A 55,896-nucleotide genomic window follows, 5' to 3' on the forward strand; every position below is an offset into this window, starting at 1 on the left:
CAATCCCCGCAAGGCTTTTCAGCCCTTCGATATGTGGGGTCTCCGGGCTGCAAAGCCTTGCTACCGTCGCGCCAGTAGTGACATTCCTGCTTTGCAAACCCAGTGACATTTCTGAATGGTGTTTACACTTTCATTTTGTCTGTCCTTCCGCAGGGATATTACTGTTGGGCAGAAGATATCAGCTCGCCGGGCTATATAAACCGGGGCGGAGACGGATAGAGTTTTTAGATACAGAGTATAATCCGAACGCTTGGCAAGCCTACGGCAAAGCCCCCCGCAGGCGAAGGCACAGCCCCCAACGCGACAAACGACATTGATATGGGAAAAATGGCGGACCCTAGAGGATTCGAACCTCTGGCCTCTGCCTTCGGAGGGCAGCGCTCTATCCAGCTGAGCTAAGGGTCCACTGAGGGGCGGTATAGCCAGAGCGGGCCGCCCCTGCAATGGGAAATCCGGGGGCAAGGGCGGCGAAATTCACCTTAGGCGAAAAGATCATGCGCCAATTCAAGCGCGTCGACCAATGTGTCGACCTCGGCCCGGGTGTTATACATGCCAAAAGACGCGCGGCAGGTGGCCGAAACGCCGAGTTGCGTCATCAAAGGCGCCGCGCAATGATGCCCGGCCCGCACGGCCACGCCTTTCTTGTCGAGCACGGTCGAGATGTCATGCGCATGGGCAGCGCCGTCCAGTGTGAAGCTGAAGATCGCCGCTTTGTCCGGCGTCGTACCTTGCAAGTTCAGCCAGTTCAAACCGCCGAGCCGCGAGACCGCGTAGTCGCGCAGATCGTCCTCATGGGCGGCGATATTCTCCATACCCAGATCCATCATGAACTCCAGCGCCACGCCCAAGCCAATGGTGCCGACGATTCCGGGGGTCCCGGCTTCGAACATCATTGGCGGGTCGTTGTAGCTCACCGCGTACTTGCTAACTTCACGGATCATGTCACCGCCGCCGATAAAGGGGCGCATTTCGGCCATGCGCTCGGACTTGATATAGATCGCGCCCGAGCCGGAGGGGCCATAGAGTTTATGCCCCGTGACGGCATAGAAATCACAGCCAAGGTCCTGCACGTCGACCGGCATATGCACCGCCGCCTGCGAGCCATCGACCAAGACCGGAACGCCCTTCTCATGAGCGGCTTCGGTGATGGTTTTCACGTCAACTTTCGTGCCCAAGACGTTGGAAAGGTGAGATATTGCAACCAGCTTGGTCTTGGGCCCGATGGCGTCGATCACCGCCTGTGGGTCAAGCGCGCCGGTGGCGTCCACGTCCACCCATTTCAGCACCAAGCCTTGCCGTTCGCGCAGGAAATGCCATGGTACGATATTGGCGTGGTGCTCCATCACCGACAGGACGATCTCATCGCCCGCCTGCATGCGCGGCATGGCCCAGCCATAGGCCACGGTGTTGATCCCCATCGTCGCCCCGGTGTTGAGCACGATCTCATCTTCCGACCCGGCGTTGAGGAAGCGTGCCACGGTGCCGCGCACGCTTTCATATTTGTCGGTCGCAAGATTAGAAAGATAGTGCAAGCCCCTGTGAACGTTGGAATATTCACTCGCATAGGCTTGGGTAATCGCATCGATCACCACCTGCGGCTTCTGGGCCGAAGCGCCATTGTCAAGGTAGACCAGCGGCTTGCCGTTCACCTCGCGGCCAAGGATCGGAAACTGCGCCCGGACGGCTTCAACGTCGAACATGACTTAAACTCCCTGGGCGGTCAGCCCGATCAAAGACAGCAAAAGGCCAAGCCCCAGCAAGACCCCAAGCGCGGCGCCCGCGAGCACTGCAGCGGCGTGGAATAGCCCCGGCAGATGCAAAAGTTCGGCCACGAAATTCAGCAGGATCCAAAGACCCCAGAAGGTAACGACGAACGAGGCCAGCAGCGCCACCGGCGGCAGGACCAAGGTCAGCAGCAGGATGCCCAGTTGCGCGCAGAGGCGAAGCGCCTGAAGCCATACGACGGCAGCCAAAAGCGGCGTCACCGCGCCCTGCCCGCCCAGTGCCCGGCCAACCCACGTCAGCGCATGCACATAGAGCACCATCAACCCGGCCAACAGCGCGAAGAGCACCAGCGGCGATTGGAAATAGCTGGGCAGCGCCATGGCGGGCGGCGCAATCACGAAGGTGGCCGAGATGACCAGCGCATTCAGCGCGGCCACCAAGGCAAGCGACGTCCAGACAACATCATTGCCCAAGGGCAGCTCCGCAATCTGGCGCGCTGCCGCGCGGGGGCTGCGCAGGGTGGTCTGCGCAAGCTGGATCAGGGCGCCGCTCATCTCAGCCCCGCTGCGCGGCAACAAGGCCCGCGATCCAGAACCAAAAGAACACGGCCAACCAGACCACCCCGACGATCTGCGCCTGTAGGCCCGGCCCGATGAACCCAAGCGCGAGGCCCAGCAACAAAAGGATCGGTGCAGAGGCGAGGAGCGACCAAACCAAGGTCAGCCGCACCGCATAACCGCTGAGCCGTTGCCCAGCGACACGGCTGATCCCCCAGACCATCGCGGCCAAGCCATAGAGCAGCAAGGGCATCACGAAGATCCAGAAAAACGCGCTCCAATACTGGCGCACCGCGAGCGGCCCGTCCGGATCGAGATGCGCCGCGCGGGCTTGATACGGCGACAGGGCCACGAAGATCAGCAGCCCCGCCATCAGCGCGAACATCAGCACGCGCACCTCGTTGCGTCCCTGCGCAAGCAGCCCCGACATCACATTGCCGGGGCCGCGGTAGGTCGCAACGATATCGCTTGTGACAGCCATCAGGCGCTACGACGCTCCAACCACGAGCTGAGACGCCCGGTGATTTCCTCCCGCAGTTCCTCGGCCTCGATCTCCTCCACCGCTTCGGCGAGGAAGGCGAGCGTCAGCAGGTCGGTCGCCTCGGCATGGGACACACCGCGCGCGCGCAGGTAGAACAGCGCCTCCTCGTCGATCGCGCCGGAGGTGGAGCCATGCGAACAGGCCACATCGTCGGCGTAGATCTCAAGCTCGGGCTTGGCTAGGAACTGGCTGTCGCCGTCCAGCAGCAGCGACTGGCTGATCTGGTAGCCATCGGTCTTCTGCGCGCCTTCCTTGACGAGGATCTTGCCTTGGAACACGCCGGTCGCGCCGTTGCGCAGCACCTTCTTGAAGACCTGACGGCTTTCGCAATTCTCGGCATCATGGGTGATGAAAACCGTGTCGTCATGGTGGAAATCACCATCGCCGACGCAGGCGCCCGCGACATGAGCCGAGGCATCGTCGCCAGTGAGCTCGATCACGCATTCGTTGCGCGTCAGCGCGCCGTTCACGGTAACGGTGAAGCTTTTGAACAGCGACTCGGTGCCCAGACGGGTGAAGACATGGGTCGCGGCACGGCGCTCGTGGTCGCGGCCCTGTGCGCGCACATGGTGGAAGCGCGCGGTGTCGGCCACCTCGACCTCCATCACGGTGTTGAAGCGCGCGGCAGCGGGGCCGTTCTCCAAAAGCGTGACTTCGGCGCCTTTGTCGAGCTTCACCACATGGTGCAACATCGCGTCAGAAGTCTCTGATTTGTGTTGATAAACTAGATTGATCGGCTTGCTCGGTTTGCCGGTCACATGGATCAACACGCCATCGGTCGCAAAGGCGGTGTTCAGCGCCGCCAGCGGGCGTTGCACCGGGGTCTGGCCGTTCTGCTCGAGCGTGCCGTAGAGGTCGCGTGCCCAATGCAGGTCGCTGTCCGCCGCGGCCAGCCGTTCGATGCTGACGCCTTCGAGCGTGAGGTCATCTGAGGCGTCGGCATCGAACACGCCGTCGACAAAAACGATGCGCAGACGCTCGGTGCCGTCGAACAGCGGCGCATCGCCGTGATCAAAGATCGCAGCGGGCTGCGCCTCGGCTTGGGTCAGCGTGTCGGGGCGGGTGAACTTCCAATATTCATCCCGGCGCTGCGGCAGTCCCATGGCGCGCACCCGCGCCAGCGCATCTTCGCGCGCCGCATGGCTCCAGCCACCCTGCGGCATGTCGAGCGCTGCGATCATCGCCTCGGTCGGGGTTTCTTTCAGTTGTGCTTCGGCCATTATGCCACCTCGGCGAGGATGTCTGCGTAACCGTTGTTCTCGACTTCGAGTGCGAGCTCAGGCCCGCCGGTCTTGATGATGCGGCCATCGTGCATGATGTGCACGACGTCGGGTTTGATGTGGTCCAGAAGACGCTGGTAGTGCGTGATGACGAGGAAACCGCGGCCCTCGGTGCGCAGGGCGTTCACGCCTTCGGCCACCAGTTTCATCGCGTCCACGTCGAGGCCCGAGTCGGTCTCGTCGAGGATGCACATCTTGGGCTCGAGCATGGCCATCTGCAGGATTTCGTTGCGCTTTTTCTCACCGCCCGAGAAACCCATGTTCACGGGGCGCTTCAGCATCTCGGCGTCGATCTTGAGGTCTTTCGCCTTGGCGCGGATTTCCTTGAGGAAGTCGGCGGCCGAGATTTCCTCTTCGCCGCGCGCCTTGCGCTGTGCGTTCACGGCGGTGCGCAGGAAGGTCATGTTGCCGACGCCGGGGATTTCCACCGGGTACTGGAAGGCGAGGAAGAGGCCCGCCGCGGCACGCTCTTCGGGTTCCAGTTCGAGGATGTCTTCGCCTTCGAGCGTGGCGGAGCCTTCGGTAACCTCGTAGCCGTCCTTGCCCGAGAGCACGTAGCTCAGCGTAGACTTGCCCGAGCCGTTCGGCCCCATGATGGCGTGCACCTTGCCGGCCTCGACTTCCAGATCGACGCCCTTGAGGATCTGCTTGTCCTCTTCTTCCAGTTTCACCTGCAGGTTCTTGATGCTCAGCATTTCGGTCTCCTTCTGGCGCGCATTGCGCCGCAATTCATGCTATTTCAGTGTGGTCTCAGGGGCTTGCCCCTGCGTGTTAAAGTTCATGCCGCCCCCTGACGGGCGGATAGCGCGGCGGGAAAGCTGTCTTTCAGCGCGGCGCGGCAGGCAGTGATGCCGCCCTGGTAGGTCAGCGGCGCGTCGGGTTTGGGTGCCGCCGGAATATCGGCCAAGGCAATCGGCGCGCGCATGTCGCGCCCCACGGAGGCGGCGTAGTCGTGAAACTTCAGCCGCCCCTGCCCCTCGGGCGCCACCCAAGTGTTGGCCACGCCGTAAGCATCCGCCGTGATCAACCCGTGCAGTGACGAGGCAAAGACATGGGCACAGGCCGCGATGGCGGCACATACCTGCTCCACCGGATCGCGCGGATCGATCAGCACATAGGCGCTGTCGGAGGCCACGAGGTCCAGTAGGTCGGGATCGTCCGCCAACGTGTGATGCGGCACGATGCCGATCTTGTCGCCGCGTGGTCCCTCGCCGGGCAGCACCTCGTTCACCAGGAGTCCCGGATCACCGAAGGCATCGGTCTCGATCCCGAGAAGCGCCGCCGTAACCGGCCCGCGCAGCAGGGCAATCTCGATAGACTTCAAGAACGCACGCCCCCCGGCGGGCCGCAGCAACCCGCTGCCCCAGATCACCGGCTTGGCTCCCGCACGCGGCGTGTCGTAGTTCCGCCGCACGATCTGCAAGAGCGAGCCGAGACCAAAGACATCCGCCTCGCCCACCGACGCATGCTCCACCCGCCGCCCCGAGACATGGCTCAGGACCAGCGGGCTCAGCGCATCGCCGAAGTTCGGCTGCGCCTTCCACCAATGCAGGCGGAGGGGAGTATGCGCCGCGTCTAAGCTCATCAGCCGACGGAGCCTTCCAGCGAGATCGCCACCAGCGCCTGCGCTTCCATGGCAAACTCCATCGGCAGCGCCTGAAGCACGTCCTTGCAGAAACCGTTCACCACCAGCGCCACGGCCTCTTCCTCGTCCATTCCGCGGGAGCGGCAATAGAACATCTGGTCGTCATCCACCTTGGAGGTGGTCGCCTCGTGCTCAACGCGGCTGCTGTTGTTCTTCACCTCGATATACGGCACCGTATGCGCCCCGCATTCCGAGCCGATCAACAGGCTGTCGCACTGGGTATAGTTGCGCGATTCCTTGGCCTTGGGGTGCATCGAGACGAGGCCACGGTAGGTGTTCTGCGCCTTGCCGGCCGAGATGCCCTTGGACACGATCCGCGACTTGGTGCGCTTGCCGAGGTGCACCATCTTGGTGCCGGTGTCGGCCTGCTGCATGTTGTTGGCGATAGCGATGGAGTAGAACTCGCCTTGGCTGTCATCGCCACGCAGGATGCAGGAAGGGTATTTCCAGGTCACGGCGGAGCCAGTTTCGACCTGCGTCCACATCACCTTCGCGCGGTCGCCGCGGCAATCGGCGCGTTTGGTCACGAAGTTGTAGATACCGCCCTTGCCGTCCTCGTCGCCGGGGTACCAGTTCTGGACGGTGGAGTATTTCACTTCCGCGTCTTCCTCGACGATGATCTCGACCACGGCGGCGTGCAGCTGGCTCTCGTCGCGCTGCGGCGCGGTACAGCCTTCGAGGTAGCTCACGTAAGAGCCCTTGTCGGCGATGATCAGCGTGCGCTCGAACTGGCCAGTGTTCTCGGCGTTAATGCGGAAATAGGTCGACAGCTCCATCGGGCAGCGCACGCCCGGCGGCACGTAGACGAAGGACCCATCGGAGAAGACGGCGGAGTTCAGCGTGGCATAGAAATTGTCCGAGACCGGCACGACCGAGCCGAGGTACTTCTTCACCAGATCAGGGTATTCGCGGATCGCCTCGGAGATCGAGCAAAAGATCACGCCGGCCTTCTTCAACTCTTCCTGGAAGGTCGTGCCGACGGAGACGGAATCGAACACCGCGTCCACTGCCACCTTGCGGCCCTCGGCAGGCGCATCCTCGGCGCCCTCGACACCGGCAAGGATCATCTGCTCCTTCAGCGGGATGCCGAGCTTTTCGTAGGTCGCCAGCAGCTTCGGATCGACCTCGTCGAGCGACTTGGGCTTCTCGGCCATGCTCTTCGGACGGGCATAGTAATATTGTTCCTGAAAGTCGATTTCAGGATAATCCACCATCGCCCAATCCGGCTCTTCCTTGCTGAGCCAACGGTTATAAGCCTCAAGCCGCCATTCGGTCATCCACTCAGGCTCGCCGTTCTTTTCCGAGATCAGCTTCACGATCTCCGGCGTCAGCCCTTTGGGCGCGTATTCCATCTCGATGTCGGTGGACCAGCCGTACTTATACTTGCCGCCGACTTCGCGCACGGCATCCACGGTTTCCTGGTCAACGCCTTCCTTGACGCCATCATTCTCTTTCAGGGTCATATTTTCCAAGGTTTCAGTTCCTTTCCGTGGCGGCGCTCAGGCGGCCCGCGTTTCGTGCTTTTTCAATTTGGCGGTCCAGCTTTTGGCGAACCGCAGGATATCTTCCCGGGTGGTGTCGAGGCCCAGCGACACCCGGATCGCGCTGGCGGCCTGTGTTTCATCAAAGCCCATGGCGCGCAATACGGCACTGGCGCGCACCTTACCGCTGGAACAGGCCGACCCCGCCGAAATGGCAAACCCGGCAAGGTCCATCTGCATCACTTGGGTCTCGCCCTTCCAGCCGGGCGTGATGATACAAGAAGTGTTAGGCAGGCGCTGAGCGCCTTTCCCTACAAAAATAGTCAGACTTGTGGCATCCGCAAGGGTCGCTTCCAGCAAATCACGCTGTTCTGCCACCTCTTCCCAACGCCCCGCAGCCAGATCGGCCGCCGCAGCCTCAGCCGCCGCGCCGAACCCTGCAATGGCGGGGATATTCTCGGTCCCCGAACGGCGACCCATCTCTTGCCCGCCGCCGCGCAGCAGCGCATGTTCGGCCAGATCAATGCCGCGTTTGACGATCAATGCGCCGATCCCCTTGGGCCCGCCCAGCTTATGCGCCGAGACAAGGATGAAATCCGCGCCCGAGGTCGCCATCTTGAACCGGGTCTTGCCGAGCGCCTGCACCGCATCGACCAACACATAGGGCGTGCGCTCCATCGCCCAACATTGCTGGGCCAAAGGCATGGTTTGCTGCAACACACCCGTCTCGCTGTTCGCGGCCTGTAGGGCCACCACATCGGCCCCCGCCGCGGCGGTCAGGTCACCGTCCCAAACACCCTGTGCGTCGACGCCCAAACGCGCCGCCTGCCCCCAAGACAGAACTGCGTCATGTTCCACCGCAGAAGGCACAACCTGCGCCCCCATCGCAGCCGCAAGCGCCGCCGCCTCGGTCGCACCGGAGGTAAAAATCACATCGACCGGATCACAGCCCACAAGCCCCGCCACCTGCACCCGCGCGCGCTCGACCACGGCCTTGGCCGCACGGCCCTCGGCATGGACCGAGGACGGGTTGCCGGGCAGGTCCATCGCCGCGATCATCGCCGCGCGCGCCTCCGCCCGCAGCGGCGTGGTCGCGTTATGGTCGAGATAGACCCGCATCCTTCATCCTTTTCCAAATACCGCGGGGGTCCGGGGGCAGCGCCCCCGAAATCCCACATCACCACCTGCACAGACCACAGCCGCCAAAGCGCGCCCGCTGCCCAAAACCACCCTCACGACTCATCCACCACGGCAAAGAGGGTCGGCACCGCCGGACAGGGGGCTAGCTCATTCTCAACCACATCAGAAAGGCGCGTCTGGTGCAGGAAAACATAAACATGTGCGCTCAGCCCCTGCCACAGCCGGTTGGTCAGCGATTGCGCCCGGCTGCCCGACAGCCCGCCCGAGGCGCCCGCGCCCTTATGCATCGCATCCACCGTCTCATCCACCGCCGCTAGCACATCGACGACGCGAATATCCGCCGCCGGACGCGCCAAACGATACCCGCCGCCCGGGCCCCGGACAGAGGTCACCAATTCGGCCCGACGCAGCTTGACGAACAACTGCTCCAGATAGGGCAAAGAGACCGACTGCCGCTCGGCAATGTCGCCCAGAGACACCAAGGTGCCGTCGGGTTGCAGGGCAATATCGGCCAAAGCGACCATCGCGTAGCGCCCTTTGGTAGATAGCTTCATCGTCTCACCCTCACCCGCCGCGCCATTTGATTGACGTGGGCGGCTTAAATGCCTAAGTCCAAAGACTGATCCACGCGACACTGCGCGGAACCAGATTAGAACCGTTCTAAGGTGGCCTAGCGAATTCGTCAACTATTCGCGGCGATCTTTGAACCCCTAGACAGGGATACCCATGCCCGAGGTTATTTTTCCCGGACCCGAAGGCCGCCTTGAAGGCCGCTACCACCCCCAAAAAGAACGTGACGCCCCGATTGCCATCGTGCTGCATCCGCATCCACAGTTCGGCGGCACGATGAATCACAAGGTCGTCTATAACCTGCACTATGCGTTCTACAACATGGGTTTCACCGTGTTGCGCTTCAACTTCCGCGGCGTGGGCCGCAGCCAGGGTGAATACGACCAAGGCATCGGCGAACTGTCCGACGCGGCCTCGGCGCTCGATTACCTGCAATCGATGAACAACAACTCCAAGCACTGCTGGGTTGCGGGGTTCTCCTTTGGCGCATGGATCGGGATGCAACTGCTGATGCGTCGGCCTGAGATCACGGGCTTCATCTCGGTCTCTCCGCCTGCGAATATGTACGACTTTTCCTTCCTCGCGCCCTGCCCGGCCTCGGGTCTGGTGATCAACGGCACCGCCGACCGCGTGGCGCCGCCCGCCGATACCTCGAACCTCGTCAGCAAGTTGCACGAGCAAAAGGGCATCACGATCACCCATCAGGAGATCGAAGGCGCCGGGCACTTCTTTGAAGAGCCGCATATGGACACGCTGATCACCTCGACCAGCGACTATGTGAAACGTCGTCTGACGGAATCCACACGCTGATGGCGGACGCGGTCGTTACCCAACTGGCCAATAAATTGGCCGAGGAATGTCTCGCCGTACAGGCCGAGACGGGCGAAGACCGCTTGTTCATGGAAGTCGGCGAGGTGCTGGGTGCCTCGTCGCAAACGCTGGAAGAAGCCTTTCTCACCGCCGTCCGCACCCGGATGGCCAATGACAAGGCCCGCGCCTTTCTTGCGCGCAAGCTGCGCGACCATCGCGGGAAGGGCGGCGCATGACAGAGCGGCTGGACAAGCAGATTGCCTTTCTGAATGAGGCCGACAAGCTGAAAACCGTGCTGCGCGGCACCACCCTATGCGATGCCAGCCGTGCGGAAAATTCAGCGGAACATTCGTGGCATCTGACGCTCTATGCATTGGTGCTGGCCGATCAAGCCGGGCCGGAGGTCGACATCAACCGCGTCATCAAGATGCTGATTCTGCACGACCTTGTCGAGATCGACGCGGGCGACAATCCGATCTTCGGCGACTATGACGCCGCTGAAATGGAAGCGCAGGAACAAATCGCCGCCGACCGCATCTTTGGCCTGCTGCCCGCCGATCTGCGGGATGCATTGCGCAGCATCTGGGAAGAGTTCGAAGCCGCCGAAAGCCCCTCGGCCCGCTTTGCCAAATCGCTTGATCGATTCCAGCCCCCGATGCAAAACCTCGCCTCGGGCGGGGGCAGCTGGACCGATTACAATGTCTCGGAAGCGCAGATCGAAGAGAAGGTTGGCCGCAAGATCGCCATCGGCGCCCCTGCGCTTTGGTCCTACGCCCGGGCCCGTATCAGCAGCTTTTTCGCCGGGGTCGGCGCCTGACCGCGAGCTTCGGCATACCATGGTATACGATCTTTCTCTTTGGCCCCCGATAGGCTAAAGCACGGTTAAATACATCCCCAACCAAAGGAATTCGTCATGTCGAAGATTAAGGTAGAAAACCCCATCGTCGAACTCGACGGCGATGAGATGACCCGGATCATCTGGGATTTCATTAAGAAAAAGCTGATTACCCCCTATCTTGACGTTGACCTGAAGTATTACGACCTTGGCATGGAAGTGCGGGACGAGACCGACGACCAGATCACCGTCGACGCGGCCCATGCGATCCGCGAGCATGGCGTCGGCGTGAAATGCGCCACCATCACCCCCGATGAGGCGCGGGTCGAAGAGTTTGGCCTCAAGCGCATGTACCGCAGCCCCAACGGCACCATCCGCAATATCCTCGGCGGCGTGATCTTCCGCGAACCGATCATCTGCCGCAACGTGCCGCGTCTTGTGCCGGGTTGGACGCAGCCGATCGTCGTTGGCCGCCATGCTTTCGGCGACCAGTACCGCGCCACCGACTTCCGCTTCCCCGGCAAGGGCAAGCTGACCATCAAATTCGTCGGCGATGATGGCGAGACCATCGAGAAGGAGGTCTTTGACGCGCCCTCCGCCGGTGTCACCATGGCGATGTACAACCTCGACGATTCGATCCGCGATTTCGCGCGCGCGTCTTTCAACTACGGTCTGAACCGTGGCTGGCCGGTCTATCTCTCGACCAAGAACACGATCCTGAAAGCCTATGACGGTCGCTTCAAAGATCTGTTCCAAGAGATTTTCGACGCGGAATTCGCCGAGGACTTTAAGAAAAAGAACATCTGGTACGAGCACCGCCTGATCGACGACATGGTCGCCTCGGCGATGAAATGGTCGGGCGGCTATGTTTGGGCCTGCAAGAACTACGACGGCGACGTGCAGTCGGACACCGTGGCGCAGGGCTTTGGTTCACTGGGGCTGATGACCTCGCAACTGATGACGCCCGACGGCAAAATCGTGGAGGCCGAGGCTGCCCATGGCACCGTCACGCGCCATTACCGCCAGCACCAGAAGGGCGAGGAGACTTCGACCAACTCCATCGCCTCGATCTACGCTTGGACCGGCGGGTTGAAGCACCGGGGCAAGCTGGACGAGAACACCGCGCTGATCAACTTCGCCGAGACGCTGGAGAAGGTCGTGGTGGATACGGTGGAATCAGGCTTCATGACCAAGGACCTTGCCCTGCTGGTGGGGCCGGATCAGGGTTGGCTGACGACCATGGGGTTCTTGGAGAAGGTGGATGAGAACCTGAACAGGGCGCTGGCGGGCTGAGGCTGGCGAGAGCTTGGGATAACCGAGGGCCGCAGCGATGCGGCCCTTTTCTATTTTTTGGTCACGCCTGCCACCCGGGCCCGGAACCAAGCCGTAGGCGCCGGGCCATCGCCTGCCCGCCCGTCACGCCGGAGGCGTGCCGCTATAAAGGGGGCGCACCTTCGGTGCGACCGGGTAGGCGATTTGTTTAGGCTGGGCGTGAACTCGCGGAACGCACAACATTGCTGAGCCATAAAGTGGCACGCGGCCACCTAAGATCGCCCACCCGCGGGCAGGCGCTGGCCCCCATTGCGAAACTGGAGCCGCGCTGGCCCTCACTGCCCCCGGTTATGCGTCCGCGCGTAAAGCTTGGCGATAATCCCACTCGCCGTCTTCTCGAACAGGCACGGTATCAGCGCATGCACGAGCGCCGCGCCAGCCGCCGCGAACAGCAGCCCCGAAAACTTCAGCGCGAAGGCCATATGCTCCAGAAACGTCTCATCCACCTTGGCGGGATGGTCGAGGAAGATGCGTGCGATCATGGGAAACTCCTGTCTCTGCCTTTCCCCCACACTAAGCGATCCTGCTTGTGACATTGTCTCAAATCTCTCCCGACAACCGCTTGTGCATGAGAGGATTTCCCACCAAACTACCGCCATGACAACACTTGATGACATAGACCGCCGCATATTGGTCGAACTGCAACGCGACGCCAGCCAATCCCTTGAGGCGCTTGGCGCGGCGGTCCACCTGTCGCGCAATGCCTGCTGGCGGCGCATCCGGACGCTGGAAAAGGCCGGCGTGATCAAGAATCGGGTGACGCTATTGGACGCGGCGAAACTCGACCTTGGTCTCAGCGTCTTTATCCAAGTCCGCACCAACGCCCATGCCCCCGATTGGCTTGAGAAGTTCTCCCGCGCCACGAAAGCCATGCCCGAGATCCTCGGCGTCTACCGAATGACCGGTGATCTGGACTATTTGATCCGGGCGCGGGTTCGGGATATGGCGGGCTATGATCGCCTTTATCAGGACCTGATCCGCCGGGTGCCGCTGTCGGATGTTTCGGCCAGTTTCGTGATGGAGGAGATCAAAGAAACCACCGAACTCCCGCTCTGAGGAAGACCGAGATGCATTACCTGTGGCTCATCATCGCCGTGGTCGCGGAAACCCTTGGCACCACCGCGGTGCAGGCTTCGCATCAATTCACCCGGCTCTGGCCTTCGGTGGCGGTGGTGGTCTTTTACATGATCTCTTTCTACTGCATGTCGCTGGCGCTGAAGGTCATGCCAGTTGGGATCGTCTATGCCTTTTGGGCCGGTCTGGGCATCGTGCTGATCGCGATTATCGGATTCGTCCTTTTCGGTCAGCGGCTCGACCTGCCGGCGGTTCTGGGCCTTGTGCTGATCATCAGCGGCATTCTGGTCATCCACCTCTTTTCGAACAGCGCCACCCATTAGGGCTGCACCAGTGGCACAGCTTTGCGCAGTAAGGGGGGCGTCACGGCATTAGGGCTAGCAATTGTAGCCGGGGCGCGGTATGGGCGGCGCAATTATACGCGCAGCTTCAGGTTGGCGCGTCCCTCCCCTATCCAAAGGCTGACTTAATGGACCTGCGCAACATCGCAATCATCGCCCACGTCGACCACGGCAAGACGACGCTGGTGGACGAGCTTCTGAAACAATCCGGCACCTATCGTGAAAACCAGGCGACCACCGAGCGCGCCATGGACAGCAACGATCTGGAACGTGAGCGCGGCATCACCATCTTCGCCAAGCCGACCTCGGTCGTCTGGAACGACACCCGCATCAACATCGTCGACACGCCGGGCCACGCCGACTTCGGCGGCGAGGTTGAGCGCATCCTGTCGATGGTCGATGGTGTGGTGCTTTTGGTGGACGCCGCCGAAGGCCCGATGCCGCAGACCAAATTCGTGACCTCCAAGGCGCTGAAACTGGGCCTGCGCCCGATCGTCGTGCTGAACAAGGTCGACAAGCCGGATGCCGAGCCTGACCGTGCGCTGGATGAGTGTTTCGACCTTTTCGCCAGCCTCGACGCCACCGACGAACAGCTCGAATTCCCGCATATGTATGCCTCTGGCCGCTCCGGCTGGGCGGATGCCGAACTTGACGGGCCGCGCAAAGACCTCTCCGCGCTGTTCGACCTGATCCTTGATCACGTCCCCGCGCCGAAGCAGATCGAAAACGCCGACAAGCCCTTCACCATGCTGGCCACGACGCTTGGCGGCGACCCGTTCCTGGGCCGCCTGCTGACCGGTCGCGTCGAAACCGGCACCCTGAAAGCGGGCCAGACCGTCAAAGCGATGTCGCGCGACGGCACCCAGATCGAGACCTTCCGCGCCACCAAGATCCTCGCCTTCCGCGGGCTGGAGCAGACCGCCATCGACGTCGCCGAAGCAGGTGACATCGTCTCTATCGCGGGCATGGCCAAGGCCACCGTAGCCGATACGCTGGCCGATCCTTCGGTGAACGAAGCGATCCCGGCGCAGCCGATCGACCCGCCCACCATCACTGTGACCTTTGGCATCAACGACAGCCCGCTCGCGGGCCGCGACGGCAAAAAGGTGCAATCCCGCGTGATCCGCGAGCGTCTGCTGAAAGAAGCGGAAAGCAACGTGGCGATCAAAATCTCCGACACGCCGGGCGGTGAGGCTTTCGAAGTCGCAGGCCGCGGCGAATTGCAGATGGGCGTGTTGATCGAGAACATGCGCCGCGAGGGGTTCGAGCTGTCGATCTCCCGCCCGCAGGTGCTGTTCCAAGAGATCGACGGCGTGCGCCATGAGCCGATCGAAGAAGCCACCATCGACGTGGATGACGAATACTCCGGCGCGGTGATCGAGAAAATCACCGGCACCCGCAAGGGCGAGCTGGTCGAGATGAAACCCGCCGGCGCCGGCAAGACCCGGATAATCGCCCATGTCCCCTCGCGCGGGCTCATCGGCTATCACGGTGAATTCCTGACCGACACCCGCGGCACCGGCGTGTTGAACCGCGTCTTCCACGGCTGGGCACCGCACAAGGGTCCGATCCCGGGCCGTCGCGCGGGCGTGCTGATCTCGATGGAGAACGGCACCTCGGTCGCCTACGCGCTGTGGAACCTCGAAGAGCGCGGCAAGATGATGATCGGCGCGCAGGCCGACGTCTACACCGGCATGATCATCGGCGAGCACAGCCGCGACAACGATCTGGAAGTGAACCCGCTGAAGGGCAAGAAGCTGACCAACGTGCGAGCCTCGGGCACCGATGACGCGGTGCGCCTGACCCCGCCGATGACGCTGAGCCTTGAAGAGGCGATTGCCTATATCGACGACGACGAGCTGGTCGAAGTGACCCCGAACGCCGTGCGCCTGCGCAAGCGCTACCTCGACCCGCATGAGCGCAAGCGGATGGCAAAAGCCAGCTAAGCTACGGTAAATAAAATAAAAACGGCAGCGCATTTTACGATGCGCTGCCGTTTTCATATCCGGGGCTCAAGAGTTCCAGCCGCCCTAAGTATCGCTTTCCTCGCGATCGATATGCCCACGCCTCGCCAAACTCAGCGCCGCAATCAGGCAAAGGATGGCCCAGGCCCCGCCGCCAAGCCAGCCCGCCGCCACATCCGTCGGCCAATGCACCCCCATATAAACCCGGCTGATCCCGACGAGCAGTGTAAGCAGGACGGCAACCGCCAGCGTATAGACCTTGAGCGCCCAGCGTTTCTGCGCCCGCGCCACCATCGCGCCAAGGGTAAGATAAGCCACCGCCGCCATCATCGAATGACCCGAGGGGAAACTCGCCGTATGCACGAGCGAGCCATGCGGCACGAGGTCAGGGCGCGGACGGTCGAAAAACTCCTTGGCGATGCTGCTCAGCACGATCCCCCCGCCAACGGTGGCGAGGATGTAAAGCGCGGTCGACCACCGCCGCTGTAGCAGGAAAAAGAGCGAGACGACAACGGTCGTCAGCACCAGCACCGCGACCCCGCCGAGGGCTGTCAAATCGCGGCCGATTTCCTCGACCCACCACGGGCCGATGGGATCGGAAAGGTCGCCGGGCGAGCGCAAGAACAACAGGATGTCACGGTCAAGGCTGCTGGTGCTGCCTTCGACGACCTCTTCGGTCAGTTCGGCCAATGTCCAAACGGCTGTGATCGAAAGCCCCATCAGGGCCAGTGTCGTCACCTCCACATGGCGGCGGCACCATTGGGCGAAAGCGGATAGTCGGTCCAAGGTCATGAGAGATCAACCACCCTCCCCTTGGAAGGTTCCACCCTGGCAATGCAAGACGCCCCGCCTATCGTTCAGGCAGAGCGTTTTAGGGTCATTCGTCGGTTTCGACGATCATCAATTCGCGCTCTGACGCCCCGCGCGCATGGCTCAACGCCGCTTGATAAGCATCGGAATGATAACATTTTTCAGCCGTTTCGACATCGGGGAAACGCGCTACCACGTTGCGCAGCCGCTCTTTACCCTCAAGCTGAACGAACCGCCCGCCGCGGGCGATGAACTTACCGCCATGTGCCGCAATGGCCTCGGTGGCGCCGGCGGCGTATTTCTTATACGCCTCCTCATCGGTGACGGTGACATGTGCAATCCAAAGTGCGCCCATGGGCCTTATCCTTTCAAGATATTCTCAGCCGCGGCAATCGCCGTCTCGGCATTCTCCGCCGAAGCGCCGCCGCCCTGCGCCATGTCGGGACGGCCACCGCCGCCCTTACCGCCCAGTTCGGCCACCGCCGCTTTCACCATGTCGACCGCCGAGAGACGATCTGTCAAATCCTTCGTCACGCCGCCCGCGACCGCGGCCTTGCCGCCGGTGTCGGCGATCAACAATACCGCGCCCGAGCCGAGCTTGGCCTTATGCTCATCCACCAGACCCGGCAGGTCTTTGCCCGTGATACCGCTCAGCACTTGGCCTACGAATTTCACGCCGTTCACCTCGCGCGCTTCGGGCGCAGCCGCGCCGCCGCCCGACATCGCCAATTCACGACGCAGCTGCGCCACTTCGTTAGTCAAGCTGCGACGTTCGTCCAACAATGCACGCACCCGTTCCGGCACGTCACTGGCCGAGGTTTTCAACTCCGCCGCGACCCGACTCAGCGCCGCTTCCTGCTCGCGCAGCCACGTCAAAGCCTCGGTCCCGGTCAGCGCTTCGATCCGGCGGACGCCCGCGCTGCTCGCGCTATCTCCCAAAAGCACGAAGGCGCCAATATCGCCTGTCTGCCGCACATGGGTGCCGCCGCAAAGCTCCAGCGAATAGGTCGACTTGTCGCTGCCCTTGCCGGACCCTTCCAACTGCCCCATCGAGACGACACGCACCTCGTCGCCATATTTCTCACCGAAAAGCGCCTGCGCCCCCATGGCGCGCGCATCGTCCGGCGTCATGATCCGCGTCTCAACCGGCGTGTTCTGGCGAATGTAATCATTCACCTCACGCTCGACCTGGCTCAACTCTTCCTGCGTCAGCCCCTTGGCATGGGAGAAGTCAAACCGCAGACGATCATGCGCATTCAGCGAACCGCGCTGCGAGACATGATCCCCAAGCGCGTTGCGCAGGGCCTCGTGCAACAGGTGCGTGGCCGAGTGATTGGCCCGGATGGCACTGCGCCGCAAACGATCCACCTCAAGAACAGCGGTCTGCCCCGGCTTCACCTCGCCTTCGACCACATGGCCGAAATGCACGAAAACGCCCGCCGATTTCCGCGTATCGGTCACGTTCACAATACCGGTCTGCGTCCGGATCACGCCGGTGTCGCCAACCTGCCCGCCGCTTTCGGCATAAAACGGCGTTTGGTTCAGCGCGACCTGCACATCGCTGCCTATTGCGGCGGCATCGACCTGATCACCGCCCTGCACCAAGGCGACGATCTGCCCCTCAGCACTTTCGGTGTCATAGCCCAGAAACTCTGTCACGCCGCTTTTGTCGGCCACATCGAACCAAACGGTAGCATCCGCAGCCTCGCCCGATCCAGCCCAGGCCGCACGGGCCTTGGCCTTCTGCGCTGCCATGGCGGTGTCGAACCCCTCGGTATCGACCGCACGGCCCTTCTCGCGCAGCGCATCCTGCGTCAGATCAAGCGGGAAGCCATATGTATCATAAAGTTTAAATGCCGCCTCCCCCGGCAGGGTCGCCCCCTCGGGCAAACCGCTCAACTCATCATCCAGCAGCTTCAAACCGCGATCCAACGTTTGGCGGAAACGGGTTTCCTCCAACAGCAAAGTCTCACGGATAAGCGATTGCGCCTGCCCCAACTCAGGGTAAGCCGCGCCCATCTGCTGCACCAAGGATGGTACCAGCTGATGCATTAAGGGATCCTTAACGCCGAGCAGATGCGCATGGCGCATGGCGCGCCGCATGATCCGGCGTAGCACGTATCCGCGGCCTTCGTTGGAAGGCAGCACCCCATCGGCAATCAGGAAGGAGGTCGACCGCAGGTGATCCGCGATCACCCGGTGATGGGTCTTGCCCGGCCCGTCGGGATCGGTCGAAGACGCATGGGCGCTGGCCTCGATCAGGTTGCGCATGAGGTCGGTGGCATAGTTGTCATTCGTGCCCTGCAACAGCGCCGCCACCCGTTCGATCCCCATCCCGGTATCGATCGACTGGTTGGGCAGCGGCTGGCGCGTGCCGTCTTCGAACTGTTCGTATTGCATGAAAACGAGGTTCCAGATCTCGACGAAACGGTCACCGTCTTCCTCGGGCGATCCCGGAGGGCCGCCCCAAATGTGATCGCCGTGATCGTAGAAAATCTCAGTGCAAGGCCCGCAAGGGCCGGTGGGGCCAGCGGACCAGAAGTTATCATCCGTCGCGATGCGAATAATGCGCTCATCCGGCAGGCCGGTATGGGCCTTCCAAATCTTAACCGCCTCTTCATCGGTATGGTACACTGTGACCAAAAGGCGGTTCGGGTCGATGCCGAACTCCTTGGTCAGCAGGTCCCAAGCAAAGGGGATCGCTTCAGCCTTGAAGTAGTCGCCGAAGCTGAAGTTGCCGAGCATTTCGAAAAACGTGTGATGCCGCGCGGTATAGCCGACATTATCGAGGTCATTGTGCTTGCCGCCAGCCCGCACGCATTTCTGCGCCGAGGTGGCACGGCTGTAGTCGCGCGTCTCGACCCCGGTGAAAAGGTTCTTGAACTGAACCATACCGGCCGCGGTGAACATCAATGTCGGGTCGTTGCGCGGCACCAGCGGGCTGGAGGGCACGATCTGATGCCCCTGCGCATCGAAATAGTTCAGAAAAGTTGAGCGAATTTCATTCAGCGTCTTCATGGCGAGGCCTTCCGGGGCAGATTTGATCGGTCCCAAATACCCCTCAGCCCCGGCGCTGTCCACCGTTCCTGCCCATGAAAAAGGGGCGCAGCCTTTGGCCGTGCCCCTTCGTAAATTCAAACTATCAAATCAGGTTCAAGCTTCAAGAATATCCGCGTCGTCACCGCCGGGGCCCTCAAAGTCCAACCCGTGGGCCGCGCGGATCTTATCTTCGATCTCAGACGCCATGGCAGTGTTCTGTTTCAGGAAGTTCTTAGCGTTCTCACGCCCCTGTCCAATCCGCTCATCCCCGTAGCTGAACCATGAGCCGGATTTATCGACCACACCAGCTTTCACCCCAAGGTCCAGCAACTCGCCCATTTTGGAGATGCCTTCGCCATACATGATGTCGAATTCGACCTGTTTGAAGGGCGGCGCCACTTTGTTCTTGACGATCTTGACCTTCGTCGCGTTGCCAACGACCTCGTCCCGGTCCTTCAGGGCGCCGATCCGGCGGATGTCGAGACGGACGGAGGAGTAGAATTTCAGCGCGTTACCGCCGGTGGTGGTCTCCGGAGAGCCGAACATCACGCCGATCTTCATCCGGATTTGGTTGATGAAGATAACCATACAATTTGAACGGCTGATTGACCCGGTGAGCTTGCGCATCGCTTGGCTCATCAAACGGGCCTGAACACCGACATTGCTGTCGCCCATCTCACCTTCCAACTCGGATTTCGGCGTCAAGGCCGCGACGGAGTCGACGATCACCATATTGACCGCGCCAGAACGTACCAGCGTATCGGTGATCTCAAGCGCCTGTTCACCCGTGTCGGGCTGGGAGATCAACAGCTCGTCAATGTCCACGCCAAGCTTTTTCGCATATTGCGGATCAAGCGCATGTTCGGCGTCGACAAAGGCGCAAACGCCCCCTGCCTTCTGCTGCTCTGCCACGCAATGCAGGGTCAGCGTTGTCTTACCCGAGGATTCCGGACCATAAATCTCAATGATACGCCCCATCGGCAAGCCACCGATACCAAGCGCAATATCAAGGCCAAGCGAGCCTGTGGAGCTGGCTTTGATATCCTGGATCGCCCCTTCGGCCCCCAGTTTCATGATCGACCCTTTGCCGAACTGACGTTCGATCTGGGCCAGCGCGCTGTCGAGCGCCTTTTGCTTTTCTGCGGTTTTCTTGCTGTCCATCGTCAAAAGATCTGCCGTTGCCATTAGGTTCATTCCTTAGTGTCACAGTGGCGCCCCGGCGGCAATCGCCTGCGCGCTGCGTCGCTTATGTTCCTCTAATGTTCCATATGAGGGTAAATGCGGAACATTTCAATGACTTTGTTTATCCTTTATGTTTTGGCGAGAATGGTAAAGAAATGGTTTACCCAAACCAGAAAGGGCCGCCTGCAGCCCAAGGTAAGACGCAATTGATTGTTTTTTTTAAAGAACGTCTGGCTTTTTTGTCGGTCCCAAAGACCGGAACCACCGCCTATGAGAAAGCACTGGCGCCGCGGGCGGATATGGTGATTTCCGATCCGCCCATGCTGAAACATGCGCCTGTTTATCGCTATAATCGTTTTATTCGTCCAATGTTTCTAAAGGTTTGCGATGCCGAGCTTGAGGTGATGGCGGTAATGCGCGAACCGATCTCTTGGCTGGGCAGTTGGTATCGCTATCGGCAGCGCCCCTTCATGAAGGATAAGCCGAACAACACTTTCGGGATCACTTTCGACGAATTCGTTCTCGCCTATATGAAGGGCGACAAGCCGGGGTTCGCTGATGTGGGGAGCCAGTTGAAGTTCATGGAGACACAACCGAACGGCACCGGGATCACCCATCATTTCCGCTATGAAGATCAGACGCGGCTCCGTCGCTTTTTGGAAGAGCGGCTCGACGTGACGCTGACCCTTGGGCAGGAGAATGTCTCTCCCAAGATGGAGCTAGCGCTTTCCCCGAATGTGGAAAAACGCTTTCGTCGTAAGTTCGCGGCGGAGTTTGAGCTTTACGAGTCGATTACATAACCCTGCCCCAGGTGATGCTTAATGTAGCTGATTGTGGACCGTTGTGGTCAGGTCGGTGAGAGAGAAGGGTTTGGGCAGGAAGACAGAATTCGGAATTTTCGACTGTTCCTGACCGAAGTTATCCTCCGCATAGCCCGAGACGAAAACAACCCGCACATCCGGGCGTTGTTTGAGCGCTTGGCGCACCCAGCTTGGCCCATCCATGCCGGGCATAACGACGTCTGTTACGAATACATCGATATCCAACTCCTTATCTTCGAGCATCTTTAACGCGGCTTCGGCGGATTCGGCTTCGAGCACTGTGTAGCCGCGCAGCCGCAAGGCGCGGCTTGCGAAGGCGCGCACGGGTGCTTCATCCTCCACCAGTAAGATCACCCCGTCGGACCGCTGAAGCGGGCTTTGATCCGGCGATGCCGGGGGCTTTTTCGCGACCGGGGTGGACTGGCCCTCCAGCACGGGGAAGTAGAGGGAGAAACATGTGCCCCTGCCCAACTCACTGTCGATAAAGATGAATCCGCCTGTTTGTTTGACGATGCCGTAGGCCGTGGAGAGACCCAGACCGGTGCCCTCGCCGGTTCGTTTGGTGGTGAAAAATGGCTCGAAGACTTTTTGCAGCTTATCTTTCGGAATGCCCGTGCCATCGTCATGCACCTGCACCGTGACGTAGCGGCCTGCTGGCACGCTGACCCGATCTCTTTCAAGCGGCTGGTCAAGGGTCGTCACCTCCGTCACGATACGGATCTCGCCTCCGGCGGGCATGGCATCGCGGGCGTTGACGACGAGGTTCATCAATACCTGCTCCAACTGACGTTTATCAGCGCGGATCGGCGCAAGTACCGGGTCATGGCTGAGGGTCAGCGTTACTTTTTCGCCGACAAGTCGGTTCAGCAAATGCGTGAGATCGGCGAGGGTATCGCGCATGTCGAGTGTCTCGGGCCGGAGGGTTTGTTTGCGCGAGAAAGCGAGGAGTTGCCCAACAAGCGCGGCCGCCCGGTTGGCGTTTTGATTAATCTGGACCAGATCGCTGAAATCCGGGTCTCCCTGATCATGCCGCAGCAAGAGAAGGTCACAGTGGCCGGAAATCGCCGTCAAAAGGTTGTTGAAATCATGCGCGACGCCCCCGGCCAGCTGCCCAATGGCCTGCATCTTCTGGCTCTGCACGAATTGTGCCTCAAGCGATTTAAGCTCGGTCGCATCCTGCAGCACCGCGATGAGGGCCGCTTCGCCGCCTTCGGATATGCGGTTGAGCGAGACCTGAACGAAGACCTCCTGATCCGTTCGGGTAAGCCTGAGAAATTCGGACTTCTGAACCAGCCGCCCCGCCAGACTGTCCTGCAGCCAGTCCGAGATCGAGCGGCCAAGCCCCTCCATCAGATGCGAAAGATGACTGTCGCGCCGCAGCGATACGCCGAGCAATTTCCCCGCCATACGGTTGAAGGCCAATACGGTTCCGTCGGGGCGCAGCTTAATCATCGGGACGGGGAGGTCTTGAAAGGTTTCCCAGCCCAATTCAGTGGGAGAGGCCGCCCCTTCGGGCGGCGGCAGAAGATAGAGCGCGCGGCGGTTCGCGCCGGCCTCAACCTCGGCCACCAAAACCTGCCGGTTTCCCTCTGCGGTGGCGATTTCGGTCACGGTTCCGGGGGTGAGTGGTAGGGAATTAAACAATCGGTCCAGTGACTTCACCCGTTCCCCGACCAGTATGCGCGCCGCTTCATTCATGAAAAGGATCGCCCCACTGCGGCCCAGCATCACCATTGGCAAGGCCATGTTCTCTTGCGTACTGCGGGGGCCCTCGCGGGTGGCCACGCTTTCAATCCGCCAAAGCAGTCGGTCGGCCGATAACTGGTGCACCGATAGGCGCATGGGGCCGGACCGGGTGATCACCTCTTCCCGCGCGTTGCCACTGACGGTGGCGCGTGATTGCAGGCGGTAGAGAAGGCCCACGGGATTGGCGAAATGCGCTCGTAAGGCCTGCGCGAGGGTCTCTTCGTCGGCGTCGCCGAACTGCTTCAGAGCCGCCTCGTTACGGTAGAGAACTTGCCGATCGGAGGTGGCGATGAAACTGGGTGCGGCGTCTTTTGCAATGAAGTCCGCGACCCCATCCGCGCTGGCCAGATTCCGCCCCCTATCCCATAGAAGAAAGCCGATGTAACCACTTGAAATAAAATACAATGTGGCCGCCGAGGCGGAAAGGGCAAGCTGCAACGTCGCATCAGTGCTGCGCAGCGCAAGCGCGCCAGCGGCAATGGCCATCACCACAAGCAGCCAAAGCCGCCTGAGCCCCGCCTGCCCCCCAATCCCTGAATGCCTAACGTCCTGCTGCACGCACATCCCCTAACAACCGAATCATACGACTATTACGTGCGACAGAGGTTAAGCAGGCTTTAACCGAAATCGGTTTGCACGCATTGGTTGATTATGGGTAAATTTACTCGCGCGTCAACTGTGCTGAGAAGAAACCGTCGCCATCGGGGGTTACATCATAGCGATCCATGCGGGCGACTCGCCACTCGGGATGGCGGGCCAAGAAGGCTTCGACCCGCGCCTCGTTCTCCGCTCGAAACAGGGAGCAGGTGGCATAGGCCAAGACTCCGTCGCGTGCGGTAAGTCCTGCTGCGGTATCGAGAATCTGGTCCTGAATGGTGGTCAACTCGGTCAAGCGCTCGGGGGTCAGGGTCCATTTCCCCTCCGCCGCGCGGCGCCATGCGCCCGAGCCGGAACAGGGCGCATCGCAGAGGACGAGATCATAGGGGGAGCCTGCCTTGGCTTCTTCGGTATCGGCTAGGGAAATCGCGACGCCCGCGCGATCAGCGCGGGGGGACAGGTCGCTCATCCTGCGGGGGTCAATGTCGTGTGCCGTGATCTCGCGCGCGGGGTCCATGGCCAGAGCAAGCGCTTTGCCGCCGCCGCCGGCGCAGTAGTCGAGCACCCGCCCCCCCGAAGGCAGAGCGGCGACGACAGCTTGGCTCGCTGCGTCTTGCAATTCGACGTAACCGTCGGTGAAGGCGCCGGAATTTCGGATGCGGCGCGCGCCTTCGGTCACGGTCAGCGCGGCTTCGGCAAGCGGGTTTGCGCGGGTTTGGACACCCTCTTCGGCCAGCAGTTCTTGCGCGGCGGGCACGGCGATCCGCGCCGTGTTGACCCGCAGGCAGATCGGCCCGCGCTCTTGAAGCGCAAGGGCCGCGGCATCCGCATTCTCCCCGAGCGCCGTATCGAACAGGGGGAGCAGCCAATCGGGCAGGTTCAGCCGCGTTGCGCGATCCTCGGGCGCTGGCGGGAAGGCCTGTTCAACCTCGGACAGCGGCGCGGGCGCATGGCCCACCCCTGAGAAGAGCGCGTCAAGGTCGGCCCCCTGCCCGTGCAGCACACCGATCATCAGCGCACGGCCCGTCTCCCCCCTGCCATAATGCGCCGCGCTGCGTTTCTGGCGCAGCACGTCAAACACATGATCGCGCACGGCGGCACGGTCTTTGGAGCCCGCGAAACGGCTCTGACGCGCCCATCGGGTCAGCGCCTGTTCGGCGGCCAGACCCCCGGCAATTGCGTCCAATACTTCTATCGCAGCGGATACGCGCGCGCCGGGGGTCATGGCATCTTCCTTTTGCAAAGAACGGCCCGCGGGCCGTTGCTTTATGGGTTAACCGATACGGTAATTCGGGCTTTCGCGGGTGATCTGCACGTCATGCACGCGGCTATCTAACTCATATAAATCTTTATATATCAAAACCTTAACCAACATCATGCATCAGCTCGCTTCAGCCTTCAAGTCTCTCTTCGCAGGTCTACAGTTGTGAATGGCTGAATGGAAGGCCACCATTCCCCATCGAGAACGGCCGCAACTTCAAGGACCGGCCCCAATTTGCGGCGTTTGTAGAGGTCGGTGGTAGGGCTCCCGGCCTCGAAAAGTTGACGCCTGGTCCGAGAGGAAATCTCAAAATGCCCCATAACTGCGCTGATTGCCGCATCACTCACCCTCTCGTCGAGCCAATCGGCAAATGTGCGCCTAATCGAATACCAGTTTACATTCCCTTGTTCGGTTGGTTCCAGCACCTTCCGCTTGACCTGGTCAGGCGTTCTGGCCGAATGCGCTCGCGCCACCAATCTCTGAATAATTTGCGTAAAATTGCGAGCGCCTGCTGAGATTGGGCCGCCGGTTTCATGAATAAGGAAACCGTCTCGATTTGCCGCAACGAGCCTGCTCAAAATACGCTCCATAGGACCAGTAACCGGTATAATTGGAGTTTTCTTTCGCCGATTTGTTTCGACAAATCCTTCCCCAAGAAGATCAATAACACCAAGATCAAGGCGAACCTTCGCCCCCGTCATGTCTGCCACCGCGCCGATCCGACCACCGCAGCCGATGTCGAGAAGAAGAAGATCGAGAACGTGTGGACGCTTGCAAGCGTCGATCAGTAGGCCCAGTTCCTCGAAGCTGATGTATCTGCCTTTCGGATCTCGATCTTCCGGCGCTGTGACCCCTGCGATGAAAGGGATCTTGGGCGGATTGTGAGTCGTTAGACTGTCGCTTTTCGCGAGTGCGCAGGCCTCTACTGCGCTGCCGATAATGTCAGCAATAGTATTGGGATGTAGCCTGGGCTTGCCGTCAGGTGTAAGGGTCTTTAGCTTCGACTTGGCATTTTCGGGGCGAACCCGACCCTCTTCCATGCCCTTTACCAGCGCCCGAAGAGCAGGACCCATCTTGGACATTCTGACGTTCCAAAGATGCGGTTTAAAGTATAGCTCCCTCCGATTTTCCAAGAGACGAAAGCGTTCGGCTGCAAGCTGCTTCCGCTTGTCCTGCTCAAAGCCAAGCCAAATTTCACCGAACGTCGGATCATCGCCGCTGTCAGGTCGAATAGTCTCGGTGCGATCCAAGACGACCTTCATGCGCTCCTTTGCGAGCGTTCTTGCCTGTTCCAGAGTCGCCGCATGCAGGCATTTCGTTTGAGTTTTCTTAGCGTGAGAATCCCACCATCTCAGGTAGAGTGCGCGCCGGTTCTCAGCTATGGTGAACCGCCCGATCTTTTCGATTGTTTTCATGCATCAGTTATCCCGTGACTTTCTCACCGGATAGCACCGCCATCACCCAAAGAGCAAGTCGACCACGTCATGGTCACGCTTCATAGCTGTTCGATACTTCGAATTCTTCGGCGTCGGCGGGGATGTCGTAGCCGCTGTCCGACGAACTCCAAGGTAAGCCTGCAAATCCGACATCAAGTAACGAATACCTCCGTCTCGAATGTATGCAATCTGGCCATCGCGACGACGACGCTGCAGCGTTTTCGTGCTCAGCCTCAGGTATTGGGCGGCTTCGGGTTCTGTCATGACTTCATTCATGGACAGGAGGTCAGACCGAAGCGAAAAAGTCAGAATTGGTTTGATTGTAACTGTGGGTTGTCAGCCTTCATACATGCATTCCCTCGAGAGGTAATCGGGGAATCCAACAAGGCGGAGGCTGCACCGCGTCAACTGGAAATCGATCGGGGCGGGCCCGAATCCGCTAAGATGGACATCGACCGGACGAAGTCGATCTTCCGCGCCAGAGGTTGGGCTCGGCGTTTCTTCGCGACATCTGAAGCAAAGGAAGGCGAAATTATAGTCTTCTCTGGAACAGCACCGTATCGTATCAGCCTTCGCCTCGAACGGGGCAAACCGCCTTTCAAAACTCCATGATCGCCGCAGTTCCATTCTCCTAAGCAGTCTTCTTAGGCACCGCGGGCTTCTTATCGGCAGCGCCAATCTAAACTGCTAAACCGCGTTCGACATACCTGTCGCGGAGGCCGTGGCAGCGGTCCATCCGAGAAAGGAAAACTTCGCCGTCACCCAATGTGTGCAACAAGGAAAGGTGATGCACCGCAGCCTTCATGATTTCCTCAATTGATGAAGACGAGATCCGGATCCCATACTTCAGTTTGGACGAAAGCAGCCAGAAAGCCCGTAGGTTCATCCTACTCGTGGATCTCGCCACTTTGATTGAAAATAAATATGCCGCCGCGACGGCAAAGTTTCAGGATCAGTGGGCCGAACTTGATGCTGTCTAAGTGAACGGGAGGCCGCGGCGGACATCTACGTGCCCTTCCGCCATCGACGGCATTCTGAGCGGATCATCCTAAGAGACTTGCAGGCCGCTCTTCGATCACGGCTGACAAGGCGGCTGTCCCACGCTATAAACCTTTCGCCCAAAGCGCCCGCTTGCTCCCCTCCGAACGGGAAGCAGCTCAAGTTGACTTTAGCAAAAAGTCAGGCAGCGGAGTCGCGCTCTGTTCAAGTTCGGCAGCTCTGGCTAAGACTGGGCCAACACCGCACAAGGCATACCAAACAGTCCTCTGCCAGTTCGTCAGTAACCTGGCAGAACTTCGGCAGTCGCGACCAGTCCTTTCCCTTCAGCAATACAGCCCATGGCATTGGCGACGCTCGCTGGAGCGTAAGAGTTCGCGCAGGCATCCTTGATGATCTCCAACTGGTTTTCGTTCATGCTGCAATTGGACACGCAAAGTAGAAACGTCACGTCCTCTTCCCCTGTTTCCGCCCCTTCGATAAGGGCAAGCCCAATGTCGTCTGTGGTCAAGGCAATGGCCGCACAGCTAAGCACTACATCTTGGAGAGGCGAAGGAAGAAATCAGCCCGTCTCGAGGACCCGCAAAGCTCCACGCACTGCGTCACGGGCTCGAGCGGATGTGACAACGCTTGTTATGAGAAAGGTCGATCTTGTTCTTCTGCTGCTCCTCTCGCTGAGAGCAGCAGGAGAACAAGCTGCCCTTATTAACACCAACCCGGAGGCCACTGGGTTTTGGCAATAACGGGCCCGAAAGGAGGAACGGCACGTCTTGGATCTGAGGCAATCCTGCCCAGGCATAACAGGGAGAACAATATGTTCGAAGTCCCCAAAGCCAGCCACTGCGCTGCACCGAAGACAATCACCAAGCGAGAAACACCGAAGGATGAGGCGGTGACCCAATCGAGTTGCCTTTCGCTCTCGGTAAACGAAGCTGTCGTAGGAGCCCGCGATGTCGCGGACGCTTTCAGGCGAATTGATAATAGCGCCAACCTTCATAAGGAGTTGCACCAGCCGATCGGGGACATTTTGTGCGGAAAGTTGTCCGCCGACAGCTTCTCCGGGCAGAAGATCGATTGTTTAAAAGCGTTCGTTGAAACTCTGGAGGCAGATATAGCCGCTGAGACGCAGACATCGATCCACTTCGACGAATGCTGCATGTCAGGTGCTTGGGAGGAGACCCACGTTAGCAATCGTGGTCACGCAATTTACCGGCTCCAATGCGCTTTGGCTAAATTGGCAAACAGCATTTCGGACGTCATAAATCTGAGAAAGGCTGAAATATTGCGCGGCGAATTACTTAAGTAACTGGTTCGGCCGGGGTTCTCCTGGCCGAACCACTTTGCAGCAAGAGGTCTGGCAAGTAGCACACCGCTGAGAGACCGAGCGGTTTCTCCAAGGGGAAATGCGCTTCATAATCCGCGTTTTCCAGTTGTATGACGGGACAAGCGTGTTCAAGACGAACATTCACCCTACCCTACCACCCGGTCAAACCATTCAGGACTATAGATTTGCATCGCCAACACTTTAGCGATCATGTTGGCGATGTGACCATGGCGTCTTATGGTGCGCACGAAAACGAAGTTGGCAAACAGCCATGCACGATGTCAAAAACAATATCGGATGAACTGTTTACTCCCGGCATTACCCACATCGAGATCCGATGTTGGGATTGCGGACATACGGTGACCCGCAGGCCCAGCGAGCTGCCTGAGGGCATTACCCAGCACGAATTCGAGCGCCGGTCTGTCTGCAAGTGCGGCACAGGCTGGCCGCAGGTGGCGCGGTTTCCTCGAAAGAAATCGACATCGATGTGATAAGCATACCTGAGGGAGACAACATGAAACCAAAGGTGCCCAGATTCTCATTCCAAGAACGCGCAGCGGAGAAAGCCGCCGCGCGCGAACGCGATGAAGAACTACTTCGCTCTGGTCGGGTTTCACACGCTGATATGGCGCGCGCTAACGGCGGTTTCGTCCGAGGGGCGCGTTACAAAGGCCCAGCAAAGCGCATTCAGGCACTCGCTGCGTCCCAGCCGTCAGATGACGACAGCGCCTGACCTGTGGTGACATGACGATGAAGAGGAAGAGGAAGAGGCCGAGCTTAATACGCTCTGTCATGCCCGGCAGTGCGAAATGCCGTTCGAGGTCGATATCCATAAGATCTGAAGGATCACCGGCACGAGGGTTGTCAATTCTCTACTGCGCCAACTTGGTCCAGCCCTTAAAATTTCGTGGTGCAACTCGTGACCGGCCTCGTGGACTCGACGCTATGTCTAACCAAGGCTGGAGGTCGGCTTGGCGGGACCTTCCGGACCTTCGCTGCACTTGCATGATCTCCGCCGCATCTGCGAGGACTTTAATAATGGGCGGAGAGCCGCCGTTCGTCGCAAAACGCGCGAACGGCAGCTCTGCGGACAAAGCTGAGACAAGCATTTTTGCTTCAGTTGACCATTTCCGCCCTGCGAACTCTTGCTAAGCGCAAGATGCTGCGCCCGACCTTCAGGTAAACATCTTGGCCAACATCACTATGGCCATGCCCATCATCATCAGATTTTCGGACAGGCTCACAAATCCGAGAGGCACGTTCGAATTGCCGCCAACGCAGGCGCATTTTAACTCACGCTTGTCGATGTAGACGGCCTTGAACACGCTTACTGCGCCAACCGTGGCTATGAAGAGTGCGGCTGGGGCGGCAATTGAGGTTAGCAACATCCCGGTCATCAGCACGCCCGCCCCGGTTTCAACCCATGGATAAACGTAGGCATATGGCACCCATTTGCGTGCCAGCAGGTCGTAGTTGAGGAACATCGTCGTGAAGCTTTCAATATCACGCAGCTTCTGCATTCCCAATAGGATCATCGAGACTGAAATGAACCAACCGAGCGTCTGCCACGTGATCGCGCCGAGAAAGCCGATGGACAGAGCAAGCGCTGTCGCCGCAGCCACGGCAAAGAGATAGATCACGGGATTGTAGGTGGTCGACGCAGGGTCGTAGTCGGTAAGTTCTTGGCGCAGGGCGTCATAGCCGCCAATGCGCTTCCCTTCGATCCAGACTTGCGGGGTCGTGGGAACATCGTATTGCGCCTTGAACGCGTCGACTTCGGACCGCGCGCGGAACAGGCGGTCATCGACCTCGTAGCCCTTGCGCTCCAAAAGCCATCGCGCCTTCTGCCCTGACGGGCACAGGTGGTTTGGCAGGGCCATGCGGTAGAGCACGGCGGTTTTCCCTGTCGCGGATGCGGCTGGGTCAGCTGTTACGTCTGCGACATCGCGGGTGTCACATGGCATGATATGCTCCTTTATCTTAGGGTTTGGTGCGGGGCGTGCCAGGCGCTGCATCCCCGTTGGCTTCGATGTCTTCGATATATAGCTTCATCTCTTCGATCTCGCTGCGCTGTGCCTCGATGATCGCGTCGGCCAACTCGCGCACGCGCGGATCGGACAGGTTTGCGCGTTCGCTGGTCAGGATCGCGATTGAATGGTGCGGGATCATGGCTTTCATCCAAGCGGTGTCGCCTACCGTATCTTGCGACCGGACCAAGTAGACGCCGGCCGCAAAGGCGATGGCAGCCCCAGTGAAGATCGCAAAATTCGTCTTTCGATTGGAATACATGCCGAGCATGAAGGCGAGCATGATGATTGCCATTACCCCGCCCATATAGAGCGCCATCCACATCCGCGTCTGCGAGAAGAAGACATGGTCAAGGGCATAAGTGTTAAGATACATCAGGCCATACATCACGACCGTCGAGGTGCCGATCATCGCAAAGAACCGGCCATAGCCGCTGCTTGTGCTATCGTCGTGCTTATTCTTTGAATCCATTGTATTGCCCTCCTAAATTGCCAATGTGTGCCATCGTTTTATACCCATATGGGGTATATTATCCGATCGGCAACAAATCCCGAATGGAGCGACGCCTCATGAAGGCTAACAAGGAAAAGACGCTGGATCGCCTGGCGCGGCTCGAAGGACAAGTGCGCGGCATCGCGAAAATGGTTGAGGCCGACCGCTACTGCATGGACATCTTAGCACAGACTGCGGCAATCCGATCCGCCGTTCTGGGGGTCGAAAAGCTTGTGCTGGAGAACCACGCTCAGCATTGCGTCGAGGCTGCGATTGCCAGCGGCGACCCGGAAGAACAACGCGCCAAGTTTGACGAGTTGATTGGTCTTTTGCAAAAGGCGTCGAAGTAGGCGTTTCGGACCGAATGCCCATCGCGCTCTGGCACCGTAGCCAGCGCCTCTGACCTCTTCTCTGGGTCGGAACGCCAATCCGCCGCCCCGCACTTTAGGCCGGTTTCCGCCAGAAAACCGCAATCCTTCCAGCGCTGGACGCGTTGACAGGCTCTGCGACTTACGACACTGCTAACACCTATGCGTGCTCTGGAAGACATATCCAACCTCTGTCGCGTCCTTCTCGGCGTGGTTTTGGCCTGTGGTCTGTTGCTGCTGCCGCCCTCGTCGGTTCATGCCGAAAGCGGGATGCATGACAGCGCGCAGGCGGCGCATCACGCGGGTCATCAGATGACCACAGAGTCCGAACTGCATCCGGACGCAGCGGCCATGCCCGACCAAACAGAAATATCTGACAGTTTCGAAGGCGAGCCTTGCTGTGGTGGAATTTGCCTGACGGGAGCGCTGACCTCCTCGCAGGACGCCAAAATGACGGCTGTGCGATCCGTTGAATACACCAGCGTGTCCCATTCTGTCGCCTCTGGCCAACCCGCTGGTCAATTGCGTCCGCCTCGAGCCTGAGTTGATCCCGGCCGACTAACGGCCTTTGCATCCGCGGCGTCTGGCTGCGGGTAAGATCACCTTATTCTCAGGCAAAAAACCAATGAAATTACCACTGATTGCAGGGGCGATGTCCCTGACCCTTGGGGCTTGCGCCACGACGCTCCCCCCATTTCCAGACGTCACTGCCGCCTATGTGCAGCAGCCCACGCCTCTGCCCGAAGTCGCCGCGATGACCGCCGCCGACAACAGCACGCGCGGCAGTGCCACGACCGCCGAAGAGCAACCCTTTGCAGGCTACCGGCGTCGCGGCGTGGTGGAGCCGCTCGATTGGCGACGGTTGAACGCTGAACAGGCACCTATGCAAGGGATGGATATGCAGGGGATGAACCACTGATGCGTTGGAAATTGAAAACCGCCGCCGTCATTACACCACTGATCTTGGGCGCCTGCACGGCAACGGACCTGCCGGTGAGTTTCTCGGCCCGTGATGCTGGCTTTGCCACCGTGGAGGCACGCACCTCCAAGGCCATCGGCAAGCGCACCGTCTGGGCGCAGTCGCAGGCCGAGACCGTCGCGGCCTCCAAACAGGTCCGCGCCATGGTGCAGGGTAAAACGATCAGTGCCGAAACCGCTGTGCAGGTCGCGCTTTTGAACAACAAGGGGCTTCAGGCGTCCTATGCGCAGATCGGCCTCTCGGCGGCCGAAGCATGGCAGCAGTCCACGCCAGAAAACCCCGTCGTCTCCATCGGCTTGCTGGGCATCGGCGCGCCCGAGGTCGGGCTTTACCGTGCCTTGGAAAGCATGATCGCCGTGAACCTGCTGGACGCTCGCACCCGCAAACAGCGCATCGCCGCTGCCGAGGCGGAATTCCAGCACGCGCAGATGCAGGCGGTGAGCGACACGCTGGCACTGGCCAATGAAACGCGCGAGGCATGGATCAACGCGGTCGCCGCCTTTGAGGCGGTGGGCTACCTTAAACGTGCTGCCGTCACCACCGATGCGGCGGCGGAACTGGCGCAGCAGCTGGGCAAGACCGGCGCGCTCAACAAGGCCGCACAGGCCCGCGAGCAGGCGTTCAATGCCGAGATGGCCGGACAGCTGGCGCAGGCGCGGCTGGATGCGCAATTGGCCAAGGAACAGCTGACCCGGCTCATGGGGCTCTGGGGGCAGGACGTGGCCTATTATGTGCCCGATGCTCTGCCCCGCGTGCCCAATACGGTCAGCAGCCACAAGGGCATCGAACGGCTGGCGCTCGCCAATCGTGTTGATTTGGAAGTCGCCCGGCTGGGGTTGGCAGCAACGGCCAAGGCCTATGGTCTGACCGATGCCACCCGCACCCTGACCGACCTCGAAGTCATCGCTGGTGCCGAGGTCGAGCGTGAGGAAGAGGACGGGGAAGTCGAGACCAGTATCTCACCTCAGGTCGAGTTCGAGTTCGTCATCCCAATTTTCGACAGCGGCAAGGCGCGAATGCGCAAGGCCGAGCTTAGCTATCTTCAAGCCGCCAATGTGCTGGCCGAACGGGCGGTGAACGTCCGCTCCGAAGCCCGGGCGGCGGCCACGGCCTACCGCTCAAGCCACCAGATCGCACGGCACTACTCAGACGTGGTGCTGCCTTTGCGCCGCACCATCGATGAAGAGGCTCTGCTCAGCAACAACGGCATGATCACCAGCACCTTCGATCTGTTGAACGACGCCCGCGAAAAGATCGGAAGCCAGCTTGAGGCAGCCAATGCCAAGCGTGAGTTCTGGCTGGCCTCTGCCGGTCTGACCGCCGCGATCTACGGCGGTGGCAGCGGCGGCGGCGGTGCCGGCGGAGAGACACAGATCGCCGCCAGTGGCGGCGCAGGACATTGAGACAAGGAAGCAACCAGATGATTAACAGACGTCAACTGCTGGGGGCCGGCGCTGCGGGTGCAACGCTCGTGTCCTCCAAAGCATGGGGCCAGACCATGAATATGGGCCTGCCCGAGGCCGCCGAGATGGATTCGGCCCTCACCCAAGCGCCGACCCGTCCCACCAGTGGGCCGGACTATAACCCCGTGGTCACGCTCAACGGCTGGACCCTGCCGCACCGGATGAACAATGGCGTGAAGGAATTTCACCTCGTTGCCGAGCCGGTCGAGCGTGAACTTGCTGATGGTATGGTCGCGCGCCTCTGGGGCTACAACGGTCAGTCCACCGGTCCGACCATCGAAGCCGTCGAGGGCGACCGGGTGCGCATCTATGTTACCAACCGCCTGCCGGAACATACGACGGTGCATTGGCACGGGCTGATCCTGCCCTCGGGCATGGACGGTGTCGGCGGGCTGAGCCATCCGGGCATCCCGCCGGGCAAGACATTTATCTACGAGTTCGACCTGACCAAATCCGGCACCTTCATGTATCACCCGCATGGGGATGAGATGGTGCAGATGGCGATGGGCATGATGGGCATGTTCGTGGTCCATCCCAAAGACCCCGATTTCATGCGCGTTGATCGGGATTTCCTGATTATGCTGAACGCTTTCGACATCGATCCGGGCAGCTACATCCCGAAAATCATGACGATGACGGATTTTAACCTCTGGACATGGAACAGCCGCATCTTCCCGGACATTGACCCCCTGGTCGTCAACCATGGCGACAAGGTTCGCGTGCGCGTCGGCAATCTCACGATGACCAACCACCCGATCCACATGCATGGCTATGACTTCAAGGTCACCTGCACGGATGGCGGCTGGGTGCCGGAATCGGCGCAGTGGCCCGAGGTCTCCATCGACATTCCCGTCGGCGCCATGCGCGCCTATGAGTTCGTGGCCGAGCATCTGGGCGACTGGGCGATCCACTGTCACAAGTCGCACCACACGATGAACGCTATGGGCCACGACGTGCCCACGCTGATCGGCACCAACAGTTCCAACATGACACGTCAGGTCCGCCGCGTGCAGCCTGAGTTCATGCCCATGGGCACGGCGGGCATGGCGGATATGGGCGAAATGTCGATGCCGCTGCCCGACAACACCGTGCCGATGATGGCCGGCTGGGGGCCGCATGGACCCCTTGAAATGGGCGGCATGTTTTCGGTCGTGAAGGTGCGCGAAGGCATCGACGCGGACGACTACGAAGATCCCGGCTGGTATGAAAACCCTCCGGGCACCGAGGCGTATGAATGGACCGGGGAACTGCCGGACTTCGCGCAGAACCACAGCCCGAAAACCCAGATCACGCCGAAACCAACCTCCAAGGGCTAAGCGGCTCTTGGACTATAATCACCTCTAAAACCATACAGGAAACACCATGAACAAATTTCTTCTCTCAACCGCCCTCAGCCTTCTCATCACCGCTCCGGCCTATGCGGCAGGCACCCATGGCGGCGGTCACGCCGATGACGGCCATGGCGACATGCACAAGGAAATGGCCGCAGGCATGCCCGGCAAGGCCGAGGCGGTTGACCGCACGATCGAGGTGACCATGCGCGAAACCGACGACGGCGAGATGATCTTTGAACCCGCCGAGTTCGACATCAAAAAAGGCGAGACCATTCGCTTTGGCGTCACCAACAAAGGCGAGATCGAGCATGAGTTCGTAATCGACACGATGGAAGGCAATGCCGAGCACAAGGACGCCATGGCCAAGATGGACATGGAGCATGACGACCCGAACTCCGTTCGCCTTGATCCCGGCATGGAGGGCGAGGTGATCTGGACCTTCGCCAATGAAGGTTCCTTCGAGTTCGCCTGCCTGATCCCCGGCCATTACGAATCCGGCATGCATGGCCCGATCACCGTGAAGCAGTCTGATGAGGCCCCCGCGGCGCCCGCCGTCTACTCAACCGGCAAGATCAAGAAAGTCGACGCCAAGGGCAAGAAAGTGACCATCATTCACGGCCCGCTGGAAAACCTCGACATGCCGTCGATGACCATGGTGTTCAAAGCCGATGAGACGCTGATCGCCAATATGAAGGAAGGCCAGAACATCGAATTCGTGGCCGACCGTGTAAAAGGCAAGCTGACCGTCACAGCGATGAAGTAAGCGCCGACAGCAGGGCCGGTGAACTGGCTGGCCCTGCTCTTTCCACCAAACAATAAGGCAGTTCGAGTAATGAGATCGCGTGGAACCACCGCCCTTTGGGCCATCGCTGCACTGCAGGCAATTGTGGCAATCTTCTTTTCCGTCTGCTTCCTGCTGGACGCCATGGGAATGGAGCCTGACTTTCTGATTTGGCAAAGCCACGAGTATCAACAAACGATCTTGGCCATCGGCCTGAACCTCGGCGTGGCGCTTGGTTGGGTCGCCCTCAGGACCAGTCTGCAACGTGCGCGGCTGGCCGAAGATAAGATGCGCCGCTGCACCTCGGAGTTCTCGATGGTGATGACGCAACATTTCACGGATTGGCGGCTGACCCCCGCAGAGCGGGACGTCGCGGTCTTTTTGGTCAAAGGACTAAGCACCCGCGACATTGCGGAACTGCGCGGCACCTCAGAAGGGACAATCAAGGCGCAGACAAACGCGATTTACCGCAAGGCTGCCGTCACCGGGCGCACACAGTTGCTCAGCACCTTCATTGAAGATCTGATGGATGACGCATTGATGCCCGCGGAGGCCCTGCAAACTGTGGCTGTGAAGGGTTCGACTATAGGCGCTGCAACCAGAACAAACGCCGCCCCCGCTTAATCGCCTGAGGAAAAGCCCCCAACAAAGCAGGTTGCCCCTTCATGATCCAAGCAATTCTTCTATCAGTTCTGGTCGTCAGCATCTGCACGGCGATCCACTATTTCGTGCTCAAATGGGTTTCCGATACCATCGCGCAGCGCAAAAGAGCTGCGCATGGCCAGAACCTTGGCTTGGCCATCGGCGCAATCACAATCGCGCATGTCATCGAGGCTTTCATCTATACGCTGTTCTTCCTTTGGGCTGTGCAGGGTTTGCAAATCGGCGCGCTGAACGTCTCCGGCCCGGCGGGCAAGCCCACCACGATGATGGATTATTTCTATTTCTCGCTGGTCAACTTCACCACCTTAGGGCGGGGCGACTTGACCCCCGTGGGGCACCTGCGCTTCCTTACCGGAATAGAAGCATTTCACGGCTTTCTCATGATAACGGCGTCAGGAAGCTTCGTGCTACAGATCATGGGGGGACGCGCCCCCCTGTCGGACAAGGGATGACCCAAGTGGTTCGACTCATTCTCTTTCCCGATAGAGAGCGCATAGGCGGCCCACCTCCAACCCGTCATCGGCAGTTGGGATCGGCCCCGGCAGGACATACCTACACGCCTCGGACATCGGCGCGCCCTGTCCCCCGTGGCAGCATCAATCGCAATTTATCCCGATAAGGCATGACATGAACAGAAGACAATTCCTTGCCAGCGTCTCAGCCGCGACGGTCCTGCCACTGCCGGGCCTCGCTGGTCAAACGCCCCTGAAGCTGAGGGCCGAGGCCGTCACGCGTCAAATTCTTCCCGAAGGGGAAGGCGCCACCGCGATGCTGGGGTTCAACGGGTCGATGCCTGGGCCGGAACTCAGGGTGAAGCGCGGGGAGCGGGTCTCAATCGAGGTCAAGAACGGGCTCGAAGAGGGCACCGCCGTGCATTGGCACGGCATCCGGTTGGAAAACCGGATGGATGGCGTTCCGGTCCTGACGCAAGACCTGATTAACCCCGGTGACAGCAAGACCTACAGCTTCGTCCCGCCCGACGCGGGGACCTACTGGTATCATTCGCACTACATCTCGCAAGAGCAGGTGGCGCGGGGTCTGATGGGGCCGCTGATCGTCGAAGACGACGCCCCCCTCGATCTGGACCATGACATCACCGTGATCCTGTCCGATTGGATCATCGACGAAGATGGCAGCCTTGTTGATGAATTCACCGACATGCATAGCGTCGCACATGCGGGCTATATGGGCAATTTCGCCCGCGGCTTCCTATCGCTAAGCGAGGTGCGGCAAGGTGATCGCATCCGCCTGCGGCTGATCAATGCGGCGACCAACCGTATTTTCCCCCTAAGCATCTCTGGCGTCTCTGGTTCGGTTGTCGCCTTGGACGGCATGGCACTGAGCCAACCCCGCGCGGCCTCTGACCTCGTTCTGGCACCGGCCCAGCGGGCCGATCTGATCGTTGATGTCACCGGCCCGGTCGGCTTTGACATGCCCACGCGGCAGGAGCCTTACCGTCTGGCCGAATTGTCCATCTCCGGCGAGAATACGGATCGGCAATCTGGCCCTCTGCCGACACTGGCGGCACCGGACCGCCCGGCACCGGGCACCCCCTCCCAGCACCTGACGCTGACCATGATGGGCGGTGCCATGGGCGGTCGGCACGGCGGGGCCAATATCTGGTCCTTCAACGATGTCTCGGACCTGCCACAGGACCCCTTTGCCGCCATCGAACGCGGCGAAACGGTGCGGATCACCTTGGTTAATGAAACCGCCTTTTCACATGGCATTCATCTGCATGGGCACCACTTCTATGAGATGGCGCTTGACGGCCGCCTCGGCGATCTGCGCGATACAACCTTGGTCGCTGCCGGGGAAAGCCGCGATGTTCTCTGCGTCTTCGATAATCCGGGGCGCTGGTTGATCCATTGTCATATGTTGAGCCACGCCATCGGGGGAATGCGCACATGGGTAGAAGTCGCATGAAACGGATCGCTTTGATTTTCTGTGCCGTCGCATCTGCCGCGCAGGCCGATCACGAACTCGACGGCCGCGATCTCGTCGCGGGACGCGCGCTCTACGCCGAGAACTGCGCCGCCTGCCATGGCGCAGACCTCGAAGGACAGCCCGACTGGCGAACGCCAGACGAAGATGGTGTGCTGCCCGCGCCGCCGCATGATGCAACGGGGCATACTTGGCACCATGATAATACGCTGCTGTTCGACTACACCAAGCTCGGGGGCGAGGTTGCGCTGGCGTCCCGGGGCGTGAAGGGTTTCAACAGCGGCATGCCCGCCTTCGGTGAGGTAATTTCAGACGAAGATATTTGGACCATACTGGCTTATATCAGGTCGACCTGGCCACCGCGCTCAAAGGCTGCTCAGGCCAGCCGAAATCGACCCCATTGAGAGCCGGCAACTTTGCTGGGGCTCGGCCCCCAAACTGACACCGATAAGCAGTAGGGGCTAAAATGTGCCACCTAAACGACCAGAAAATGCGACCATTCGTCTAAGCCTCGGCATCGGACGAAAGAGAGCGCTTCGGTCATTCGCTGAAACCTTGTCGAACGACCGCTAAGGGCCGTCCTCTGCAAAGAATGCGATGCTGCGACTGCGAATAGCTTCAAGCTCGGCACGGTCACAACGGGCTCAAAGCGGACGTAGCGCTTCGAGGCTCAGAAACGCTCAGCCGTGGTGTAGCCGTCGAGAGATCGACGGATGTTGTTCAGAGGCTAAGAGCCTTCTCTGCCTCGCTGTGTTCAAAGGCATCTGCGAGAGATTTCAGATCTTCTCCACCAACACCGAATTGCCGCATGAGAGGTCTCCACCGGTTGGCGATGAGTGAGGCCATCGCACGCACCCGCTTGCGCGCCTCGTGCTCCGATAGATCGAAGAACTCCGCAGCGGCCACCGCAAGATCGAGTGACGCCTTAAATGGCCCTCCTTCTATGATCGCCGTCTCGAGATAGCGATGGCGTCCCGCTTGTGGGTTCACATCAAAGAGCGGAGAGAGCCGCCAAAGGCCGTTGTCGGCATAGATGAAGCCGTGGTTCTTCAGGTGATCATCCGTGTTGGTGACAAGGACGTTGAAGGCCATTCGTGCCCAAAGTTCATGCAGATCTGCCCGCCCAGCCTTACTGATCATCCGGATCGCCTCTGCAATCTCTGTATAGGAGCCTGGCTTCGCTCCGGATCGATTAAGAGCTGTGCGGGCTGAAAAATATGGGACACGCGCGCCCGCTCGCCGATCGAAGCGCCTGATCAGGGCCACTGGATGGTCCGAGTTTTCCAACATCAACTGAGCGTCTGGCGCGCGCAGGCCGCATTCCCGCGCCAACTGTAAGGTCGCGACCTCGATGCGCTCCACAGGGCTCTGGTCTCTCAAGGATGAGAACTTAGCAATCCAGAGCGCGTCGCGGTCTTGCACATTTACCTTGGGTCGGGCGCCGCCAATCGAGCCGCCAGCGCCTGCGATCAGGCGCAGATCCTCGCTCGACACCTCGCGTCGCTGCTCGCCCCTGACCGCAATGTTCCGGAGTGCGTCAAGCTGGTTGATGTTCGGCACCGGTGCGCGATGTCCACTGATGATCCCGCCGTCTTCTCCAGTGAAGCGGAGTGCACCCTGACGCGTGGTATCATCTAATAGGGTAAGCATGTCGAATTCACTGAGGTCCGCGCCGTGAACGCGCGCCATCAAGAGGCGCCCCCATGCATCAGGCGTTGCATCTTGAAGGACGGAAGGCAGGCTGTCGCGCTGATCGCCTGTGGATGCCTTAGACACATAGGAGGGCGTTAATCCGAGCGGCAGCTGAGGTGCGATCGCGAAGGCACGCGCATCGTTCAGCCATCTCTCGAAATATTGAAACTCGGAATGATGGCGGCGCGACCCTTGGGTGAACCGCAGCTTACCGACCGGCAAGAGTGCGCTTCCAAGACAGACATGGGTGACCTTCTGTTCCGGGGTGCCCGGGGCCATCAGAAGCCTACGCCTTCGTCATCATCATCAACGTCGGCCTCATGGCGGCTATCCGGAGCTCGTGCGCCGCCACGCTTTACATAGGATGTCCCCCGCTTAGGAATTGCGTCGAGTGCGAGGGACAGGCCCACAGCATCCTCTTCTATTCGCAGGATCTCCGCGAGGGCATCGGGCTCGCCGAGCGCCGCAAGCACCCCGGCCAGTTTCCCGATGCCCACGCCAGCATCGCCCCGCTCCAGACGCTGTATCGTCTTTTCTGACACGCCTGCGCGTTCGGCGAGATCGAGCATGGCAAGACGACGCGCGAGGCGCGCCTGCTTGATGTTACGGCCAAGGTCTACCAAAGCCCTCTGGGCACGAAGATTCGACATTACTGGTCTTATGTGGCTTATAAAAGATGATTAAAGGTCATATATGACCTATTAACCCGTGAACTTCAACTAACAAGGTCAAAGCTGGCCGATGCGCGGCGTATCGGTGCCAGATATGGACGAGTTCTTGCCGCTGTCGGCATCCGCACCGCCACTGCGGGTGGGGGTTTTTCCAGAGATCAATAACACTACGGCGCCGTGGGCAGGGTCTAATCTCCAAGCCTGTTCTTGGCTTCGGGAAGGTCTTTATCATAGACAAGGTTCCCGTCCTCATCGAGGCCAACTCCAAGCCCAAGGCGCCGCAGTCGTTCGAAAAACGCTTCCTCATCGGGCCCAGGCTGGCCCATCTTCTCTATAAACCATTCCTCCCACTCGGGGTCTGATTCGTCCGGTATTGGGTCTGTCATCCCGGTGCTCCTACTCTGCTGAACCGAGTTTATCACAAAATTGACGCTAAAACCGGCCGGCGCTAAATCCGCCCGAGTGCCGTCTTAGCTAAGTTGGTTAAAGCGCTTGATTGTGGATCAAGGGTTCGCAAAATCGAGATTAACGGATGCCGCCCCCCCCTTCTGCGACATGAGTGCTACATTAGCTGTAATGCACAGGAGAGGGTATGTTGACGTGTCATTCGATGCGGCTGAGCCGCGGGACCCAAAAGATCATAACGCGAAAGAACGCCGACCATGCGATCTGGGTAAGGAGATAAAGGATGGTGCACGTCGCATCGAAGATTCTCGGAACAGTGAACGCGCCATATGGTGCGAACCTATCCGCTTGTCAGCTTGCCACCGCAATCTCTGACATTGAGGCCGCTCAGTCCTTCATGGGGCCGGCCTTCTCCTTCTTCTCTGAAGTCTCCCCGGATCTTCAGCTTTCCTTCGTGTCAGAGATGGGACTGCCCCATGATAAGGTGCGGCAGGTCGCGGAGCACTTTCAGACGCTTTGCCCGTTCCCGTTGGCACTCGCTAAGTAGGAGCGGGTCTTCGTCACAAGCAAAAGGACCCCCTGTAAAACGCGTGGTTCGGTATGAACTGCGACAGAACTGTGCTATGCTCTATAGTGTTCAGTGTGAACCTGGGCGACGGCTCAAAGGAGGGGCAATGGCTATTTTTGACATCATCGTGTCGATCGCGTCGGTTGTTCTGGCTGGCGTGGCCATCGCCTATATGGCCTACTTGGCTCGGGTGAGCGGCCGAGATCGTCCGCACGATCCTGAGCGCTTGCGTCGATTTATCGCGAACGCGCCATACAACCTCGACGGTGAAAGACATAGCCAGAAAAGATGATCGGCTTTCTTGCAACTAAACTCTCCTCGGACGTCATCGTGACTGCAGAGATATCTTCTGCTTTCGGTAGCTAATCCAAGCAAGAAAATTTCAGACTGAATAATGACCAGTCTCTTCCTGGCATTCGAGCGCCGCAAAGATCATTCGAGCCGAGTGGGGTTTGAAATAGGAACTTTACATGTTCCTTTTGCGGTAGTGGCCTTCAACTCAATAGGCGCCGCAAGGAAACAAAAAGGCATTGTGGCGGCTGGATGACGTAAAATGAGACACGTTGGAAACAATCCATCAATAACCTTATCAGTTAGTCAAATTTCATTAGATAGAAGCTCAGACATGTCCTCGTTGCCGCCTCGGACGCCACTGCAATCGATATCAGCTGTGAGCCTGACTGACCGTCTTGTGCGTGAGTAGCTTCACACTCGCGGTCTGGGCGCCCCTGTAGCGGGCGGCCTTAAACTGACCTTCACCAATCAGACCCTATACTGCACTGCGGCACACCAAACTGGACCTCGCTCGCATCTCTTTTATGAAAAGTGACACCAACCGTAGCATCTTCCGTAACGCTTTGAAGATCGGAACATGGTCCAGTGAAACGTGTGGCCGCGCTGTTCGGCATCTTAAGATGCTTATGCGCCAGGTTCTTCGCCGGCGTTTTTTGCACCGTCTTTATGGCCAAACAACGCGGCACCATCATGGGCATTATCTGAGGTTTCAAACTCAAGGCTCGAGTGGGTAATGCCGAAGTCATCTTCGAGCTTTGTCTTGAGCGCCCGTTTTACTGTTTCAAAATCCGCCCAATCTCGGCTCACCAACACCACATGACAATCAAGCGCCACTTCATGCTCCTGCATCTGCCAGAGATGAACGTGATGCACATCCCCGACGCCCTCGACGCTGGTCATGGCCTTTACAACCGCCCCTGCATCCATGTCAGGCGGGCTGCCCAACATCAGCATACGAATCGGGCCGCCGATTTCAGTGAGTGCCAGATAGAGGATATAGACCGCGATACCGATGGTGATCGCCGGATCAACCCAGCGAAGGTCGTAAAGGATGATGAGCGTGCCGCCGATAATCACCGCGACCGAGGCCAGCGCATCGGACAGGTTGTGCAAAAACAACGCCCTAATATTCACGCTGCCCTTCTGCATCGAGTAGGTCAGAAGCGCCGTCAACGTATCGACGACAAGCGCGACCCCGCCCAGAATGACCACCGTCCAACCCGCCACCGCAGGCGGATCGATCATGCGCATCCCGCCTTCGTAGATCAGATATATCCCGACAAGAATGAGCGTGGTGTAGTTAATCAGAGCCGCAATGATTTCGATCCGGCCATAGCCGAAGGTCATCCGCGCATCTGCCGGACGCCGTGCGATCTTGCGGGCAACAAAGGCAATGACCAATGAGGCCATGTCCGAAAAATTGTGCAGCGCGTCGGCGATAAGGGCGAGCGACCCCGCAAAGACACCGCCTACGATCTGCGCCACCGTCAGAAGGGCATTTGCCCAGATGGCCAGTGATACTCTGCGGTCCCCGCTTTCGGGGTCAATATGGGCGTGATCATGTGCCATGTGTGCTTCCTACCGGTTTAGGGTCAGAACCGCTGCGTTTTAGGCAGCCTCGTAGTGTGTGAACACCTCGCTGCTGCCATCACGGACAATCAGATAGACGTCATATGCATCGCGTTCGTTCTCCGGTCCCATCCCCGGCGAGCCATAGGGCATCCCCGGCACGGCGAGACCGATGGCATCTGGGCGCTCGGCCAGCAGTTTACGGATGTCGGCGGGCGGGACGTGACCTTCGATCATATAGCCCTCGATCTTTCCAGTGTGGCAGGAGGCCATACTTTGCGGGATGCCGTTGTCTTGCTTGTATTTGATCAAGAGCGTTCCCAAGCTGCGTTCGGTCGTTACGGCAAAGCCCTCGTTCTCCAGAATTTCGATCCAAGCCGAACAGCAGCCGCAGTTGGGGTCTTTCATCACGTGGATGGCGGGCTTTACTTCGGCCCATGCCGCAAATGGTGCGGCGGCGGCAAAACTTACAGAACAGGCCAGCAGACTACGTCGTGTGAGGGTCATGTGAAGTCCTTCCAAAGGTTCAAACTGTCGTTTCATTTGTCGTATGTGTTGTAGGGTGGCGGCCAGGTTCGGCCACCCGCTCAGCGGTGGTTGGCCGGAAAAACAGCAGCCGGAGGGCGTTAAGCGTTACCAGAACAGTTGCCCCGGTATCCGCCAAGATCGCGATCCAGAGGCCAGTGATGCCAAGCACGGTGGTGACAAGGAACACGGCTTTCAGCCCGAGCGCGATGGCGATGTTCTGCCGGATATTGCCCATCGCTGCGCGGGCAAGACGGATTTGGCCAGGCACGTCTGTCACCCGATCACGCAGGATCGCCGCATCGGCGGTCTCGAGCGCTACATCGGTGCCGGAGCCCATTGCGACGCCCACATGGGCCGCCGCGAGCGCGGGGGCGTCATTGATGCCGTCGCCGATCATCATGACCTTCGCCTCAGCCGTGAGGTTTTGAATGGCCGCGACCTTATCTTCGGGCATCAGCTCGGCGCGGTGCTCGATGCCCAGCCCCACTGCGATGGCCGAGGCCGTGCGCCGGTTGTCCCCGGTGAGCATCACCGGGGAAATACCCAAAGCATTCAATTGCGCCACCGCCTCCGCCGCATCGGCGCGGGGTTCATCGCGCAGGGCGATAAGACCGTGGGCCACATCGCCGCGCAGCACGATCACCACGGTTTTGCCCTGCGCTTCGAGCGTCTCGACTTGGGTGCGCAATGTCTCTGACAGCGCCCCGCGTTCTGCCGCCAAACGGGGGGAGCCAACGTAGATGGTCGCCCCTGCGATCACCGCCTCGGCCCCTTTTCCAGGTAAGGCACGTGATTGTGTCGCGGGGGCAGGATCGATCCCGCGTGTTTCAGCCGCGCCGCAAATTGCTTGGCCGAGCGGGTGGCTCGCGCCGTTCTCAACCCCTGCGGCAAGGGCCAGAAGGTCAGCTTCATTCCCCACCAGCACCTGCACATCGGTCACCCGCGGCTTGCCGTGGGTCAGCGTTCCGGTCTTGTCAAAGGCCACATGGGTGACCCGCGCCGCCGCTTCGATCACTGCGCCGCCCTTCATCAGCAACCCGTTGCGCGCCCCGGTGGACAGAGCCGAGGTGATCGACGCAGGCACCGAGATCACCAGCGCGCAGGGGCAGCCGATCAGCAGCAAAGCCAACGCTCGATACACCCATTCGCCCCAAGCTCCCCCGAAGGCGAGCGGCGGCACCACGGCCACCAAAACGGCCATGCCGACCACGGCGGGCATGTAGACGCGGCTGAACCGATCAATGAAGCGTTCGGTCGGTGCGCGGGCGCTTTCGGCCTCTTCCACCAGCCGCACAATGCGGGCGATGGTGTTGTCCGCCGCAGCCTTGGTAACGCGGACGCGGAGCAGCGCTTCTGTGTTGATCGATCCGGCAAAAACATCCGCGCCCAGCTCCTTAAGGCGCGGCACGCTCTCGCCGGTTACGGGGCTTTCGTCCACGCCCGAGGTGCCGCTGACCACTTCGCCGTCACAGGGCACCCGATCCCCGGGGCGCACCTGCACAATCTGGCCGACGCTGAGCGCCTCTACCGCCACCTCCCGCGTCTTGTTGCCCACCTCAAGCCGCGCCGTTTTCGGCATCAGCTTGGTCAGCGCACGGATGCTGTTACGCGCCTTCCCGGCAGAGACACCCTCCAGCAATTCGCCCACGGCAAAGAGAAAGACCACCAGCGCGGCCTCTTCCGGCTCTCCGATCACGAGCGCGCCACTGGCGGCGATGGTCATCAGCATTTCGATGGTAAAGGGCATGCCCACCCGCGCCATTGCAAAAGCCCGGCGGGCGACGGGGATAAGCCCGATCAGCGTGGCGATGACAAAGGCCCAATGCGAAACCTCAGCCGGCAGGACAAGCCGCGATGCCCATGCCGCTGCGAGCAACGCGCCGCTGCCGAGGACCAAGCGGCCTTTCATGGTTTGATACCAAGCGGGATCTGCTGTCTCTTCGGGCGCAGTGTCCTGAGGCACGGCCCCTGCCCCACCGATCACCGCATCGTCCGGCAGGATGAAACCGCCCTTGGGCCTCTCTGCCTTTGTCCCCTTCGGTGAGATGCCAAAACCAATGCCGCGCACGGCTTTCTCGATACGCTCGGGCGAAGTCTCACCCTCATCCAGCGTTAGGCGCAGCCGTTCGGACATCAGCGCGACATCTACATCCGCGACCCCCGGCAAGCGCTCCACCGCGCCGCGCACCTTGGCCGCGCAGGCGCCGCAGTCCATCCCCGTGACGCGCCATTCCCGTTGTGCGGTGTTTCCGTCCGCCATCTCTGTTTCCAATCCGATTCACAGTCAGGAGCAGAGATACGACCTACAGCAACTGTAGCTTCAAGCGCTTTTTGAAAATTTTTTTTAGCCCAGCCAAACGTCAAGAAACAGCATAAGCACCAGCCCAATCGCCAAACCGAGCGTCGCCTTGTTCTGATGCCCGCTGCGATGGGTTTCGGGAATGATCTCATGGCTGATAACGTAAAGCATCGCCCCAGCGGCAAAGGCCAGCCCCCAAGGCAACAACGGCTCAGACAGTGCGATGATCCCGGCGCCGAGCAGACCGCCGATTGGTTCAACCATCCCGGTGAGGGCCGCAATGCCCCATGCGCGGCCTTTGGAGTAACCTTCGCCTAAGAGCGCCACCGCCACTGCGAGCCCTTCGGGTGCATTTTGCAACCCAATACCAAGCGCCAGTGGCATGCCGCCCGACAGCCCATCCGCGCCGAAGCCCACACCAACGGCCAGACCTTCGGGGAAATTGTGGATCGTGATCGCAATGATGAAAAGCCACACCCGTCGAAGCGATGCCGCCGCTGGCCCCTCTCGGCCCGTCCTGAAGTGTTCATGCGGCAGAAGCTCGTTCATGAGTGCCACAGCCCCCATGCCAAGCAAGATCGCCACACAGACGATCGCGGCAGGCGCGGCCTCGCTGTCAAACCGCAGACCTGCTGCATCCAGTGCCGGGATGATGAGCGAAAAGAAAGACGCCGCCAGCATCACCCCTGCGGCAAAACCCAACGACAGGTCGCGCGTTGCCCGCGACGGGGTGCGCCCAAAGAGCACCGGCACGGCCCCCACTGCGGTCATAGCCCCCGCAGCCAGACTGCCGAGAAATCCAAGCATCAGAGGTGACATCGTCTCCAAGGGGAATCCTTCCTCAACATTTGCTATGTGCAGCCGTGGACGACGTAGTCCGCCGGGCCAGTCGGCCAAGCCTATGGGAAGGATTGTGCCCCGTCCACTTGCGCCAAACTACCGAGCAACCTACAGAGACTATAGGTTACAGGAGGCTCAGACATGCTTGCCATCGGCACACTCGCAAAGCGCACTGGCACCAAAGTGCAGACGATCCGGTATTACGAGCAGATCGGCCTTATGCCTAAACCCGGCCGAACCGAAGGCGGACAGCGGCGCTATGGCGATGCCGAGTTGGACCGTCTCTCCTTCATCCGTCATTCCCGCCAGTTGGGCTTTTCGCTGGAGGCGATCCGAGAGTTGCTGGACCTCTCTGACACGCCCGACCGGTCCTGCGCTGATGTGGATGCCATTGCCCAAAGGCAACTTCGTGAGGTCGAGGCACGACTTGTGCGGCTCGAAGCCCTCCGCGTCGAATTGCAGCGCATGATCGGGGCGTGCAATGCGGATCGGGTGGCCGATTGTCGCATCCTTGAGGTGCTGCGCGACCATGAGGAATGTCTCGCCGACCACGGGGCCACCGCCTGATGCCCGCTGCCCTGCTCTATCCGCTTGCGGCATTGGCTGAGATCGTCGGGTGTTTCGCGGTCTGGGCGTGGTGGCGCGGCGCATCGCCGCTTTGGCTGGTGCCGGGGCTGCTGAGCTTGGCGCTGTTTGCGGGGCTGTTGGCCTTGGTAGAAGCTGGGTTCGCCGGGCGCGCTTTTGCGGCCTATGGCGGTATCTATATCGCGGCTTCGCTGGTGTGGATGTGGGCTGTAGAAGGGCAGCGGCCTGATCTTTGGGATGCTGCCGGGGCGGGCCTCTGTATTCTTGGCGCAACGGTGATTATTCTCGCGCCCCGCGCCGGATAGGCTGCCGACCCTTCTGAAAGGACCGGCAGCCATAAGGTTTAGCTGGCGTCTTTGAATTCGTCGTATTCGCCAAGCACCTGAACGGTCACCGTCACCTCGGTCTTGTCACGGTTGCGCCAGAACCAGCCGTGCTGACCTGCGAAACCGGCGGTGATTTCGCCTTCTTCCCCGATTTTGGCGGCAGACTTATGCACCATCACCTCGCGGGTCTCGCTAATTCATTGTTCCTTTTCCTCTCATGCCGTGCGGGGCGTGTAAGCTTCGTTGCTCGTGAGTAGCAATCTGCACCAAACCGTCTTCATCAGTGAGGCAACTCATCGCGTTCGCCAGAAATGCAGCTGCGTGCTCAATGATTGAAGCATCCCTAATAGTCTCGAGCTGCTCATCATTCAGATGCCAGACGTCAAGCGACTGAGGGCGCTCCCCCTCCCCTTGCAATCAAATCTACCTCGATATCTTTCTGTGGCGAATAATTCTCGTTAGTCATAGCAGTTTCCTTTCTTGTAGCCAGAACATTGGGTCGAAGTGGGTTTCGAAAAATCATTTGTTTGATTGCCCGGTAGCTTGCCAGCGCAGATGTTACCCGCGCGGCCCGGGAGCCGCATTCTCAGGCAGCAGCAGTTCGACCGACCAATTGGTTGCCGCATCAAGCGGAGGCCGCCTACAGTCTCTCAGACGAAGCTTCCCGCCCAAAGGCTTGGCAAACTGTTTGAAACGTCGGATCAAGTGCGCCGATGACTTCTTTTCTCCAAGTTCTCCCTTGAGCGCATCGATCGTGTCGAACACTCTGGGAGCGTTTTCGACGATCTCTCCCTGTTTGAACCGAGCAAATCCGTTCTCGACCAGAGAGATAGAAATTGCGGCGTCTATCCGGTCCCCTTTCAGCTCATTCCACGAGATCAACTCGTCCACAGGAAGACCAGGGATCGGAATATTGGAGACCAGAATGACACGCTTACGGTAGGGAGCATGGGCCAGTCGAAGACGCTCGACCAATTGGCGCGTGGCGAGTTCGCGTGACTGTAATTGCACCCGGCGGATTCTGTGGTCTGGATGGCAGGGCACTTTCACCGCCATGCCGCTACCGTCTGCCATTTCGTAGGGCAGTTCAACCAAGGGCAGCCGCTGCCCTCCCTTCATATCCATCGGCACGAAGTTCAGCGGTTCCCCATGTGTATCTCCCCACAGTGCGCGTCCCTGATCCTCCAGCGTCGAGACAGGCAACTCTTGACGACCAAGAACGATCACTGCGGAGTAGTCCTTGTAGCGGTTCGATCCCAACGACCTCCCTCCGAGCCAGAGCCATCGTGCCCCATGTAGCTTGGTGCCAAGCATGATCTGGTTGATCTCGGTCTCACTTTTCGAACTGAAATCATGGCCTGCGTCCTCGAAGAATTTCTGCACAACCGTTCTGGTTGCACCTACAAGCACGCCTGTGTTCTTCGCGAGGCGATCACGCAGCACTTCTCTCGCGATTACCCTTCTGCCCCCCTCGCGGTGGCTTTCGCTGTTCAGCAGTGCCGAGATGGACATCTGGTGATCGTGGACCTGCACGACATGGGCTCGAGGCCGCAGGGTCAGTTCATGCTCTGCTCGAGTATCACAGCCGAGAGCGGCCAAGATCTCGGTGTCTGCATCGGCATCGAGAACCAGCATAGGTTCCTTGTGCCGCAGCGGCTGCTTACGCATCACGCGCAGCACCTCTTTTTCACCATCTGTAAATAGGCGAAGTCGCTCGCACTCGGTCAGGCCCAAACGCTTTGCCTCGGCCAAAACTTTCCAGACCGCTGCGAAGCGTGAAACCTTCCGATGCGCCTGAGCGGCCTTCTCCAGTATTCTTTTCTGGGTCAGGGGGTCCTGGTCGGGGCGAATGTCAGAAGCGGGTGCCTGGCCCTTGTGCTCAAGCTCAGCAAAAGCAGTGAAATCGCCTGCAGAATAAGGCAATGCCAACGGGCTCTCCCCAGCACAAAGCTTCCCGACGACTTGCGCTGCCGCTTTTAGTAGATCCGCATGATCTGCGGCGCCTGACGTCGGAAGAAATGTCCGGGGGGCCTTGAAGGCGATGGGATCGATGTCTCGGATCCAAAGGAAGCTCTTCCAGAAGGTCTCGTCCAAGACCCTAAGTGTCGGATCTACACCTGGTTGCTTCGGCAGGGCGAAGTATGCGGTCGCAAGGAAGTGGCAGGCCGCATCCACTCTGAATTGGCCAAGATAGGCGCATTCTTCGAAGTGGGGGCATCGTGCAACTGTGCCATCCTCCAACTTCCTTTCGCAAAAATGCTCCTTTGCAGAGAGCCCAATTCGATTTGCTTGCTCGACCAGCTCAGCCTTGGCGCACATCGGACCATTTCCGTCAGGTCTCGGTGCAGACCTGCCGCGAATGGTTTGGGCAGAAAGGCCAAGGCACTCCGCTTCGCGTGTCGCCTCCGCAGCCAAGGCAAGCGTCGGCACATGGAAGGCCACGTTCCCAAGTTGCCCCTCAGATGCACGTTCGGCCATAAGCTCTCGCTCAAGTGTGCTTTTTCCGGCCCCGGGGCTGGCCCGGACGATGACACTGGGCACACCTTCGCCTTCGGATGCCTCGCGCAAGGTTCGGTTGGCCAGTGTCAACGCCGACCTCAACATTGGGCGCGCCTCAGATGCCGGGGTGAAAGTCGTCGGGCGACATGCGTGAGCCACGCGATAGGCACCAGAATTGCAGAACCGACCTGAGCTATCACGGGCCGGCAGGTTTCGATTTGTCAAAGTCATCACTCTCATCCTGTTGGTTCAGGAGGGAGGTGAGACCGGTTCGGAAGATCGAGAAGAAATTGGTTGGTTTCGGAAAGAAGGTGTCATCCCGGTAGTAAATACCTCTTAACGGAGTGACACTTTTCCTTCGCAAACCTCATTGACTTCGGATGCCGTTCCTCCGGGACCGCATAGCTCTTTTTTGCTTCGGAAATTTCCGAGAAAGCCGTGCGGAACCTAATTCCTCCATGACCCAATGGAGGAACATCATGAAAAAGCCTGTCTATTACACCGCCAACGAAGTCGCCGAGATCTTCAATCGGGACCCGCATACCATCAGAGATTGGATCAATCACGGCTGCCCGACACCGGAAGGTCTTGTGAGGCTTCAAGCCGCGAAGCTCGGCAAATCGTGGACGATCAAGGACGAGTGGCTGGCGATCTTCGAGCTTCGAGTCCGGCCTGACCCTGTGAGGCCGAACCTCGAACTCGAAATCCCCCGCGAACCTGAAAGGGAAACTCCATGACACTCGATCAAATACTGCGCGATTACCTCGAAACCAGCGGTGAAAGCATGCGCGCGCTTTCTCTCCGCGCAGGGCTGAGCCCGAAAGCCGTCAGCGACATCCTGAACATTCCCGGTCTTCGGCCGCGCCACTCGACACTTTCGGCGCTATCTGCAGCTACCGGGATGGATCTGTTTGGAGCGCAAGCGATTTCCTGTGTGACCTATGCCGACCTGATCGAAAAAGCCCGACGCCAAGGAAAAAATAGTTTGGTTTCAAAACTACGTTGGTTGTGTCGACATGCTGGGTGGGCCCCCGAACTGAAACAAGTGTGCAAGCAGGATGTAATTGACTTTTTCGACAGTAATGAGCCTGCACGGTTCAACCTGAGCAAAGGAAGCTATGCAACCTACCGCTCGGCACTGGTAAACGCCGCTGGGCGCGACCAGCCGCGGGAGCGCAAGCGCTCTATCAATGATATAGCCGGGCACTATCAGAGAGCTTATAAAGCCATTCAAGATAGTGACCTCCCATGCTCGGCAAAATACGCCTGCGGCCCGTTTTTCGTCTTTCTCCACGACGGAGGAATTGCCCCGGACGAGATCACCACCGCGACCCTCGCGGCTTTTTACAACTACCGCGTCGAGACATCCTCAAAGAGCGCTGCACGGTGCGAAAAGCAGGTTCGCGAGATTTCAACACTGCTGAGCCACCTCGCGTCTGAACCAAAGTTGGCGCACCTCGAATTTGCGACCGCTTGCCACCCCTTTGACGACGCACGGGACAAATTTGGTGTCGATGACGCGATACTTGCGCCACTAATGGAAGAATTCGACACCAGAGTGGCTCCCTGGGCACAGGGGAAGGCCTCTCGCGATGGACTGTCCCGGGCCGAGTTCATTGCGCGAATGGATCAACAAGAGGCTACCGGCGAAATCAGCGACAAGAAGGCCAAGTTGCGCACCAAACGGCAGGAGAAAGCCGGAAGGCCCGGTCAGTCCACTAAACAGGACGCCCCAAGCCGGTCGGAGTTGTTGCGCCAAGCGGGTTTCCTGGTCGGCAAACACACTTGGAAAGCCGAAACCTTAAAGACACGGCGCGGATACATTAAGTCGCTGGCTAAAGCTGTTGCTTCGTCGGCTGACGTCGTGCCCGAGACCATCGAAGAGCTCACCGATCCGGAATTCCTCGACGTCGCGGCGGAGACCCTGAGCGAAGTCAACCAAGCCGATTTTCCGAGTGCTTACGTCACAAGCGTTCTCAAGACGGCGCGCAAGATCGCCCGGGACTATCTGAACCGGCCGCCGGAGGACCTAAGTGAAATCGATGATACGATCGCGCTGCATAAGGTGAACTATCAGGGCATCGCACCGCGGAACATGTCCAAGCTCAGGCTGTTTAACGAAACCCGCATTCAGCAGACCATCGACCTGAGTGCGATGCTGCTTGCGGACATAGACGCATCGATCAAGGCGAAGCGTAAAGCCTGCCAGAAAAAGAACGGAGTGCTCCCACCGCCTGCCGAGGTGCTCGACCCTGACCTCGGTCGAGATATCATGGCCACCTTGGCCCACGATATCTTGCTGGCAAGAGCCCCTCGCAGTGCCAATGTTCTGCGTGCGCGTCTCGATTGGATCGCGTGGTCTGATGGCCGCGCTCGTATCGTAGTGCCCGCTTCGGAAGTGAAGATGCGGAGTGCAGGTGATGCTGATTTGGCAGTTCAGCTGGGCACGACGGCGAGCAGGCTCCTGAAAACGTATTTAGAGATCGTGCGCCCAACGATGCTGGCACCATTCCAGAAGAAAAACCCATATCTCTTTCCCGGACAGGGAAAGACGAACGCTGACGGCTACTACTCAGGCCTTCTGCACCGGGTGACAAAGAGGTTGCACCAAAAAGTCGGCGTTCGCATCAATCCGCATCTCTATCGCCACCTGATCGGCTGGATCTGGCTGAAAGACAGCCTCGATAACTTGCCCAAGGTGCAACGCCTGCTTGGGCATAAGAAATTGCAGACGACAATCAATCACTATGCCGAGCTCGACGAGAGCCTCGTTTTTGACGAATGGCTCGCGCGACTGGACAGACGCCCCGCCGCCTGAGGGCGCGAGGCAACCAAAGGAAAGCTTCAAGACATGAATGAACACCTCGCTCTATTGGCCCGTATTCGCTGCGCCGGCCCCGGTTCCTCCCCCCCGGGGCAGGACGACCTCAAGCGCCATCTCAGCGGCAGGCTGCAACAGATCGGAGCGCCTGCATTGATGGAGTTTGCTTACGTCCAAAAGGTGGCGGCTGAGGCCTGGGGCGCTGAACGCTGCGCCCATTTTGCCAATGTTCTGCGCGAAGCGCGGGTGACCCCAAAGTCGCCTCGTCGGACCTCATGGCAAACGGCAAGAATGCGCCTTTCCGACCTTCCCGATCAATGGCAACCAACCCTCGCTGAACGTATCGAGACTTCAGAAGCTGGCGTCCGCAAGAAGGGACAGGTTCTCTGGAGTGCCGCGCATACACAGAACGTCATCCGCGCGTTGAGCGGATGGGTTACGTATTGCAGAGCGCAGGATCTTCCGATGTCGCCAACCGGTGGAACGCTCGAGGGCTACGCAAGGGTAGTGACTCAAAAGGCTTCGGTAAGAACGGCGTCAGATTACATCAGCCGCATACTTACAGGGATCAAGCTCGTCATGCCGGAATTCTCCTCGCAAGCCTGCGAGTTTGTGGCCTGCGATTGGCGTGAACGCGCGGCAGAAGCCGGCTCCACGACGAAAACAGGCGCCCAACTCGTTGGTGCTTCGCGGATCTATGATCTTGGCTTCGACCTTATGCAGCAAGCCCGGTCCCGTCATCTTCGCGGCCTGCATGCCGCGAAGGATTTTCGGAACGGCATCCTTCTGAGTGTCGCGGTTGCATTGCCACAACGTGCCCGGGCACTGTCCGCGCTTGCGTTCGACCGGACCATCGATATTCCATGTGAGGGAATGGTGCACATTCACCTCCCGGCCCGCATGCTGAAGTTGCCTGAGGGTCAGAAAGCGGGAGCCCCGTTTGATCGAACCCTATCCAGTCAAAAGCTCGCGTCTGCACTGGAGGAATACAGGCATTCCTATCGCCCACTGTTTGACGATGGAGCCTCTCTATTTCCGTCCATGCACGCGCGTGGCGCAGCAATCAGCGAGGCTCAGATCGGTCGGCTTACAGGCGATTTGACAGAGCGCGCTTTCGGTGTGCGTGTCTCAGTCCATCGGCTCCGTGACAATGTCGCCACTGAAGCCAGCGAGCACCTCGCATCAGGCGGGCGTGCCGCCACGGCCTTGCTCGGCCAACGCGACGAGCAAACGGCCCAGCGGCACTACGATCACTCCACAGGGCTGGCGTCCGCTCAGGAATTCGTTGACATGATCGAGCGACAACGTAGCTTTGAAGTCGAGCTTGATCTGTGACGACAAGGCGACAGCGATGGCACATACCGCTGTCTTTCGCCGGAAATTCCCTTATTTCCGAAGGGTGTTGAAAACGCCCAACCATCATCCGCACGGGATGGACGCTGGGCGTTTTCAACATTTTCCCGCCCTCGCCGAAATTTCCACAGCATCCTGAACACGGCTCGCTCTGACCTCAACAAGAGTTCGGACTGCCAACTATCAGCCCGAGGGTATGGGCGCTCGTCTTTTCCAGCGCTTGGCAAGAGGCACCCCGAAAAAACCGTTTCGCGTTTCCCAAAAAGTTCCAATTTCCCGTCTACCCAAACGGGCAAGCCACAAAAGGAACGAAACCATGACCACTTACATCGAACTTGAATGCATCGAACCCACGGAACTTAAGAGGATTGTTGGCGACCCGAAAGCATCCGCGGCGCTGAACTCCAACTACAGGGATGCCGAAGCCTGCCGTCAAGTTCTACTCGGCAAACAGGAAGCGCAGGAAGTAATGCGGGGAATGTCGACGAGCGAGGCAATTACGATCGCGCTTGCCTTCGGGCGTGATGACCTTCTGCCAATGTCCCATCGTGACTTCCGTTCGGCCTGGCGCCGCATCGACAATCGGCAGCGCCAACTGGTGGATGTCGCGGCAAGGGCGAAGTGGACGACGCAATACGAGAGTCCGGCCTGCAGCGGGTAACCTACACTTCCGGCGAGCCGAACCTCTCTGTTCACTTCCGTCAATTGGTGTGGAGGGCGGCTGGCCGCAATCCAGTCCAGCCTTTCCTAACTGCGCATTGCGAAATTGGTTGATCTCACAAAGGTCATAAGCGTTATCTACAGGCAAACGTCAAGTTAGCACTCGGATTGGGCCGAAACGTTGTTGCGAACGGCCCTTTCCGGAACTTCGTAGCAGTAGCAGCCAA

55 protein-coding genes, 1 tRNA gene and 1 pseudogene are annotated in these 55,896 nt (G+C 59.7%); 27 read left to right on the plus strand and 30 right to left on the minus strand.

The genetic code is table 11. From position 1 onward, the window contains the following. Positions 1-328: 328 nt before the first annotated feature. From J7392_RS18020 to J7392_RS18065, 10 genes are all read right to left on the minus strand, one after another. A tRNA-Arg gene (locus J7392_RS18020) sits at positions 329-405 on the minus strand. A gap of 74 nt (positions 406-479) precedes the next feature. After that, a complete protein-coding gene (locus tag J7392_RS18025) occupies positions 480-1,700 on the minus strand; it encodes a cysteine desulfurase (RefSeq protein WP_209218786.1) in 1,221 nt (406 codons plus the stop codon). A gap of 3 nt (positions 1,701-1,703) precedes the next feature. Further along, on the minus strand, positions 1,704-2,279 hold the full coding sequence (locus J7392_RS18030; RefSeq protein ID WP_209218787.1) for a YIP1 family protein: 576 nt from the start codon (positions 2,277-2,279) through the stop codon (positions 1,704-1,706). Position 2,280: 1 nt separating this feature from the next. Beyond that, positions 2,281-2,763: a YIP1 family protein gene (locus J7392_RS18035; protein ID WP_209218788.1), complete on the minus strand. Its 483-nt coding sequence runs from the start codon at positions 2,761-2,763 to the stop codon at positions 2,281-2,283. Further along, the gene (gene sufD / locus J7392_RS18040; RefSeq protein ID WP_209218789.1) at positions 2,763-4,043 is read right to left on the minus strand and encodes a Fe-S cluster assembly protein SufD; all 1,281 of its coding nucleotides are present in this window, start codon (positions 4,041-4,043) and stop codon (positions 2,763-2,765) included. The genes J7392_RS18035 and sufD overlap by 1 nt, the downstream gene beginning before the upstream one ends. Further along, positions 4,043-4,798, minus strand: a complete 756-nt coding sequence (gene sufC / locus J7392_RS18045) for a Fe-S cluster assembly ATPase SufC (protein ID WP_067262950.1) — start codon at positions 4,796-4,798, stop codon at positions 4,043-4,045. The genes sufD and sufC overlap by 1 nt, the downstream gene beginning before the upstream one ends. An 83-nt stretch (positions 4,799-4,881) precedes the next feature. Then, positions 4,882-5,688 (minus strand): polysaccharide pyruvyl transferase family protein, encoded by an 807-nt coding sequence (locus J7392_RS18050; protein WP_209218790.1) that lies wholly within the window; start codon positions 5,686-5,688, stop codon positions 4,882-4,884. Further along, a complete protein-coding gene (gene sufB / locus J7392_RS18055) occupies positions 5,688-7,211 on the minus strand; it encodes a Fe-S cluster assembly protein SufB (protein WP_209218955.1) in 1,524 nt (507 codons plus the stop codon). The genes J7392_RS18050 and sufB overlap by 1 nt, the downstream gene beginning before the upstream one ends. Positions 7,212-7,247: 36 nt before the next feature. Next, complete coding sequence (locus tag J7392_RS18060; protein ID WP_209218791.1) at positions 7,248-8,348, minus strand: aminotransferase class V-fold PLP-dependent enzyme; 1,101 nt, start codon at positions 8,346-8,348, stop codon at positions 7,248-7,250. 113 nt (positions 8,349-8,461) lie between these two features. Next, positions 8,462-8,923: an Rrf2 family transcriptional regulator gene (locus J7392_RS18065; RefSeq protein ID WP_209218792.1), complete on the minus strand. Its 462-nt coding sequence runs from the start codon at positions 8,921-8,923 to the stop codon at positions 8,462-8,464. Between the two features lie 172 nt (positions 8,924-9,095). Between J7392_RS18065 and J7392_RS18070 the strand changes: the two genes are divergently transcribed. From J7392_RS18070 to J7392_RS18085, 4 genes are all read left to right on the plus strand, one after another. Then, a complete protein-coding gene (locus J7392_RS18070) occupies positions 9,096-9,749 on the plus strand; it encodes an alpha/beta hydrolase (RefSeq protein ID WP_209218793.1) in 654 nt (217 codons plus the stop codon). Next, positions 9,749-9,985, plus strand: a complete 237-nt coding sequence (locus tag J7392_RS18075; protein WP_209218794.1) for a hypothetical protein — start codon at positions 9,749-9,751, stop codon at positions 9,983-9,985. The genes J7392_RS18070 and J7392_RS18075 overlap by 1 nt, the downstream gene beginning before the upstream one ends. Continuing rightward, entirely contained in the window at positions 9,982-10,566 is a 585-nt protein-coding gene (locus J7392_RS18080; RefSeq protein WP_209218795.1) for an HD domain-containing protein, read from the plus strand. The genes J7392_RS18075 and J7392_RS18080 overlap by 4 nt, the downstream gene beginning before the upstream one ends. 96 nt (positions 10,567-10,662) lie before the next feature. Beyond that, positions 10,663-11,877, plus strand: a complete 1,215-nt coding sequence (locus tag J7392_RS18085; protein WP_209218796.1) for an NADP-dependent isocitrate dehydrogenase — start codon at positions 10,663-10,665, stop codon at positions 11,875-11,877. A 314-nt stretch (positions 11,878-12,191) separates the two neighbouring features. On the opposite strand, the gene J7392_RS18090 is transcribed toward J7392_RS18085, so the two are convergent. Then, entirely contained in the window at positions 12,192-12,398 is a 207-nt protein-coding gene (locus J7392_RS18090; RefSeq protein WP_067262973.1) for a DUF6356 family protein, read from the minus strand. 115 nt (positions 12,399-12,513) lie between these two features. Between J7392_RS18090 and J7392_RS18095 the strand changes: the two genes are divergently transcribed. The 3 genes from J7392_RS18095 to typA all read left to right on the plus strand — a co-directional run bounded on the left by J7392_RS18095 (position 12,514) and on the right by typA (position 15,277). Then, positions 12,514-12,972: an Lrp/AsnC family transcriptional regulator gene (locus J7392_RS18095; RefSeq protein ID WP_209218797.1), complete on the plus strand. Its 459-nt coding sequence runs from the start codon at positions 12,514-12,516 to the stop codon at positions 12,970-12,972. Between the two features lie 11 nt (positions 12,973-12,983). Beyond that, entirely contained in the window at positions 12,984-13,313 is a 330-nt protein-coding gene (locus J7392_RS18100) for an SMR family transporter (protein ID WP_067262978.1), read from the plus strand. Between the two features lie 146 nt (positions 13,314-13,459). Then, positions 13,460-15,277, plus strand: a complete 1,818-nt coding sequence (typA, locus tag J7392_RS18105) for a translational GTPase TypA (protein ID WP_209218798.1) — start codon at positions 13,460-13,462, stop codon at positions 15,275-15,277. An 84-nt stretch (positions 15,278-15,361) separates the two neighbouring features. On the opposite strand, the gene J7392_RS18110 is transcribed toward typA, so the two are convergent. From J7392_RS18110 to recA, 4 genes are all read right to left on the minus strand, one after another. Next, a complete protein-coding gene (locus tag J7392_RS18110; RefSeq protein ID WP_209218799.1) occupies positions 15,362-16,087 on the minus strand; it encodes a phosphatase PAP2 family protein in 726 nt (241 codons plus the stop codon). A gap of 85 nt (positions 16,088-16,172) precedes the next feature. Continuing rightward, entirely contained in the window at positions 16,173-16,460 is a 288-nt protein-coding gene (locus J7392_RS18115) for a DUF1330 domain-containing protein (protein ID WP_209218800.1), read from the minus strand. Between the two features lie 5 nt (positions 16,461-16,465). Further along, positions 16,466-19,123, minus strand: a complete 2,658-nt coding sequence (gene alaS, locus J7392_RS18120; protein ID WP_209218801.1) for an alanine--tRNA ligase — start codon at positions 19,121-19,123, stop codon at positions 16,466-16,468. A 135-nt stretch (positions 19,124-19,258) separates the two neighbouring features. Then, positions 19,259-20,329, minus strand: a complete 1,071-nt coding sequence (gene recA / locus J7392_RS18125; protein ID WP_209218802.1) for a recombinase RecA — start codon at positions 20,327-20,329, stop codon at positions 19,259-19,261. A gap of 203 nt (positions 20,330-20,532) precedes the next feature. Between recA and J7392_RS18130 the strand changes: the two genes are divergently transcribed. Then, positions 20,533-21,126: a gamma-glutamyl kinase gene (locus J7392_RS18130; protein WP_209218956.1), complete on the plus strand. Its 594-nt coding sequence runs from the start codon at positions 20,533-20,535 to the stop codon at positions 21,124-21,126. An 18-nt stretch (positions 21,127-21,144) separates the two neighbouring features. On the opposite strand, the gene J7392_RS18135 is transcribed toward J7392_RS18130, so the two are convergent. The 4 genes from J7392_RS18135 to J7392_RS18160 form a co-directional block, all read right to left on the minus strand. Then, positions 21,145-23,379 carry an ATP-binding protein gene (locus J7392_RS18135; protein ID WP_247744654.1) on the minus strand — a complete coding sequence of 745 codons (2,235 nt, stop codon included), beginning with the start codon at positions 23,377-23,379 and terminating at the stop codon, positions 21,145-21,147. A gap of 175 nt (positions 23,380-23,554) precedes the next feature. Beyond that, complete coding sequence (locus J7392_RS18140; RefSeq protein ID WP_209218804.1) at positions 23,555-24,715, minus strand: RsmB/NOP family class I SAM-dependent RNA methyltransferase; 1,161 nt, start codon at positions 24,713-24,715, stop codon at positions 23,555-23,557. Between the two features lie 173 nt (positions 24,716-24,888). After that, on the minus strand, positions 24,889-26,166 hold the full coding sequence (locus J7392_RS18145; RefSeq protein WP_136720494.1) for a site-specific integrase: 1,278 nt from the start codon (positions 26,164-26,166) through the stop codon (positions 24,889-24,891). Between the two features lie 1,297 nt (positions 26,167-27,463). Continuing rightward, on the minus strand, positions 27,464-27,694 hold the full coding sequence (locus tag J7392_RS18160) for a hypothetical protein (protein ID WP_136720491.1): 231 nt from the start codon (positions 27,692-27,694) through the stop codon (positions 27,464-27,466). Between the two features lie 303 nt (positions 27,695-27,997). Between J7392_RS18160 and J7392_RS18165 the strand changes: the two genes are divergently transcribed. Then, positions 27,998-28,489 (plus strand): hypothetical protein, encoded by a 492-nt coding sequence (locus J7392_RS18165; RefSeq protein WP_209218805.1) that lies wholly within the window; start codon positions 27,998-28,000, stop codon positions 28,487-28,489. Between the two features lie 1,193 nt (positions 28,490-29,682). On the opposite strand, the gene J7392_RS18170 is transcribed toward J7392_RS18165, so the two are convergent. Both J7392_RS18170 and J7392_RS18175 read right to left on the minus strand, forming a co-directional pair. Continuing rightward, the gene (locus J7392_RS18170; RefSeq protein ID WP_136720348.1) at positions 29,683-30,471 is read right to left on the minus strand and encodes a MauE/DoxX family redox-associated membrane protein; all 789 of its coding nucleotides are present in this window, start codon (positions 30,469-30,471) and stop codon (positions 29,683-29,685) included. Positions 30,472-30,487: 16 nt separating this feature from the next. Continuing rightward, complete coding sequence (locus J7392_RS18175; protein ID WP_247744645.1) at positions 30,488-31,006, minus strand: DUF305 domain-containing protein; 519 nt, start codon at positions 31,004-31,006, stop codon at positions 30,488-30,490. Positions 31,007-31,104: 98 nt separating this feature from the next. On the opposite strand from J7392_RS18175, the gene J7392_RS18180 reads away from it, so the two are divergent. From J7392_RS18180 to J7392_RS18225, 10 genes are all read left to right on the plus strand, one after another. Beyond that, a complete protein-coding gene (locus J7392_RS18180; RefSeq protein WP_093928486.1) occupies positions 31,105-31,377 on the plus strand; it encodes a metal-sensitive transcriptional regulator in 273 nt (90 codons plus the stop codon). 180 nt (positions 31,378-31,557) lie between these two features. Then, positions 31,558-31,938 (plus strand): hypothetical protein, encoded by a 381-nt coding sequence (locus tag J7392_RS18185; RefSeq protein WP_169306068.1) that lies wholly within the window; start codon positions 31,558-31,560, stop codon positions 31,936-31,938. An 82-nt stretch (positions 31,939-32,020) separates the two neighbouring features. After that, positions 32,021-32,314: a hypothetical protein gene (locus J7392_RS18190; protein ID WP_136720347.1), complete on the plus strand. Its 294-nt coding sequence runs from the start codon at positions 32,021-32,023 to the stop codon at positions 32,312-32,314. Further along, on the plus strand, positions 32,314-33,777 hold the full coding sequence (locus J7392_RS18195; RefSeq protein ID WP_136720346.1) for a TolC family protein: 1,464 nt from the start codon (positions 32,314-32,316) through the stop codon (positions 33,775-33,777). The genes J7392_RS18190 and J7392_RS18195 overlap by 1 nt, the downstream gene beginning before the upstream one ends. A gap of 17 nt (positions 33,778-33,794) precedes the next feature. Then, positions 33,795-35,153, plus strand: coding sequence for a copper oxidase (locus J7392_RS18200; RefSeq protein ID WP_209218807.1), 1,359 nt, complete (start codon positions 33,795-33,797; stop codon positions 35,151-35,153). 46 nt (positions 35,154-35,199) lie between these two features. Next, the gene (locus J7392_RS18205; protein ID WP_209218808.1) at positions 35,200-35,934 is read left to right on the plus strand and encodes a copper-binding protein; all 735 of its coding nucleotides are present in this window, start codon (positions 35,200-35,202) and stop codon (positions 35,932-35,934) included. Positions 35,935-36,003: 69 nt separating this feature from the next. Then, positions 36,004-36,576: a helix-turn-helix transcriptional regulator gene (locus J7392_RS18210; RefSeq protein WP_209218809.1), complete on the plus strand. Its 573-nt coding sequence runs from the start codon at positions 36,004-36,006 to the stop codon at positions 36,574-36,576. 41 nt (positions 36,577-36,617) lie between these two features. Further along, a complete protein-coding gene (locus J7392_RS18215) occupies positions 36,618-37,067 on the plus strand; it encodes an ion channel (protein ID WP_136720344.1) in 450 nt (149 codons plus the stop codon). A gap of 175 nt (positions 37,068-37,242) precedes the next feature. Further along, positions 37,243-38,541, plus strand: a complete 1,299-nt coding sequence (locus J7392_RS18220) for a multicopper oxidase family protein (RefSeq protein ID WP_209218810.1) — start codon at positions 37,243-37,245, stop codon at positions 38,539-38,541. Next, positions 38,538-38,963, plus strand: a complete 426-nt coding sequence (locus tag J7392_RS18225) for a c-type cytochrome (RefSeq protein WP_136720342.1) — start codon at positions 38,538-38,540, stop codon at positions 38,961-38,963. The genes J7392_RS18220 and J7392_RS18225 overlap by 4 nt, the downstream gene beginning before the upstream one ends. Before the next feature lie 316 nt (positions 38,964-39,279). Here J7392_RS18225 and J7392_RS18230 read toward each other — a convergent pair whose 3' ends face one another. The 3 genes from J7392_RS18230 to J7392_RS18240 form a co-directional block, all read right to left on the minus strand. Next, the gene (locus J7392_RS18230) at positions 39,280-40,530 is read right to left on the minus strand and encodes a HipA domain-containing protein (protein ID WP_209218811.1); all 1,251 of its coding nucleotides are present in this window, start codon (positions 40,528-40,530) and stop codon (positions 39,280-39,282) included. Beyond that, entirely contained in the window at positions 40,530-40,901 is a 372-nt protein-coding gene (locus J7392_RS18235; RefSeq protein WP_136720340.1) for a helix-turn-helix transcriptional regulator, read from the minus strand. Before J7392_RS18235 ends, J7392_RS18230 begins: the two co-directional genes overlap by 1 nt. Before the next feature lie 209 nt (positions 40,902-41,110). Then, positions 41,111-41,308 carry a hypothetical protein gene (locus J7392_RS18240; RefSeq protein ID WP_136720339.1) on the minus strand — a complete coding sequence of 66 codons (198 nt, stop codon included), beginning with the start codon at positions 41,306-41,308 and terminating at the stop codon, positions 41,111-41,113. A gap of 302 nt (positions 41,309-41,610) precedes the next feature. Between J7392_RS18240 and J7392_RS18245 the strand changes: the two genes are divergently transcribed. Together J7392_RS18245 and J7392_RS18250 are read left to right on the plus strand one after the other, a co-directional pair. Next, complete coding sequence (locus tag J7392_RS18245) at positions 41,611-41,874, plus strand: hypothetical protein (RefSeq protein WP_136720338.1); 264 nt, start codon at positions 41,611-41,613, stop codon at positions 41,872-41,874. Positions 41,875-42,001: 127 nt separating this feature from the next. After that, positions 42,002-42,187: a hypothetical protein gene (locus J7392_RS18250; protein ID WP_136720337.1), complete on the plus strand. Its 186-nt coding sequence runs from the start codon at positions 42,002-42,004 to the stop codon at positions 42,185-42,187. Positions 42,188-42,813: 626 nt separating this feature from the next. Here the strand turns inward: J7392_RS18250 and J7392_RS18255 are convergent. The 4 genes from J7392_RS18255 to J7392_RS18270 form a co-directional block, all read right to left on the minus strand. Beyond that, a complete protein-coding gene (locus tag J7392_RS18255; protein ID WP_209218812.1) occupies positions 42,814-43,758 on the minus strand; it encodes a cation diffusion facilitator family transporter in 945 nt (314 codons plus the stop codon). A 39-nt stretch (positions 43,759-43,797) separates the two neighbouring features. Then, positions 43,798-44,265 carry a DUF411 domain-containing protein gene (locus J7392_RS18260; protein ID WP_136720336.1) on the minus strand — a complete coding sequence of 156 codons (468 nt, stop codon included), beginning with the start codon at positions 44,263-44,265 and terminating at the stop codon, positions 43,798-43,800. A gap of 19 nt (positions 44,266-44,284) precedes the next feature. Continuing rightward, the gene (locus tag J7392_RS18265) at positions 44,285-46,546 is read right to left on the minus strand and encodes a heavy metal translocating P-type ATPase (RefSeq protein ID WP_247744646.1); all 2,262 of its coding nucleotides are present in this window, start codon (positions 46,544-46,546) and stop codon (positions 44,285-44,287) included. 84 nt (positions 46,547-46,630) lie between these two features. Continuing rightward, complete coding sequence (locus J7392_RS18270) at positions 46,631-47,413, minus strand: ZIP family metal transporter (protein ID WP_136720335.1); 783 nt, start codon at positions 47,411-47,413, stop codon at positions 46,631-46,633. A 153-nt stretch (positions 47,414-47,566) separates the two neighbouring features. Between J7392_RS18270 and J7392_RS18275 the strand changes: the two genes are divergently transcribed. Together J7392_RS18275 and J7392_RS18280 are read left to right on the plus strand one after the other, a co-directional pair. Continuing rightward, entirely contained in the window at positions 47,567-47,992 is a 426-nt protein-coding gene (locus J7392_RS18275) for a helix-turn-helix domain-containing protein (RefSeq protein ID WP_136720334.1), read from the plus strand. Further along, on the plus strand, positions 47,992-48,315 hold the full coding sequence (locus J7392_RS18280; RefSeq protein WP_209218813.1) for a YnfA family protein: 324 nt from the start codon (positions 47,992-47,994) through the stop codon (positions 48,313-48,315). The genes J7392_RS18275 and J7392_RS18280 overlap by 1 nt, the downstream gene beginning before the upstream one ends. A gap of 38 nt (positions 48,316-48,353) precedes the next feature. Here the strand turns inward: J7392_RS18280 and J7392_RS18285 are convergent. Together J7392_RS18285 and J7392_RS18290 are read right to left on the minus strand one after the other, a co-directional pair. Then, a pseudogene (locus J7392_RS18285) lies at positions 48,354-48,485 on the minus strand (transmembrane anchor protein); the annotation flags it as partial. Positions 48,486-48,894: 409 nt separating this feature from the next. After that, on the minus strand, positions 48,895-50,925 hold the full coding sequence (locus J7392_RS18290; RefSeq protein WP_209218814.1) for a hypothetical protein: 2,031 nt from the start codon (positions 50,923-50,925) through the stop codon (positions 48,895-48,897). A gap of 389 nt (positions 50,926-51,314) precedes the next feature. Here J7392_RS18290 and J7392_RS18295 point away from each other — a divergent pair, with 389 nt between their 5' ends. From J7392_RS18295 to J7392_RS18310, 4 genes are all read left to right on the plus strand, one after another. After that, positions 51,315-51,572: a helix-turn-helix domain-containing protein gene (locus tag J7392_RS18295; protein WP_209218815.1), complete on the plus strand. Its 258-nt coding sequence runs from the start codon at positions 51,315-51,317 to the stop codon at positions 51,570-51,572. Further along, positions 51,569-53,653: a site-specific integrase gene (locus J7392_RS18300; RefSeq protein ID WP_209218816.1), complete on the plus strand. Its 2,085-nt coding sequence runs from the start codon at positions 51,569-51,571 to the stop codon at positions 53,651-53,653. Before J7392_RS18295 ends, J7392_RS18300 begins: the two co-directional genes overlap by 4 nt. A gap of 33 nt (positions 53,654-53,686) precedes the next feature. After that, positions 53,687-54,991, plus strand: coding sequence for a hypothetical protein (locus tag J7392_RS18305; protein WP_209218817.1), 1,305 nt, complete (start codon positions 53,687-53,689; stop codon positions 54,989-54,991). 334 nt (positions 54,992-55,325) lie between these two features. Continuing rightward, on the plus strand, positions 55,326-55,670 hold the full coding sequence (locus J7392_RS18310; RefSeq protein WP_136720328.1) for a hypothetical protein: 345 nt from the start codon (positions 55,326-55,328) through the stop codon (positions 55,668-55,670). The last annotated feature ends 226 nt before the right edge of the window (positions 55,671-55,896 follow it).

The sequence above is a fragment of the Sulfitobacter sp. R18_1 genome, assembly GCF_017743915.1.
Lineage (GTDB): Bacteria > Pseudomonadota > Alphaproteobacteria > Rhodobacterales > Rhodobacteraceae > Sulfitobacter > Sulfitobacter faviae.

Excerpts from the sequence above, each read along its gene's own strand:
- recA (WP_209218802.1), bottom strand. The coding sequence starts at position 20,329 with ATGGCAACGGCAGATCTTTTGACGATGGACAGCAAGAAAACCGCAGAA.
- J7392_RS18225 (WP_136720342.1), top strand. The coding sequence starts at position 38,538 with ATGAAACGGATCGCTTTGATTTTCTGTGCCGTCGCATCTGCCGCGCAG.
- J7392_RS18110 (WP_209218799.1), bottom strand. The coding sequence starts at position 16,087 with ATGACCTTGGACCGACTATCCGCTTTCGCCCAATGGTGCCGCCGCCAT.
- J7392_RS18190 (WP_136720347.1), top strand. The coding sequence starts at position 32,021 with ATGAAATTACCACTGATTGCAGGGGCGATGTCCCTGACCCTTGGGGCT.
- J7392_RS18165 (WP_209218805.1), top strand. The coding sequence starts at position 27,998 with ATGTTCGAAGTCCCCAAAGCCAGCCACTGCGCTGCACCGAAGACAATC.
- J7392_RS18240 (WP_136720339.1), bottom strand. The coding sequence starts at position 41,308 with ATGACAGACCCAATACCGGACGAATCAGACCCCGAGTGGGAGGAATGG.
- J7392_RS18205 (WP_209218808.1), top strand. The coding sequence starts at position 35,200 with ATGAACAAATTTCTTCTCTCAACCGCCCTCAGCCTTCTCATCACCGCT.
- J7392_RS18220 (WP_209218810.1), top strand. The coding sequence starts at position 37,243 with ATGAACAGAAGACAATTCCTTGCCAGCGTCTCAGCCGCGACGGTCCTG.
- J7392_RS18075 (WP_209218794.1), top strand. The coding sequence starts at position 9,749 with ATGGCGGACGCGGTCGTTACCCAACTGGCCAATAAATTGGCCGAGGAA.
- J7392_RS18280 (WP_209218813.1), top strand. The coding sequence starts at position 47,992 with ATGCCCGCTGCCCTGCTCTATCCGCTTGCGGCATTGGCTGAGATCGTC.
- J7392_RS18070 (WP_209218793.1), top strand. The coding sequence starts at position 9,096 with ATGCCCGAGGTTATTTTTCCCGGACCCGAAGGCCGCCTTGAAGGCCGC.
- alaS (WP_209218801.1), bottom strand. The coding sequence starts at position 19,123 with ATGAAGACGCTGAATGAAATTCGCTCAACTTTTCTGAACTATTTCGAT.
- J7392_RS18060 (WP_209218791.1), bottom strand. The coding sequence starts at position 8,348 with ATGCGGGTCTATCTCGACCATAACGCGACCACGCCGCTGCGGGCGGAG.
- J7392_RS18230 (WP_209218811.1), bottom strand. The coding sequence starts at position 40,530 with ATGGCCCCGGGCACCCCGGAACAGAAGGTCACCCATGTCTGTCTTGGA.
- J7392_RS18140 (WP_209218804.1), bottom strand. The coding sequence starts at position 24,715 with ATGACCCCCGGCGCGCGCGTATCCGCTGCGATAGAAGTATTGGACGCA.
- J7392_RS18185 (WP_169306068.1), top strand. The coding sequence starts at position 31,558 with ATGCGTGCTCTGGAAGACATATCCAACCTCTGTCGCGTCCTTCTCGGC.
- J7392_RS18295 (WP_209218815.1), top strand. The coding sequence starts at position 51,315 with ATGAAAAAGCCTGTCTATTACACCGCCAACGAAGTCGCCGAGATCTTC.
- J7392_RS18180 (WP_093928486.1), top strand. The coding sequence starts at position 31,105 with ATGAAGGCTAACAAGGAAAAGACGCTGGATCGCCTGGCGCGGCTCGAA.
- J7392_RS18235 (WP_136720340.1), bottom strand. The coding sequence starts at position 40,901 with ATGTCGAATCTTCGTGCCCAGAGGGCTTTGGTAGACCTTGGCCGTAAC.
- J7392_RS18085 (WP_209218796.1), top strand. The coding sequence starts at position 10,663 with ATGTCGAAGATTAAGGTAGAAAACCCCATCGTCGAACTCGACGGCGAT.
- J7392_RS18300 (WP_209218816.1), top strand. The coding sequence starts at position 51,569 with ATGACACTCGATCAAATACTGCGCGATTACCTCGAAACCAGCGGTGAA.
- J7392_RS18100 (WP_067262978.1), top strand. The coding sequence starts at position 12,984 with ATGCATTACCTGTGGCTCATCATCGCCGTGGTCGCGGAAACCCTTGGC.
- J7392_RS18210 (WP_209218809.1), top strand. The coding sequence starts at position 36,004 with ATGAGATCGCGTGGAACCACCGCCCTTTGGGCCATCGCTGCACTGCAG.
- J7392_RS18095 (WP_209218797.1), top strand. The coding sequence starts at position 12,514 with ATGACAACACTTGATGACATAGACCGCCGCATATTGGTCGAACTGCAA.
- J7392_RS18305 (WP_209218817.1), top strand. The coding sequence starts at position 53,687 with ATGAATGAACACCTCGCTCTATTGGCCCGTATTCGCTGCGCCGGCCCC.
- J7392_RS18080 (WP_209218795.1), top strand. The coding sequence starts at position 9,982 with ATGACAGAGCGGCTGGACAAGCAGATTGCCTTTCTGAATGAGGCCGAC.
- J7392_RS18145 (WP_136720494.1), bottom strand. The coding sequence starts at position 26,166 with ATGAAAACAATCGAAAAGATCGGGCGGTTCACCATAGCTGAGAACCGG.
- J7392_RS18170 (WP_136720348.1), bottom strand. The coding sequence starts at position 30,471 with ATGCCATGTGACACCCGCGATGTCGCAGACGTAACAGCTGACCCAGCC.
- J7392_RS18200 (WP_209218807.1), top strand. The coding sequence starts at position 33,795 with ATGATTAACAGACGTCAACTGCTGGGGGCCGGCGCTGCGGGTGCAACG.
- J7392_RS18215 (WP_136720344.1), top strand. The coding sequence starts at position 36,618 with ATGATCCAAGCAATTCTTCTATCAGTTCTGGTCGTCAGCATCTGCACG.
- J7392_RS18035 (WP_209218788.1), bottom strand. The coding sequence starts at position 2,763 with ATGGCTGTCACAAGCGATATCGTTGCGACCTACCGCGGCCCCGGCAAT.
- J7392_RS18030 (WP_209218787.1), bottom strand. The coding sequence starts at position 2,279 with ATGAGCGGCGCCCTGATCCAGCTTGCGCAGACCACCCTGCGCAGCCCC.
- sufD (WP_209218789.1), bottom strand. The coding sequence starts at position 4,043 with ATGGCCGAAGCACAACTGAAAGAAACCCCGACCGAGGCGATGATCGCA.
- sufC (WP_067262950.1), bottom strand. The coding sequence starts at position 4,798 with ATGCTGAGCATCAAGAACCTGCAGGTGAAACTGGAAGAAGAGGACAAG.
- sufB (WP_209218955.1), bottom strand. The coding sequence starts at position 7,211 with ATGACCCTGAAAGAGAATGATGGCGTCAAGGAAGGCGTTGACCAGGAA.
- J7392_RS18175 (WP_247744645.1), bottom strand. The coding sequence starts at position 31,006 with ATGGATTCAAAGAATAAGCACGACGATAGCACAAGCAGCGGCTATGGC.
- J7392_RS18090 (WP_067262973.1), bottom strand. The coding sequence starts at position 12,398 with ATGATCGCACGCATCTTCCTCGACCATCCCGCCAAGGTGGATGAGACG.
- J7392_RS18310 (WP_136720328.1), top strand. The coding sequence starts at position 55,326 with ATGACCACTTACATCGAACTTGAATGCATCGAACCCACGGAACTTAAG.
- J7392_RS18250 (WP_136720337.1), top strand. The coding sequence starts at position 42,002 with ATGGCTATTTTTGACATCATCGTGTCGATCGCGTCGGTTGTTCTGGCT.
- J7392_RS18135 (WP_247744654.1), bottom strand. The coding sequence starts at position 23,379 with ATGGCCATTGCCGCTGGCGCGCTTGCGCTGCGCAGCACTGATGCGACG.
- J7392_RS18265 (WP_247744646.1), bottom strand. The coding sequence starts at position 46,546 with ATGGCGGACGGAAACACCGCACAACGGGAATGGCGCGTCACGGGGATG.
- J7392_RS18275 (WP_136720334.1), top strand. The coding sequence starts at position 47,567 with ATGCTTGCCATCGGCACACTCGCAAAGCGCACTGGCACCAAAGTGCAG.
- J7392_RS18255 (WP_209218812.1), bottom strand. The coding sequence starts at position 43,758 with ATGGCACATGATCACGCCCATATTGACCCCGAAAGCGGGGACCGCAGA.
- J7392_RS18195 (WP_136720346.1), top strand. The coding sequence starts at position 32,314 with ATGCGTTGGAAATTGAAAACCGCCGCCGTCATTACACCACTGATCTTG.
- J7392_RS18050 (WP_209218790.1), bottom strand. The coding sequence starts at position 5,688 with ATGAGCTTAGACGCGGCGCATACTCCCCTCCGCCTGCATTGGTGGAAG.
- J7392_RS18245 (WP_136720338.1), top strand. The coding sequence starts at position 41,611 with ATGGTGCACGTCGCATCGAAGATTCTCGGAACAGTGAACGCGCCATAT.
- J7392_RS18065 (WP_209218792.1), bottom strand. The coding sequence starts at position 8,923 with ATGAAGCTATCTACCAAAGGGCGCTACGCGATGGTCGCTTTGGCCGAT.
- J7392_RS18115 (WP_209218800.1), bottom strand. The coding sequence starts at position 16,460 with ATGGGCGCACTTTGGATTGCACATGTCACCGTCACCGATGAGGAGGCG.
- J7392_RS18025 (WP_209218786.1), bottom strand. The coding sequence starts at position 1,700 with ATGTTCGACGTTGAAGCCGTCCGGGCGCAGTTTCCGATCCTTGGCCGC.
- typA (WP_209218798.1), top strand. The coding sequence starts at position 13,460 with ATGGACCTGCGCAACATCGCAATCATCGCCCACGTCGACCACGGCAAG.
- J7392_RS18260 (WP_136720336.1), bottom strand. The coding sequence starts at position 44,265 with ATGACCCTCACACGACGTAGTCTGCTGGCCTGTTCTGTAAGTTTTGCC.